The 55,486-nt window shown below is 57.4% G+C and carries 60 protein-coding genes and 1 pseudogene (2 of these 61 cut by a window edge); 33 read left to right on the forward strand and 28 right to left on the reverse strand.

Annotation, left to right across the window (positions count from 1 at the left end; all coding sequences use genetic code 11):
• From DK510_RS15690 to DK510_RS15710, 5 genes are all read left to right on the forward strand, one after another.
• A protein-coding gene (locus DK510_RS15690; RefSeq protein WP_109312881.1) for an ABC transporter ATP-binding protein crosses the window boundary here: on the forward strand, positions 1–215 show its end. The gene continues 1,315 nt to the left of window position 1, outside the view; only the last 215 of its 1,530 coding nucleotides appear in the window; its start codon lies beyond the left edge, outside the window; it ends in the stop codon at positions 213–215.
• Between the two features lies 1 nt (position 216).
• Entirely contained in the window at positions 217–1,311 is a 1,095-nt protein-coding gene (locus DK510_RS15695; protein ID WP_109312882.1) for an ABC transporter permease, read from the forward strand.
• Positions 1,311–2,279, forward strand: a complete 969-nt coding sequence (locus DK510_RS15700; RefSeq protein ID WP_058278769.1) for an ABC transporter permease — start codon at positions 1,311–1,313, stop codon at positions 2,277–2,279. Before DK510_RS15695 ends, DK510_RS15700 begins: the two co-directional genes overlap by 1 nt.
• Positions 2,280–2,625: 346 nt before the next feature.
• Positions 2,626–3,546: a sulfite exporter TauE/SafE family protein gene (locus tag DK510_RS15705; RefSeq protein ID WP_058273512.1), complete on the forward strand. Its 921-nt coding sequence runs from the start codon at positions 2,626–2,628 to the stop codon at positions 3,544–3,546.
• Positions 3,547–3,548: 2 nt separating this feature from the next.
• The gene (locus tag DK510_RS15710) at positions 3,549–4,313 is read left to right on the forward strand and encodes a TIGR02186 family protein (RefSeq protein ID WP_109312883.1); all 765 of its coding nucleotides are present in this window, start codon (positions 3,549–3,551) and stop codon (positions 4,311–4,313) included.
• A 7-nt stretch (positions 4,314–4,320) separates the two neighbouring features.
• Here the strand turns inward: DK510_RS15710 and DK510_RS15715 are convergent, their stop codons facing one another.
• The 7 genes from DK510_RS15715 to DK510_RS15740 all read right to left on the reverse strand — a co-directional run bounded on the left by DK510_RS15715 (position 4,321) and on the right by DK510_RS15740 (position 11,234).
• Entirely contained in the window at positions 4,321–5,049 is a 729-nt protein-coding gene (locus DK510_RS15715; protein WP_109312884.1) for an SDR family oxidoreductase, read from the reverse strand.
• A complete protein-coding gene (locus DK510_RS15720) occupies positions 5,046–6,578 on the reverse strand; it encodes an ATP-dependent RecD-like DNA helicase (RefSeq protein WP_109312885.1) in 1,533 nt (510 codons plus the stop codon). Before DK510_RS15720 ends, DK510_RS15715 begins: the two co-directional genes overlap by 4 nt.
• Before the next feature lie 60 nt (positions 6,579–6,638).
• Positions 6,639–7,277: an acyl-homoserine-lactone synthase gene (locus DK510_RS15725; RefSeq protein WP_109312886.1), complete on the reverse strand. Its 639-nt coding sequence runs from the start codon at positions 7,275–7,277 to the stop codon at positions 6,639–6,641.
• An 84-nt stretch (positions 7,278–7,361) separates the two neighbouring features.
• Positions 7,362–8,081, reverse strand: coding sequence for a LuxR family transcriptional regulator (locus tag DK510_RS15730; protein WP_109312887.1), 720 nt, complete (start codon positions 8,079–8,081; stop codon positions 7,362–7,364).
• Positions 8,020–8,238, reverse strand: a complete 219-nt coding sequence (locus DK510_RS22845) for a hypothetical protein (protein ID WP_058278773.1) — start codon at positions 8,236–8,238, stop codon at positions 8,020–8,022. The genes DK510_RS15730 and DK510_RS22845 overlap by 62 nt, the downstream gene beginning before the upstream one ends.
• Before the next feature lie 207 nt (positions 8,239–8,445).
• Positions 8,446–9,732 carry a crotonyl-CoA carboxylase/reductase gene (gene ccrA, locus DK510_RS15735; protein ID WP_058273680.1) on the reverse strand — a complete coding sequence of 429 codons (1,287 nt, stop codon included), beginning with the start codon at positions 9,730–9,732 and terminating at the stop codon, positions 8,446–8,448.
• Positions 9,733–9,845: 113 nt separating this feature from the next.
• Complete coding sequence (locus DK510_RS15740; protein ID WP_109312888.1) at positions 9,846–11,234, reverse strand: 1-acyl-sn-glycerol-3-phosphate acyltransferase; 1,389 nt, start codon at positions 11,232–11,234, stop codon at positions 9,846–9,848.
• Between the two features lie 141 nt (positions 11,235–11,375).
• Between DK510_RS15740 and DK510_RS15745 the strand changes: the two are divergent.
• The 3 genes and pseudogenes from DK510_RS15745 to deoD all read left to right on the forward strand — a co-directional run.
• Positions 11,376–13,346, forward strand: a pseudogene (locus tag DK510_RS15745) (protein meaA); the annotation flags it as partial.
• A 124-nt stretch (positions 13,347–13,470) separates the two neighbouring features.
• On the forward strand, positions 13,471–13,785 hold the full coding sequence (locus tag DK510_RS15750; protein ID WP_109312890.1) for an H-NS family nucleoid-associated regulatory protein: 315 nt from the start codon (positions 13,471–13,473) through the stop codon (positions 13,783–13,785).
• Positions 13,786–13,809: 24 nt separating this feature from the next.
• Complete coding sequence (deoD, locus tag DK510_RS15755; protein WP_109312891.1) at positions 13,810–14,520, forward strand: purine-nucleoside phosphorylase; 711 nt, start codon at positions 13,810–13,812, stop codon at positions 14,518–14,520.
• 567 nt (positions 14,521–15,087) lie between these two features.
• On the opposite strand, the gene DK510_RS15765 is transcribed toward deoD, so the two are convergent.
• Together DK510_RS15765 and DK510_RS15770 are read right to left on the reverse strand one after the other, a co-directional pair.
• On the reverse strand, positions 15,088–15,336 hold the full coding sequence (locus DK510_RS15765) for a hypothetical protein (protein ID WP_109312892.1): 249 nt from the start codon (positions 15,334–15,336) through the stop codon (positions 15,088–15,090).
• Between the two features lie 88 nt (positions 15,337–15,424).
• A complete protein-coding gene (locus DK510_RS15770) occupies positions 15,425–16,204 on the reverse strand; it encodes a succinate dehydrogenase iron-sulfur subunit (RefSeq protein ID WP_109312893.1) in 780 nt (259 codons plus the stop codon).
• Between the two features lie 163 nt (positions 16,205–16,367).
• Between DK510_RS15770 and DK510_RS15775 the strand changes: the two genes are divergently transcribed.
• On the forward strand, positions 16,368–17,429 hold the full coding sequence (locus tag DK510_RS15775; protein WP_109312894.1) for a glycosyltransferase family 4 protein: 1,062 nt from the start codon (positions 16,368–16,370) through the stop codon (positions 17,427–17,429).
• 29 nt (positions 17,430–17,458) lie between these two features.
• On the forward strand, positions 17,459–18,250 hold the full coding sequence (locus DK510_RS15780) for an FkbM family methyltransferase (protein ID WP_109312895.1): 792 nt from the start codon (positions 17,459–17,461) through the stop codon (positions 18,248–18,250).
• A 73-nt stretch (positions 18,251–18,323) separates the two neighbouring features.
• Here the strand turns inward: DK510_RS15780 and sdhA are convergent, their stop codons facing one another.
• The 8 genes from sdhA to DK510_RS15820 all read right to left on the reverse strand — a co-directional run bounded on the left by sdhA (position 18,324) and on the right by DK510_RS15820 (position 24,509).
• Positions 18,324–20,132 (reverse strand): succinate dehydrogenase flavoprotein subunit, encoded by a 1,809-nt coding sequence (gene sdhA, locus DK510_RS15785; protein ID WP_109312896.1) that lies wholly within the window; start codon positions 20,130–20,132, stop codon positions 18,324–18,326.
• A 24-nt stretch (positions 20,133–20,156) separates the two neighbouring features.
• Positions 20,157–20,528 carry a succinate dehydrogenase, hydrophobic membrane anchor protein gene (gene sdhD / locus DK510_RS15790; protein ID WP_109312897.1) on the reverse strand — a complete coding sequence of 124 codons (372 nt, stop codon included), beginning with the start codon at positions 20,526–20,528 and terminating at the stop codon, positions 20,157–20,159.
• A gap of 11 nt (positions 20,529–20,539) precedes the next feature.
• Positions 20,540–20,923 (reverse strand): succinate dehydrogenase, cytochrome b556 subunit, encoded by a 384-nt coding sequence (sdhC, locus tag DK510_RS15795; RefSeq protein WP_058278905.1) that lies wholly within the window; start codon positions 20,921–20,923, stop codon positions 20,540–20,542.
• A 200-nt stretch (positions 20,924–21,123) separates the two neighbouring features.
• Positions 21,124–21,786, reverse strand: coding sequence for a DUF1194 domain-containing protein (locus DK510_RS15800; protein ID WP_109312898.1), 663 nt, complete (start codon positions 21,784–21,786; stop codon positions 21,124–21,126).
• Between the two features lie 57 nt (positions 21,787–21,843).
• Positions 21,844–22,872: a MaoC family dehydratase gene (locus tag DK510_RS15805; RefSeq protein ID WP_109312899.1), complete on the reverse strand. Its 1,029-nt coding sequence runs from the start codon at positions 22,870–22,872 to the stop codon at positions 21,844–21,846.
• Positions 22,872–23,078 carry a DUF1737 domain-containing protein gene (locus DK510_RS15810; RefSeq protein WP_109312900.1) on the reverse strand — a complete coding sequence of 69 codons (207 nt, stop codon included), beginning with the start codon at positions 23,076–23,078 and terminating at the stop codon, positions 22,872–22,874. Before DK510_RS15810 ends, DK510_RS15805 begins: the two co-directional genes overlap by 1 nt.
• 12 nt (positions 23,079–23,090) lie before the next feature.
• Entirely contained in the window at positions 23,091–23,645 is a 555-nt protein-coding gene (locus tag DK510_RS15815) for an NnrU family protein (protein WP_109312901.1), read from the reverse strand.
• Positions 23,646–23,651: 6 nt separating this feature from the next.
• Complete coding sequence (locus DK510_RS15820) at positions 23,652–24,509, reverse strand: CoA ester lyase (protein ID WP_109312902.1); 858 nt, start codon at positions 24,507–24,509, stop codon at positions 23,652–23,654.
• Between the two features lie 170 nt (positions 24,510–24,679).
• On the opposite strand from DK510_RS15820, the gene DK510_RS15825 reads away from it, so the two are divergent.
• On the forward strand, positions 24,680–24,979 hold the full coding sequence (locus DK510_RS15825; protein ID WP_109313002.1) for a hypothetical protein: 300 nt from the start codon (positions 24,680–24,682) through the stop codon (positions 24,977–24,979).
• Here DK510_RS15825 and DK510_RS15830 read toward each other — a convergent pair whose 3' ends face one another.
• Complete coding sequence (locus DK510_RS15830) at positions 24,980–25,735, reverse strand: sulfite exporter TauE/SafE family protein (protein WP_109313003.1); 756 nt, start codon at positions 25,733–25,735, stop codon at positions 24,980–24,982.
• A 160-nt stretch (positions 25,736–25,895) separates the two neighbouring features.
• Here DK510_RS15830 and mdh point away from each other — a divergent pair, with 160 nt between their 5' ends.
• The 10 genes from mdh to lpdA all read left to right on the forward strand — a co-directional run bounded on the left by mdh (position 25,896) and on the right by lpdA (position 37,234).
• Entirely contained in the window at positions 25,896–26,858 is a 963-nt protein-coding gene (mdh, locus tag DK510_RS15835) for a malate dehydrogenase (RefSeq protein ID WP_058273532.1), read from the forward strand.
• 362 nt (positions 26,859–27,220) lie between these two features.
• Positions 27,221–28,414 (forward strand): ADP-forming succinate--CoA ligase subunit beta, encoded by a 1,194-nt coding sequence (gene sucC, locus DK510_RS15840; RefSeq protein ID WP_058278788.1) that lies wholly within the window; start codon positions 27,221–27,223, stop codon positions 28,412–28,414.
• Between the two features lie 83 nt (positions 28,415–28,497).
• Complete coding sequence (gene sucD, locus DK510_RS15845) at positions 28,498–29,379, forward strand: succinate--CoA ligase subunit alpha (protein WP_109312903.1); 882 nt, start codon at positions 28,498–28,500, stop codon at positions 29,377–29,379.
• A 122-nt stretch (positions 29,380–29,501) separates the two neighbouring features.
• Positions 29,502–29,999, forward strand: a complete 498-nt coding sequence (locus DK510_RS15850; RefSeq protein WP_160116549.1) for a DUF805 domain-containing protein — start codon at positions 29,502–29,504, stop codon at positions 29,997–29,999.
• Positions 29,996–30,538 (forward strand): DUF805 domain-containing protein, encoded by a 543-nt coding sequence (locus DK510_RS15855; RefSeq protein WP_109312905.1) that lies wholly within the window; start codon positions 29,996–29,998, stop codon positions 30,536–30,538. The genes DK510_RS15850 and DK510_RS15855 overlap by 4 nt, the downstream gene beginning before the upstream one ends.
• Complete coding sequence (locus tag DK510_RS15860) at positions 30,535–33,492, forward strand: 2-oxoglutarate dehydrogenase E1 component (RefSeq protein WP_109312906.1); 2,958 nt, start codon at positions 30,535–30,537, stop codon at positions 33,490–33,492. The genes DK510_RS15855 and DK510_RS15860 overlap by 4 nt, the downstream gene beginning before the upstream one ends.
• A gap of 3 nt (positions 33,493–33,495) precedes the next feature.
• Positions 33,496–35,010, forward strand: a complete 1,515-nt coding sequence (gene odhB / locus DK510_RS15865; protein WP_109312907.1) for a 2-oxoglutarate dehydrogenase complex dihydrolipoyllysine-residue succinyltransferase — start codon at positions 33,496–33,498, stop codon at positions 35,008–35,010.
• Positions 35,011–35,012: 2 nt separating this feature from the next.
• Entirely contained in the window at positions 35,013–35,282 is a 270-nt protein-coding gene (locus DK510_RS15870; RefSeq protein ID WP_058273540.1) for a hypothetical protein, read from the forward strand.
• 84 nt (positions 35,283–35,366) lie between these two features.
• A complete protein-coding gene (locus tag DK510_RS15875) occupies positions 35,367–35,756 on the forward strand; it encodes an MAPEG family protein (protein WP_109312908.1) in 390 nt (129 codons plus the stop codon).
• An 89-nt stretch (positions 35,757–35,845) separates the two neighbouring features.
• Positions 35,846–37,234, forward strand: coding sequence for a dihydrolipoyl dehydrogenase (gene lpdA / locus DK510_RS15880; RefSeq protein WP_109312909.1), 1,389 nt, complete (start codon positions 35,846–35,848; stop codon positions 37,232–37,234).
• Positions 37,235–37,254: 20 nt separating this feature from the next.
• Here the strand turns inward: lpdA and DK510_RS15885 are convergent, their stop codons facing one another.
• Complete coding sequence (locus DK510_RS15885) at positions 37,255–37,833, reverse strand: TetR/AcrR family transcriptional regulator (RefSeq protein WP_109312910.1); 579 nt, start codon at positions 37,831–37,833, stop codon at positions 37,255–37,257.
• Positions 37,834–37,934: 101 nt separating this feature from the next.
• On the opposite strand from DK510_RS15885, the gene DK510_RS15890 reads away from it, so the two are divergent.
• Positions 37,935–38,528 (forward strand): NAD(P)H-dependent oxidoreductase, encoded by a 594-nt coding sequence (locus DK510_RS15890; RefSeq protein ID WP_109312911.1) that lies wholly within the window; start codon positions 37,935–37,937, stop codon positions 38,526–38,528.
• 8 nt (positions 38,529–38,536) lie between these two features.
• Here DK510_RS15890 and DK510_RS15895 read toward each other — a convergent pair whose 3' ends face one another.
• The 4 genes from DK510_RS15895 to DK510_RS15910 are packed head-to-tail and all read right to left on the reverse strand — an operon-like array spanning position 38,537 to position 41,442.
• Complete coding sequence (locus DK510_RS15895; protein ID WP_109312912.1) at positions 38,537–39,142, reverse strand: pyridoxamine 5'-phosphate oxidase family protein; 606 nt, start codon at positions 39,140–39,142, stop codon at positions 38,537–38,539.
• Positions 39,129–39,869, reverse strand: coding sequence for a 1-acyl-sn-glycerol-3-phosphate acyltransferase (locus DK510_RS15900; protein WP_109312913.1), 741 nt, complete (start codon positions 39,867–39,869; stop codon positions 39,129–39,131). Before DK510_RS15900 ends, DK510_RS15895 begins: the two co-directional genes overlap by 14 nt.
• Positions 39,869–40,768 carry an ABC transporter permease gene (locus DK510_RS15905; protein ID WP_109312914.1) on the reverse strand — a complete coding sequence of 300 codons (900 nt, stop codon included), beginning with the start codon at positions 40,766–40,768 and terminating at the stop codon, positions 39,869–39,871. The genes DK510_RS15900 and DK510_RS15905 overlap by 1 nt, the downstream gene beginning before the upstream one ends.
• A complete protein-coding gene (locus DK510_RS15910; protein ID WP_109313004.1) occupies positions 40,765–41,442 on the reverse strand; it encodes a cell division ATP-binding protein FtsE in 678 nt (225 codons plus the stop codon). The genes DK510_RS15905 and DK510_RS15910 overlap by 4 nt, the downstream gene beginning before the upstream one ends.
• Positions 41,443–41,626: 184 nt before the next feature.
• Between DK510_RS15910 and DK510_RS15915 the strand changes: the two genes are divergently transcribed.
• Positions 41,627–42,358, forward strand: coding sequence for a zinc-ribbon domain-containing protein (locus tag DK510_RS15915; RefSeq protein ID WP_109312915.1), 732 nt, complete (start codon positions 41,627–41,629; stop codon positions 42,356–42,358).
• 6 nt (positions 42,359–42,364) lie between these two features.
• Here the strand turns inward: DK510_RS15915 and DK510_RS15920 are convergent, their stop codons facing one another.
• The 5 genes from DK510_RS15920 to argH form a co-directional block, all read right to left on the reverse strand.
• Positions 42,365–44,914 carry a TIGR02302 family protein gene (locus tag DK510_RS15920; protein ID WP_370246369.1) on the reverse strand — a complete coding sequence of 850 codons (2,550 nt, stop codon included), beginning with the start codon at positions 44,912–44,914 and terminating at the stop codon, positions 42,365–42,367.
• A 36-nt stretch (positions 44,915–44,950) separates the two neighbouring features.
• A complete protein-coding gene (gene lysA, locus DK510_RS15925) occupies positions 44,951–46,216 on the reverse strand; it encodes a diaminopimelate decarboxylase (protein ID WP_109312916.1) in 1,266 nt (421 codons plus the stop codon).
• Between the two features lie 53 nt (positions 46,217–46,269).
• Positions 46,270–46,419: a hypothetical protein gene (locus tag DK510_RS23020; RefSeq protein ID WP_200833252.1), complete on the reverse strand. Its 150-nt coding sequence runs from the start codon at positions 46,417–46,419 to the stop codon at positions 46,270–46,272.
• An 82-nt stretch (positions 46,420–46,501) separates the two neighbouring features.
• Positions 46,502–46,684: an argininosuccinate lyase gene (locus DK510_RS15930; protein WP_109312917.1), complete on the reverse strand. Its 183-nt coding sequence runs from the start codon at positions 46,682–46,684 to the stop codon at positions 46,502–46,504.
• A complete protein-coding gene (argH, locus tag DK510_RS15935; protein WP_109312918.1) occupies positions 46,684–48,072 on the reverse strand; it encodes an argininosuccinate lyase in 1,389 nt (462 codons plus the stop codon). The genes DK510_RS15930 and argH overlap by 1 nt, the downstream gene beginning before the upstream one ends.
• A gap of 21 nt (positions 48,073–48,093) precedes the next feature.
• Between argH and DK510_RS15940 the strand changes: the two genes are divergently transcribed.
• From DK510_RS15940 to DK510_RS15985, 10 genes are all read left to right on the forward strand, one after another.
• Positions 48,094–48,660, forward strand: a complete 567-nt coding sequence (locus tag DK510_RS15940; protein ID WP_109312919.1) for a TlpA disulfide reductase family protein — start codon at positions 48,094–48,096, stop codon at positions 48,658–48,660.
• A 92-nt stretch (positions 48,661–48,752) separates the two neighbouring features.
• On the forward strand, positions 48,753–49,082 hold the full coding sequence (locus DK510_RS15945) for a hypothetical protein (RefSeq protein WP_109313006.1): 330 nt from the start codon (positions 48,753–48,755) through the stop codon (positions 49,080–49,082).
• A gap of 60 nt (positions 49,083–49,142) precedes the next feature.
• On the forward strand, positions 49,143–49,529 hold the full coding sequence (locus DK510_RS15950; RefSeq protein ID WP_109312920.1) for a hypothetical protein: 387 nt from the start codon (positions 49,143–49,145) through the stop codon (positions 49,527–49,529).
• Positions 49,526–50,497 carry a sterol desaturase family protein gene (locus DK510_RS15955; protein ID WP_109312921.1) on the forward strand — a complete coding sequence of 324 codons (972 nt, stop codon included), beginning with the start codon at positions 49,526–49,528 and terminating at the stop codon, positions 50,495–50,497. Before DK510_RS15950 ends, DK510_RS15955 begins: the two co-directional genes overlap by 4 nt.
• Positions 50,498–50,587: 90 nt before the next feature.
• Complete coding sequence (locus DK510_RS15960; protein ID WP_109312922.1) at positions 50,588–50,776, forward strand: hypothetical protein; 189 nt, start codon at positions 50,588–50,590, stop codon at positions 50,774–50,776.
• A gap of 103 nt (positions 50,777–50,879) precedes the next feature.
• Positions 50,880–51,713 carry an EAL domain-containing protein gene (locus DK510_RS15965; RefSeq protein WP_109312923.1) on the forward strand — a complete coding sequence of 278 codons (834 nt, stop codon included), beginning with the start codon at positions 50,880–50,882 and terminating at the stop codon, positions 51,711–51,713.
• A gap of 183 nt (positions 51,714–51,896) precedes the next feature.
• Positions 51,897–53,072: an acetyl-CoA C-acetyltransferase gene (locus DK510_RS15970; RefSeq protein WP_109312924.1), complete on the forward strand. Its 1,176-nt coding sequence runs from the start codon at positions 51,897–51,899 to the stop codon at positions 53,070–53,072.
• 187 nt (positions 53,073–53,259) lie between these two features.
• Complete coding sequence (gene phbB, locus DK510_RS15975) at positions 53,260–53,982, forward strand: acetoacetyl-CoA reductase (RefSeq protein ID WP_109312925.1); 723 nt, start codon at positions 53,260–53,262, stop codon at positions 53,980–53,982.
• 303 nt (positions 53,983–54,285) lie between these two features.
• Positions 54,286–55,233, forward strand: coding sequence for a transcriptional regulator GcvA (locus DK510_RS15980; RefSeq protein WP_109313007.1), 948 nt, complete (start codon positions 54,286–54,288; stop codon positions 55,231–55,233).
• Positions 55,230–55,486 carry the 5' end (the start) of a DMT family transporter gene (locus tag DK510_RS15985; protein ID WP_109312926.1) on the forward strand. It continues 610 nt past the right edge of the window, so the window shows 257 of its 867 coding nt (coding positions 1–257); the start codon lies at positions 55,230–55,232; its stop codon lies off the right edge, out of view. Before DK510_RS15980 ends, DK510_RS15985 begins: the two co-directional genes overlap by 4 nt.

The raw sequence follows: 55,486 nt of genomic DNA on the forward strand, positions 1-55,486 counted from the left end.
GCGCGATCGAGTTCATTCACAAGCAGATCGTCGCGCTGCGCGATCAGGGTAAAGCAATCCTGCTCGTCTCGGTCGAGTTAGAAGAAATCTTCTCGCTATCGGATCGCATCGCTGTGATGTTTGACGGACATGTCATGGGCGAAAGACTCCCCCATGAAACAGATGAAAAAGAACTTGGCCTGTTGATGGCCGGTGTTGCGGGAGAGGCCGCGTAACATGGAAAAGATGCCCAAATGGGCCGATGTGGTGCTGATCCCGCTGATCAGTCTGATATTGGCCGCAATCTTGTCCGCCTTGGTCATTCTTGCCATCGGTGAAAACCCAATCGAAGCGGTGAAACTGATGGTGACCGGTGCGCTCGGGTCGACCTACGGTTGGGGGTATACGCTGTATTATGCCACCAACTTCATGTTCACCGGGTTGGCTGTGGCTGTCGCCTTCCACGCCCGACTGTTCAACATCGGGGGCGAAGGTCAGGCTATGCTGGGCGGGTTGGGCGTTGCCATGGTATGCCTTTACATCCCGTGGCCGCATTGGAGCATTGCGCTGTTAGCGGCTTGCGCAGGTTCGATGCTGTTTGGCGCCGCATGGGCCGCCATTCCGGCCTATCTACAAGCCAAGCGTGGCAGTCACATCGTGATCACAACGATCATGTTTAACTTTATTGCGGCGGCATTCCTGAACTACGTGTTGGTCAATCTTATGCGACCACCGGGCGCGCAAGACCCCTCATCTGCGCGTTTCCCGGAGGCCGTTCACCTGCCCACATTTCAGTCGATGTTCTCAACCGCCGAAAACGTGGTGTTCAAAGGGACCCCTGTTAATATCACATTCTTCATTGCGGTATTGGCCTGTTTTGTCGTCTGGGCAATGATCTGGCGGACACGACTGGGCTATGAAATCCGGTCCTACGGAAAGACCGAAACCGGCGCCGTCTATGCAGGCATTTCGCCGGTGCGGATCACCATCATTGCAATGCTGATTTCGGGCGCGCTGGCGGGACTGATGGCCATCAACAACGTGATGGGCGAGGCCGAACGCCTAGTTTTGAACGCAACTGAAGGCGCAGGTTTCATCGGCATCGCTGTGGCCCTGATGGGCCGGTCGCACCCGTTTGGTGTATTCCTTGCGGCGATCCTGTTCGGGTTTCTCTATCAGGGCGGTGCAGAATTGGCTTTCTGGACTTCGATCCCGCGCGAACTGATCGTTGTCATTCAGGCCCTGGTGATCCTGTTCACCGGAGCATTGGACAACATGGTCCGGATGCCGCTTGAAAAGCTGTTCCTGAGCCTGCGGAAGGGAGCGCAGTGATGGAGTTCTTCATTACCTTCATCCAGGTCCTGGACTCGACCATCCGTCTGGCCACACCGCTATTGCTGGCTTGTCTGGCTGGGCTCTATTCCGAACGTGCAGGCATTTTCGACATCGGTCTTGAAGGCAAGATGCTGATGGCCGCCTTCTTCTCGGCAGCCGTCGCGGCCGTGACCGGATCAGTCTGGTTGGGCCTGCTGGCGGGGATCGCCTCTTCTCTTGTTCTTTCCGGACTTCACGGTTTGGCCTCGATCACCTTCCGGGGCAACCAGTTGATATCCGGGGTCGCAATCAACTTTCTTGCGGCAGGTATGACGGTCCTTGTCGCGCAAAGCTGGTTCGAACAGGGCGGGCGCACGCCCTCGTTGTTTGGCGGCGGTCGTTTCACACCGATCAACTTCCCCTTTGCCGAGTCGCTGAGCGGAGTGCCGATCATCGGACCGATCTATTCCGAGCTACTCTCGGGCCATTCAATCCTGGTCTATGTCGCGTTCCTGATGGTTCCGGCAACATGGTGGATTCTGTATCGCACACGGTTCGGCCTGCGCCTCCGCGCTGTGGGTGAAAACCCCGCTGCCGTGGACACTGCCGGTGTCTCGGTCGTTGGCTTACGCTATGCCGCTGTTGCCATCTGTGGCGTGCTGTGTGGCATCGCCGGGGCTTATCTGGCCACTGCGTTGCAGGCCGGGTTCGTCAAGGATATGACCGCGGGCCGTGGGTTCATCGCACTGGCGGCCCTGATCTTTGCAAAATGGCGGCCCTGGCATGCCATGGGAGCATGCCTTTTGTTCGGATTGCTGCAAGCCATCGCACTGCGTTTCCAGAACATCGATCTGGGCGGCGTGGTCATCCCTGTGCAGGCGATGGACGCCCTGCCCTACGTCCTCACCGTGGTCATTCTGGCTGGCTTTGTCGGCAAGGCGGTTCCGCCGCGCGCCGGTGGTGAGCCTTACGTGAAAGAGCGCTGATAAGTCCAGTTTCGGACTCAGTTCAGTCCTGTTCGCTGCAGAGCGGCATGCAGAGTTGATTTTGCATGCCGCAACCGTTCTAAAGGGGTATGCAAGTGTCTCCAAACATACCCCGCGACTCGGAAGCGGTTCGGATCGTGAATTTGGGAACGCTTGCAAACCTCAGCATTGGGGAAAATCAGATCACCAGCCTTATCAGGCAGCTGGCATGACGCCCAGCGAACCGACATTCGCCATGTGGTCACGGGGCATTGCCGCCGCGCGCTGCATTAAACCTATACCACTTTGCCTTGAGGCGACCGCGGTCACCCTCTGTGACCTGCCCACCCTCATCCAGTAGCTCGATATGCAAATTTACCTTCCTATCGCCGAAGTTTCTGTAAACGCCTTCCTTCTATTGGGGCTTGGGGGGATGGTCGGCATTCTTTCGGGCATGTTCGGTGTCGGCGGCGGCTTCCTGATGACGCCCCTGCTGTTCTTTATCGGCATTCCGCCGGCCGTTGCGGTTGCAACTGAAGCCAACCAGATTGTTGCCTCTTCCTTCTCTGGGGTTCTGGCGCATTTCCGACGAAAAACCGTCGACCTGAGAATGGGGACCGTCCTATTGATGGGCGGCTTGACGGGTGCCGCGCTTGGGGTGGTGATTTTCAACTACCTCAAAAGCCTCGGGCAGGTCGATCTGCTTGTGACGTTGTGCTACGTCGTGTTCCTTGGCGTCGTAGGCGGTTTGATGTTCATCGAAAGCCTGAATGCGCTCCGTAAATCCAAGAAAGGCGTGTCCGCACCCCCCAAGCGTCGCCAACGCGGCTGGGTACATGCGATGCCGTTCAAAATGCGGTTCCGGACTTCGGGCCTCTATATCTCGGTCATTCCGCCTGCGCTCGTTGGCCTGTTCGTTGGCGTTCTGTCGGCCATTATGGGCGTTGGCGGCGGGTTCATCATGGTGCCTGCGATGATCTATCTGTTGGGAATGCCCACCAAGGTTGTTGTCGGAACATCCCTGTTCCAGATCATCTTTGTCACCGCCTTTACGACCATGCTGCATGCCACCACCAACTTTACAGTTGATGTCGTTCTCGCCGTATTGCTTCTGGTTGGTGGCGTCATCGGCGCACAGATCGGCACGGTGATCGGCGCCCGCATGCCTGCCGAGCAGTTGCGCGTGTTGCTCGCAGCCCTTGTTCTTGTGGTTTGCGGAAAACTGGCGCTGGATCTGCTGCTTGAACCATCCGAGCTCTATTCGCTTGGCACCGGCGGAGGGCACTGATCATGCTGAAACGCTTGCTTGTTGCGCTGGCTCTTTGTTCCAGCCCCGCCCTGGCTGTTGATGAGGAGGTCGTTCTGGGCCTCAGCCAGGATCGCGTGGCCATCACCGCCAATTTCGACGGCTCTGAGATCCTGGTCTTTGGCGCGGTCAAACGCGAAGCTCCCATTCCGTCAGGACCACCGCTGGAAGTGATTGTCGCAGTGTCTGGTCCATCCAGTCCTGTCACTGTTCGGCGTAAAGAGCGCAAGCTTGGAATCTGGGTCAATACTGACAGTGTCCTCGTAGACGAAGCCCCCAGTTTTTATGCGGTTGCGACCAGCGCGCCCTTGAATGAGATCCTGTCGGATACCGAAGACCTGCGATACAGCGTATCAATCGAACGTGCCATCCGGTCTGTTGGTGCTGCGATGAACATCCGCGGCGCGCAGGAATTCGCGGACGCTGTTATTCGTATTCGCGAGCACGAAAGTCTGTATTCCATTCGCGAAGACACCGTGGCCGTTGATGAACAAACCCTGTTCCGTACCTCGATCGAAATGCCTGCGGATCTGACCGAAGGCGATTATGTGGCACGCATTTTCTTAACCCGTGGCGGTTCGGTCGTTTCGCAATTTGAGACCACCATCGACGTGCGCAAAGTGGGTTTGGAGCGGTTCTTGTACAACATGTCCCGCCAGCAACCGGTCTGGTACGGCTTGATGTCTTTGGTGATCGCGATTGCGGCGGGTTGGGGTGCGTCAACCGCGTTCCGCCTATTGCGCGAGTAACTGACCGTTACCCACGTCCGATGTAGGGCATCGTCGTGGCCATCACGGTCATGAACTGAACGTTTGCTTCAAGCGGCAGGTTCGCCATGTGCAAGACGGACCGCGCTGCATCTTCGACGGCCATTGTTGGGTCGGGCTGCTGCCCCTCTGCAATGGCCGCATCGACCAGGCCCTGCACCATCTGTGTTCGCGCATTGCCGATATCGATCTGCCCACAAGCGATATTGAAGCCCCGCCCGTCCAAAGACAGACTGCGGGTCAGGCCCGTTATGGCGTGTTTTGTCGCCGAATAATGCACCGAGTTGGGGCGCGGCACATGGGCGGCAATTGAGCCGTTATTGATGATGCGCCCGCCTTGCGGCGATTGGTGACGCATGATCCGAAACGCCTCACGGGCACACAGGAACATGCCGTTCAGGTTGACGGCGACGCTTTGGTACCAATCGTCCAACGCGATCTCGTCAATCGTTCCCCCCGGCGCGAAAATTCCGGCGTTGTTGAACAGAACATCCAAATGGCCCGCCTTACCTTGAAAGTCGCCAAAGGCGGCCTCGACCGCTTGTGCATCGGTGACATCCGCGACCAATGGAATTGCGTTTGCGTGCTCTGCAGCCATTTGGTTCAGCCTGTCAGCACTGCGCGCCAATAGACCAACCGTCCATCCTTGGGCCAGAAACAATTCAGCCGTGGCGCGACCTATGCCAGAACTTGCGCCGGTCACAATAATGGAAGTCATGTCTCTTCTGCCTCCAATGTCAGCGAGGCCGCCGGGACAGCGCGCAGGTCGTCCACACGCAGCGGATAGGTCGGCTTGGCAAGCCGGTTGCGCACGACCCAGATCAGCCTTTCCTGCGCGCGTGTGATGGCCACATAGGCCAAACGTTTCCACAACGGCTGTCCAGCCTCAGTGCGGCCCATACGGGCAGCGGCATAGATATCCGGAGCGAAAACCTGAACAGTGTTCCACTGCGACCCTTGCGCCTTGTGAATGGTGACTGCTGCACCGTGCAAAAAGGTGGCGCCCATGCGGGCGGCAAAAGGAATAAACGGCTCTTCCTCGTCCGGTTTTTCAATCTTGACGATGGATGCGGCGCTGACCTGAGGGTCTTCGGCACCCATCACGTGCAACCTGGAAAAGCCCGGTTTGCGGCCGTGGCCCAGATAGATGACTTGAGCGCCCTTGATCAGGCCACGCGCCTCAAGATCCAGCCGTTTCTTGCGATGTTTAAGGGGCAGTTCAATACCGTCGCAGATAAGCGGTTCACCTTCCAACAATTCGGTATCCGGCGCGCCGTGAACATTCCGAAAAGCCTGAATTAGCCGAATGCGGGTTGCATTGCGCCAGACCAGAACGGGACTGCGGGCCATCAGATCGACCTCGACCCGCTGCCCCCAGACCACACGGTCGTCCTGACGGGCGGTCTGTTCGACCATGCGCTCAAAATCTTCGAACCCCATCTGCGGGTCAGACAGCGCATGGGCAAGGTCCAATATCGGGTTGTCCGCATCCTGTCGGTGAACTCGGTGAAGGATTTGTTTGCGCGGTTCGGGTAACGCTTCGAACACCATGCTGCCCGACTGATTGACCGGCGCCAATTGTGCCGGGTCACCAAACAGCAGAAGTGTTGGGAAAATTTCTTGTAAGTCTTCGAACTGTCGGTCATCCAGCATCGAGGCTTCGTCCACAAACCCGATGTCCAACGGTTCGTCCCGGCGTTTCCAACCGGTGATAAAATCGGAGCCCCGTAACCCTGCCGCGGCCAGAGCGCCCGGGATGGACTTGTTGTTCTGGTAAAACGCCGCCGCGCGATCCAGCGCCTCGTCGGTCAGGCCTTCGATTTCGGGACGCTCGTCATTGCCTGCCAGCCATTCGGCGATGCGCTCGTATTCCGGGTCGTAGACGGGTGTATAAAGGATGCGGTGGATCGTGGTGGCTGGCACCCCGCGCAGACGCAATACGCTGGCCGCTTTGTTCGTCGGGGCCAAGATCGCCAGACTGCGTTTTTCACGGGCTTTGCGGCTCTCGAAATCGCCTGACACGATCTGAACGCCGGTGTCCGCAATGGCTTTGTAAAGCTCGGCCAGCAGCAGGGTTTTTCCGGACCCCGCCTTGCCAATCACGGCCATCACACCGGACTTACCCGATCCCGGTAGCTTCAGCAGCGCGTCATCGTCAAGGTCAACACCTGCCGATTTCAGCATCTCAGAGATGCTGTCATACGCGGCGGCCTGGTCGTCAGAGTAGGTCACAGAGGGCAAAGACATGGCGCGACCCTACAAGCCCGCGCCAGCTATCACCAGATGTGGAATTCGGTTTTCATCCTGTCACGCTGACAATGCAAACGGGTGTTGCCTGCCAACGCCGAAAGCCGTCTTGAACCACAGCCGCGACAATTCACGCGGGATGCCTGCGCGCTTGGCCACGCGGTTGCAGTCGTCCGCCGAATACGGCCACATCCCGACCGAGATTTGATCACGTCCCTTACCTTCTGTGCCCCGCACGATCGGGGATGATCCGATCAAGCGATAGATGCGAATCATACGCGCATCAAAAACACCCGCAATGTGGGTTAGTCCAAACCCCTCCATCATCTCGCCACCGCTAAGCATGATGGCCCCGGCCGTGTGCGGGCTTGCCGTGCGCGACAGACAAAAGCGCGTCACTTCCCAGATCAAGGGGCTGTTGATTGGTTTGCCGCCCGTCAGGTGTCCGAACACCTCGTTCACCATGACCGAACCGGTCGTCGGCAAAACACGCATGGACCCACCATGGCTGCCATCCGGTTCTTCCCAAATGACATAGATCGGGTTCAGATCATCGTACTGATCCCGCTCTTCCCCCTTGTCGTTGACATGAACATCCCAGCCCAGCCGGGTTTTGAATTGATCGGCGCGGTCCCGAAACATCCCCTTGGCCAGTTTTGGATATTTGTGCAATTCGTCAGCATAGACATAACGCAACATGACTCTTTTCCCCTTGTCGTCCTGTGCAAGAACGAAGGGGGTACAAAGTCGTGGTTAATTTCCGGTTTTTAGTGCGCGCGCGCCTTAAACCACTATTAACCCTCGGCTCAAGGCCGTTGCGATAGCATGAGTTGTGTTTTGCGCACCCAACTTGGCGCGTGCGCTTTCAATATAGACCCTCAGCGTGTGTTCCGAGATCGACAAGGAATGAGCGACCTGTGCCCTGCTATAGCCCAGGGCGAGCAAAGTCATGGCATCCACTTCACGCGGCGACAATCCGCGTGAAGATTCGGGCTGACGGTCACTTTCAAACTCCAGCGCCTTTCGGTTGAAGTAATGCGCGATCAGGATCAACTCACGCCCATGCGTTTCGATGAATTTCTGCCAGGTTTCATCATCACAGGTGTGGTTGACAGTAAACAACGCGAATTGACCATTCGGCCCGCGGATCGGAATGGAATAACCTTGATTGCCAACGCCGTGCTCTAATGCATCCGTCAAAAATGTCTTGGCAACCTTGCCCGACCAATCCAGCGTCTTCCAGTCCACCGGATGAAACCGTTGGAAACAGCCCAGTATGACCGGATCGATTCTATGATAGTTACGCTCGCGGTACCGTTCGGCCCAGGCTTCGGGATAGGTGGTATAGCCGTATTGATCGCCGGCCCCGTCGACCCAATGGTAAATCAGGTTTTCAATCTGCAACCTGTCCCGCAGGCGAATGGCGACTTCGCTTAGTTCGTCAAGCGAGCTGGTGTTTTCCAAGTCCTCCAGAACCTGGCTCATATCGAGTTTTGTTGCCATCCGCTGGTGCCCGAACCTCATTCTTTCTGGACGAGATTTCGGCTGCGGCGATCAGCTTGGTGTCATCCAACTGCTCGGCAAGCGCGGTCAAACCGTTTTCAACAGCAAAGGCGCTGAGGTCCGACAGTACGTCCAGTATCCACTCATTTTGCGCCATCAGCGTCTCTCCGAAACGGTTAACGAAGGGTTAACACAACCATAGCATGAGGAAGTTTTTTTAGCCTATTCACTGATTTCTACTCCCCAAAAACAGCGGGGTATTTTCTTTTAAGTCTTTGAAAAGGCTAATACCATCGCCCAAAAAGAAACACCCGCAAGCCGGAAAACCGATTCGCGGGTGTTTTGGATTTTGTCTGAGACGAACTTAGTCGCGCGCGGCCAGAACCTCTTCCAAGGTGCGCATTCCGGTCTGTGGAGCCTGAACCAGCACCGACATGTTGCCCGGCTTATGCTCGTTGCGCAGCATCTTCATGTGCGCCTCGGGCAGATCATTCCAGGTGAACACTTCGGACATGCAGGGATCCAATCGACGCTCGACCATCAGCTGGTTTGCTGCGGCCGCCTGTTTCAGGTGAGCAAAGTGCGAACCCTGCAGACGCTTCTGGTGCATCCACATGTAGCGCACGTCAAAGGTCAGGTTGTAGCCGGTAGTACCGGCACAGATTACAACCATACCGCCTTTTTTCACGACGAATGTTGAAACCGGGAAAGTGCTTTCGCCAGGGTGTTCGAACACCATGTCGACATTGTTGCCTTTACCGGTGATGTCCCAAATGGCCTTGCCGAATTTGCGGGCCTCTTTGAACCACTCGGCATATTCTGGTGTGTTCACTGTAGGCAGCTGACCCCAGCAGTTGAAGTCTTTGCGGTTCAGAACGCCCTTGGCACCCAGACCCATCACAAAGTCGCGCTTGCTTTCGTCCGAGATCACACCGATGGCATTTGCACCTGCGGTGTTGATCAACTGGATCGCGTAAGAACCCAGACCACCCGATGCGCCCCAAACCAGAACGTTCTGACCCGGCTTCAAATCGTGCGGTTCATGGCCGAACAGCATCCGATAAGCGGTCGCCAGTGTCAGCGTGTAGCAGGCGCTTTCTTCCCAAGTCAGGTGCTTGGGACGCGGCATCAACTGTTGAGCCTGAACATTGGTGAACTGCGCGAACGAGCCGTCCGGAGTTTCATAGCCCCAAATTCGCTGGCTATCCGAATACATCGGGTCGCCACCATTACAGTGTTCGTCGTCGCCGTCATCCTGATTGCAGTGGATGACAACTTCATCACCAACTTTCCAACGGGTGACTTTTGAACCAACTGCCCAAACGATGCCAGACGCATCCGAACCGGCAATGTGGTAAGGTGCCTTATGGCCGTCAAAAGGCGAGATCGGCTTGCCCAGCGAGGCCCAGACGCCGTTGTAGTTGACGCCTGCAGCCATGACCAGAACCAGCACTTCGTGACTGTCCAGCACGGGGACGTCTACGACTTCCTGAATCATCGCGGTGTCCGGGTCGCCGTGGCGCTCCTTGCGGATCGCCCATGCATACATTTTCTTGGGCACAAAACCCATCGGAGGGATTTCACCCATCTCATAGAGGTCTTTTTCCGGTGCCTCGTACGACGCGATGCCGCTGTCGGTGTCCAGAGCCATGTTGGCCTCCTTCAGTTCTAAACCTTTGCCGCGATGCAGAATCGCGTGCATTAACCGATGGAATATTGGCCTTTAGGAAATAATGCAACCGAAATCGGTGCCGTTTTGTAACTTTATGACCCAGCGGATGCAGAAATTTCCTTCGCATCTGCAGCATTTCCCTCGTCTGGTCCCATCGGAACCGAGGCTGCATAATACTCCAGAAGATCAACCCTTTGACCGGACAGGCATATTTTCCCGTCACTGCGCCTGAGAATTCGCCGTTCGACCAACTGATCAATCGCGGCTTCAACCGATGTCTGGTTCTCTTGGTCCGTCATTCCATTGCGACGCATGAGCTCGACAATCACCTGAACGGCATCGGCCTCCGACATCTCTTTATGCTTTTGCATTAGCCAACACGCGGCGGGTACCGGGACCAGCGGGATGGCAGCGCGGAGTCGCGTCATCAGGTCACGCGCCAAATCGGTCATCAGATCGCGCTGATGATCTGCCCGAAACGCCCGCAAGGAAACGGGCTGACCATATCGGACCGAGGCTAGGCCAAATCGTTTGTAGCGCCTGATCACGCGCCGCCAGAGTTGTTTGAGGATCCATCTGGTGATTACACCGATCCGCGCGCGAAACCGTCGTTCATTGCCTAATGCGGCACGCGTCAGAACAGTATCTTCGAGCACACGATCATAGTTCAGCGCCACGGGGACGAATACAACATCGCGGCCCTCTTCCGAGGTCCCGTCAATAATATATTTGAGCAAACCCAGCTTTGGACGACCCAGGGCACCAGTCAGACTTAACCCACCTTCGGGGAACATGGCCTGCGTCACTCCTGCCGCGGTCGCGTGGCGCACATAACAGGACAGCACCTGACGATAGAGATCATTGCCGGACTTTCGCCGGATAAAATAAGCCCCCATCGCACGGATCAGACGGCTAAGGGGCCAGACACGGGCCCATTCACCCACCGCATAAGAAAGGGCCGAATGTTGCGCTGCGAGGTAGGTAACGAGCACATAGTCCATATTGCTGCGATGATTCATGACGAAAACCACCGTGGCGTCGGGGTCGATGTTTTCGACAGCGTCTTCGTCCTGATAGCTAAGCTGCACATGATAAAACGCATTGCTCAGCAAACGAGCCAGACGGATCGCAATGCTGAAATAGGCAACGGCTGAAAACGAGGGAACGATCTCACGCGCGTATCGCTGCGCTTGCTCGAACGCCACAGCATCGGGGACACCCGTTTCGCGTGCGTGATCCTGAACGGCCTGACCAACCTGCGGGTCATAGATCAGGCGCTGAATCATATCGTGACGGTGTGCCAACTTGAACGGCTGGATTGGCCGCTTCAAGCGCGTGTTCAATCGTTTCACCGCTCGTTCAAGGCGACGCCTGAAAAACCACCGCACCGACGGGAACAGAAAATGTGATGCCAAAGTGACCACGGCAAACACCAGGATCAGCAAAAAAAGCCAAAGCGGAAGTTCCACGGTCTGAGTCATGCGTGCACCCTGCCACCAAACGCTGCGTCCTACAATCTGAAGAACCTAGTATGCCGCGACGCAGCGAATTGACATGTCCCGAAAATTGCGCTTTAGAGGCCAGGAACGTAATTTTCTTGCCCAACCGAGACGCGAGGTCCAGCTATGACGCAGACGCAGAAAGATCGCCCCTGGCTCATCCGAACCTATGCCGGTCATTCCACCGCCAAAGCGTCGAATGCGTTGTATCGCGGGAACTTGGCAAAAGGCCAGACGGGCCTGTCGGTGGCCTTCGATCTGCCCACGCAGACCGGATATGACAGCGATCATACGCTCGCGCGCGGCGAAGTGGGCAAGGTTGGCGTACCTGTCGGCCACCTGGGCGATATGCGAGTTCTGTTCGACCAGATTCCGTTGGAACAGATGAACACTTCGATGACGATCAACGCGACAGCGCCTTGGCTGCTTGCGCTTTACATCGCTGTGGCCGAGGAACAAGGCGCAGATATCTCCAAACTGCAGGGCACGGTACAAAACGACCTGATCAAGGAATACCTGAGCCGCGGCACCTATGTCTGCCCGCCCAAACCCTCGCTTAAGATGATCGCAGACGTGGCCGAGTACTGTTATACCAACGTGCCGAAATGGAACCCGATGAACGTGTGTTCCTATCACCTGCAAGAAGCCGGCGCGACACCGGAGCAAGAGCTGTCTTATGCGCTGGCCACCGCCATCGCCGTTCTGGACGAACTGCGCCCTCGTGTTCCCGCCGAGGATTTCCCGGCACTTTGCGGACGGATTTCGTTCTTTGTTAACGCAGGTATCCGCTTTGTCACTGAAATGTGCAAAATGCGCGCTTTCGTCGATCTTTGGGACGAAATCCTGCGCGACCGCTACGGCGTAGAGAACCCGAAATTCCGCCGATTCCGGTATGGCGTTCAGGTCAACTCGCTCGGTTTGACCGAGCAGCAGCCTGAAAACAACGTCTACCGCATCCTGATCGAGATGCTGGCCGTGACTCTTTCGAAAAAAGCCCGCGCCCGCGCAGTTCAGCTGCCTGCATGGAACGAGGCACTGGGCCTGCCCCGCCCGTGGGATCAGCAGTGGTCCATGCGGATGCAACAGATTCTGGCCTATGAGACCGACCTTCTGGAATATGGTGACCTGTTCGATGGCAACCCCGCCGTGGACGCGAAGGTTGAAGAATTGAAACAGGGCGCACGCGCCGAACTGGTCAATCTGGATTCGATGGGCGGTGCGGTTGCGTCGATCGAATACATGAAGTCACGGCTTGTTGATTCAAACGCTGAACGCCTGAACCGCATTGAACGGAACGAAACTGTCGTTGTCGGTGTGAACAAGTGGATCGAAGGCGAACCCTCGCCCCTGCAGACCGAAGATGGCGGTATCATGGTCGTTGACCCTGCTGTCGAACAAGAACAAATCGCGCGCCTGAATGAATGGCGGCGAGATCGCGATGACGCAGCTGTCGCTGCGGCTCTGGCCGCGCTACGCGAAGCGGCACAAAACGGCACCAACGTCATGGAGCCCTCAATCGCAGCTGCCAAGGCTGGCGTAACCACCGGTGAGTGGGCCGAAGAAATGCGCAAAGTCTACGGTACGTATCGCGGGCCTACGGGCGTATCGGGCTCGGTCTCGAACAAGACAGAAGGCTTAGAAGATCTGCGGGCCGCAGTGGATGCGGTCAGCGACAAGCTTGGCCGCCGTCTAAAATTCCTGGTCGGCAAACCGGGCCTGGACGGTCATTCGAACGGGGCGGAGCAGATCGCATTCCGCGCACGCGATTGCGGTATGGAAATCAGTTACGAAGGTATCCGCCTGACGCCCGAGGAAATCGTAACCGCCGCAGCGGATGACGACGCGCATGTTATCGGTCTGTCAATTCTGTCGGGCAGCCACATTCCGCTAGTGCAGGACGTCATGAACCGACTGTGCGAGGCCGGGCTGGATCATATTCCGGTGATTGTTGGTGGCATCATCCCTGATGACGATGCCGCAAAGCTCACTGCGATGGGTGTCGCACAGATCTATACGCCCAAGAATTTTGAGCTGAACGCAATCATGGGCGATATCGTCACCCTGGCAGATCTGCAAACCCTCGCTGCTGAGTAGTACCTGCCAATTTCGCCAATTCCTCTTCTATCCCCTGAACAAAAGGGGATAGATAATTCTTTTCTTTGGAATTACGGTGTGCCATCGGGGACACCGGTAATGACTAATTCCTGGGAGAGGGTGAATGTCAGGGACAAATCTGGAAAAAATGTCGCGTAAAGAACTACTTGAATTGCGCGAAAAGGTCGAAAAAGCACTAATCGACGCGGAAAAGCGTGAACGGAAAGAGGCGTTAAAGGCCGCGGAAAAGGCCGCGGCCGAATTTGGATTTTCATTGTCAGAATTGGCAAAAGGCAATCCGACTTCCGGGAAAACTACAAAAGCAAAATATAAAAACCCTGCAGATCCAAATCAAACATGGTCGGGTCGCGGCCGAAAACCGCAATGGATTCATGAAGCATTGAAATCCGGAGCAAATATCTCGGATCTGGAAATCTAATATCTGATTGGAACTGATCCCAAAATGACAATTCATATTGGAGCCAATAAAGGCGACATCGCAGAAACGGTTCTTTTGCCTGGCGACCCTTATCGCGCAAAATGGGCGGCCGAAACGTTTTTGGACGATGTGAAGCAAGTAAATGACGTTCGCGGTATGCTGGGCTTTACCGGAAGCTGGAAAGGCAAACCTGTCACCATTCAGGGCAGCGGTATGGGCATGCCGTCCTTGTCGATTTACGTCAACGAATTGATCCGGGACTACGGGGCCAAAACGCTGATCCGCATCGGCTCCTGCGGGGGAATGCAGGACAGCGTGAATGTCCGTGATGTGATCCTTGCGATGACCTCGACCACGCTTAGCTCACCGTCACGCGGCATCATGAAAGAGCTGAACTTTGCACCCTGCGCCGATTGGGGGCTGCTTCAGGCGGCGGCTCAGGCGGCAGCGGCCAAAGGCACGCCAACCCATGTTGGTGGCATCTACTCGTCGGACGTTTTCTATGACGAACGCCCAGATCTGAACGAACAGATGGTGCGGCACGGTATTCTCGGGGTCGAGATGGAAGCTGCTGAGCTGTACATTCTGGCCGCGCGCCACAAATGCCGGGCATTGGCTGTTCTAACCGTTTCCGACCACTTGCTGACCGGCGAAGCTTTGCCCTCAGCTGATCGCGAAAGCAGTTTTGGCGATATGGTTGAAATCGCACTACAGGCGGCATTTCCGGCGGCGTAAATGCAAACATGCAGGGTGGGAAACCGCCCTGCTTATGCCGCTATTGCCCCTTCAGGCATTGAGTTGGAGCGTCGCCTCCCTGCTGCTGAGCGCCACAAAATGCACACACCCAAACGCCTTCTTTGCGGTGCTGCCGCCAGCGGCAGTCCCGGCTCAAGGATGAGGTGCGCGAGCGCCACAGGAAATAGGCAAATACTCCGCCTGCCAGAATAAGAAGCAAAATGGGCATGCCAATGCATGGCCCATTTTTCCCACTGGTGGCAAGCCCACAGTTGTCAGTTCAGGCTGCGTTAGCGTATTCGAACAAATCTGGGATGCGGTCATTTACGGGTTTCACAGGTTCTGGAGTGTAATATGACCACGCTTGTTCCAGCGTTTTTAGAGCCTCTGATTTTGTGTTCTGTTTTTCTTCCATCGGAGAGATCCTGTTCTAATTCAGTCACTCCTCCCTGATTGAAAAATAGACAGACGCGCCGACAGATTCACCGCATCCTTTTGCAGTTTCGGTATGCCCTGAACGCAACTAAGGCTGGCATTTGCATCTGCCAGCCCTAGGCTTGATGCCGGTTACGCCGCCATGCAGGCATTCGCTTTGGCGGCCTGAGCCTCGCTTACGCCATCACCTGGAACAAATACTTCAGCCTGCTTGCCACCCTGCAGTTCGTATTGCGTCGTAAACGAACCACTAATCCCCGCCTGCCCGGCGCATTCCACTTGCTTGAATACAATATCCGCCCGATTGCTGCTCAATCCGCCACAGGCCGAAAGAGCCGTGATCGCAGCGACGGAAAAAACCTTAGTAAGTGTTTGAGTCATTGATGTTCTCCGAATTTTCAATGCTCGCAGAACACGAAAAAACCCGGGAAGTTACCATCCCGGGTTTCATAATCTCTTTCGGCTGCGTTCAAACTGCGCGGTCAACCATCATCTTTTTGATTTCGGAAATCGCCTTGGCCGGGTTCAGACCCTTCGGACAGGTCTTGGCGCAATTCATGATCGTGTGGCAGCGATACAGCTTGAATGGGTCTTCCAATTCATCCAAACGTTCACCAGTGGCTTCGTCACGACTGTCGATGATCCAGCGATACGCATGCAAAAGCGCAGCGGGCCCAAGGTAGCGATCCCCGTTCCACCAATAGCTGGGGCACGAGGTCGAGCAGCTGGCGCACATCACGCATTCATACAACCCATCAAGTTTCTTGCGGTCTTCGATGGATTGCTTCCACTCTTTCGCAGGACGGTTGGTCTTGGTTTCCAGCCACGGCATGATGCTTGCATGCTGCGCGTAGAAATGCGTTAGGTCAGGGATCAGGTCCTTGACGACCGGCATATGCGGCAGCGGATAAATCTTAACGTCACCCTTGATTTCATCCATGCCGTAGATACAGGCCAGCGTGTTGATCCCGTCGATATTCATCGCGCAGGAACCGCAGATCCCTTCGCGGCAGGACCGGCGGAAGGTCAGCGTCGGGTCGATTTCATTCTTGATCTTGATCAGCGCGTCCAGAACCATCGGGCCGCAGCTGTCCATATCAACAAAATAGGTGTCTACACGTGGATTTTGACCGTCATCCGGGTTCCAGCGATAGATCTGAAACTTACGAACATTAGCCGCGCCTTCAGGCTTCGGCCAAGTTTTACCTGTGGTAATCCGAGAGTTCTTTGGCAGGGTGAGTTGTACCATTTCCGACCTCGCTAAAATCCTGCGTATAGATATACTCGGCAGGCCGGAAAGCCAACCTTTTAACCTTGAAAACACCCAAGAAAATTGGGCAAGCTCACCACAATATTCCCGCGGCGCTCAAGGTTCGCGCCGCTGAAGAAACGAGTCGAGTGCAGAACAGCGAATGCCGATAAACGTCGTCAACATCCCCTACGGCAACAAAAACCCTTATCAGAGCATGATGTACTCAGCCTGTATGCCGGAATTCAGCCTAACCCCCTCTCGTGGCGCTCCGCTTACAAATTTTGCACGGGCAGATTTTCAACCTGATCAGGGCATCATTCACATCCATTGGGATGATCGCCTGTTTCCCGAGCCAGAAACGGAAGACCAGGCACCAATTTTTAATTCGGCACGTGAAGGCTTGAGGCGGTATCGGGCAAACGGCGGGCGAGTCATTTGGACCATTCACAATCAATTCGCGCACTCCAAAGGAAGTGAAACTGAGTATTTTCGTCAAACTCGTCGAGAATTGGCGCAGATTGCCGATGTGATTCACGTGCACACACGCCACGCCCGTCAGCATATGATTGATGAATACGACGCCAACCCTAAAAAGCTGCGGTTGATTCCACACCCCAGTTATCTTGGGGTCTACGAACCTACGGATCAGACGCTGAATCGCCCTCTTGCCCCGCGCGTTCAAACGCGCTTTCTGGTTTTTGGTGCCATGCGCGGGAACCGCGAACTTGATCGATTGCAACTAGCAGCCAAGAAACTCGCTAGTCGTGGGTATGATTTTCAACTTTCAGTTGTCGGGCGGGTTTTCAGGTCAGGGCAAAAGCTTGCGCGTCAAATGGATGCCAACCCCAATGTATCGGTCGTGGCCGGGAGGGTGCCTAATGATGAAGTGCCGGTTTTTTTCTCTCAAGCGCATGCCTATTTGCTGCCCTCGACAACAACGTTCACGTCCGGTACCGCGATGTTGGCACAATCGTTTGGCCTGCCAATAATTGGTCCGGACATTGACCCTCACAAGCAAACCACTCCAGAAGAATGCCATAACCTTCTTTACCCGGCCCAACACCCACGGGGTTTGATCCGCATGATGAGGAACTTAATCCAAATGTCGGATGAAGAACTAGAAGAAAAACGCAGAGCATGTTTCAAATTTGCCTCAGAGCGCAATCCAAAGCGGATATCGAACGAATTGAAACATGCCTTGCAGGAATTGAATTCAAATTGACAACCAACACGACCAATTAAGGAGTTGCTATGGCATCCGCCAATCCGTTTGACTTTGTCAAAACGCTGAAAAAGTTCGGTCTGACGATTTCCCCTCTCAACTCTGACGGTGCAAAAATTTCCGATAGGCCTGCAAGAATGTTAAAACGCCTCAGACGTGCCGGATACACGATAGAGCGCACCGAGATGGATAATCGACTTTTGGTAGGCTATGGTTTCTCTCCCAATACTGTCATCGATGTCGGCGTAGATGCTGGCACACCGCCACTTTATGAAGCTTTCAAAACATCCAAGTTTTTGCTGATTGATCCGGTTGCAGAAAGCGAAGAGAAAGTAGAACGTTGGCGCGACGTAATAGATTTCGATTTCTTCTGTTTCGCCGCTGGCAGCATGGAAGGAAGCGTTACACTCAACGTTCCTTCTACCGAGGCGCGCGCGCGGCATAGCCGAGCTTCAGTTATGGATTATGCTGACAACTACGCCTCTTTGTTTGCCGAAATCGAACAACGCGAAGTACCTGCTCGTACGCTGGATGCGGTTGCTGCAGGTTACCCCGGACCTTTCGGCATCAAGATCGACACGGAAGGTTATGAACTCGAGGTTGTTCTAGGCGCCACGGAGACATTGAAAAAGACCGAGTTTGTGATCGCCGAGGCCTCGGTTAAACCACGCTACGAAAATGGCTATCGCTTTTCTGATTTTGTGGCATGCATGGCGGAGCAGGGTTTCGAAATCCTGGACTTCATCCGACCCATTCGCCCTGACGCTGCAGATTGCGACGTATTGTTCGCGCGGCTTGATAGCGGCCGGTTTGATGTCTAACGCAAACAGATAAGCTCCATAATGGCAGTGCATCACCCATTTTCTTGGGTGATGCACACCTGGAAAGGCTTGATCAGAACGTCCGCGCTTTGGGGGCGATTTTCTTCAGGCTGATGCCGCCTTCGTCTTCGGTTGTCAGCGGATCGGCAATAACCGGACGATAACTGAGATCAACCTTGTTGCCATCAACACGCGACACCGTATGAACGCGCCAGTTCTCATCATCACGCTCGGTGAAATCTTCATGCGCGTGCGCGCCGCGGGATTCCTTACGCGCCTCGGCGCCGACAATCGTGGCCAACGCACTTGGCATCAGGTTGGTCAGCTCCAGCGTTTCCATCAGGTCGCTGTTCCAGACCAGCGAGCGGTCGCTGACTTTCAGGTCGTCCATCTTGGCGGCGATCGCCGTCATCTTGTCGACGCCCTCGGCCATGGTTTTTGCTGTCCGGAAGACCGCTGCGTCTTCCTGCATGGTCTTCTGCATCTCAAGACGCAGATCGGCGGTAGCGATTGCACCGCTGGCATTGCGTACCGCGTCAAAGCGGTCGAACGCCTTATCGACGGACGCCTGATTCAGCACCGGGTTCGGTGCCTCGGCATCCACAACCTTGCCCGCCTTGATTGCAGCCGCACGGCCAAAGACCACAAGGTCGATCAGTGAGTTCGAGCCCAAACGGTTCGCCCCGTGGACCGAGGCGCAGCCCGCTTCTCCCACAGCCATCAATCCGGGGACAACGGCCGTCGGGTTGTCAGCGGTCGGATTCAGAACCTCACCCCAATAGTTGGTCGGAATGCCGCCCATGTTGTAGTGCACGGTCGGCAGAACCGGGATCGGTTCCTTGGTGACGTCTACGCCCGCAAAAACGCGCGCCGATTCCGAAATCCCTGGCAGACGTTCGGCCAGCGCCTCGGCCGGCAAGTGGCTGAGGTTCAGGTGAATGTGGTCGCCACCGTCACCATGGCCACGGCCTTCGCGGATCTCCATTGTCATCGAACGCGAGACGTAATCGCGAGGCGCGAGGTCTTTGTACTGGGGCGCATAACGCTCCATAAACCGTTCGCCTTCCGAGTTGGTTAGGTAACCGCCCTCACCACGCGCGCCTTCGGTGATCAGACAGCCAGAACCGTAAATGCCGGTCGGGTGGAACTGAACGAACTCCATGTCCTGCAGGGCCAGCCCTGCGCGGGCCACCATGCCACCACCGTCACCGGTGCAGGTATGGGCCGAGGTCGCACTGAAATAGGCGCGGCCATAGCCGCCGGTCGCCAGCACCACCATCTTGGCGTTGAAGACGTGCATCGTGCCGTCGTCCAACTTCCAGCAAACGACACCCTGACACTGCCCGTCTTCGGACATGATCAGGTCGATGGCGAAGTATTCGATATAGAACTCGGCGTTGTTCTTGAGGCTTTGGCCATAGAGCGTGTGCAGGATCGCGTGACCGGTCCGGTCCGCAGCGGCACAGGTCCGCTGCACGGCAGGACCTTCGCCGAATTCGGTAGTGTGACCACCGAACGGGCGTTGGTAGATCTTGCCCTCTTCAGTACGGCTGAACGGAACACCGTAGTGTTCCAGCTCATACACGGCCTTGGGTGCCTCACGGGCGAGATATTCCATCGCGTCGGTGTCTCCCAGCCAGTCCGAGCCTTTGACGGTGTCGTACATGTGCCACTGCCAGTGGTCCGGTCCCATATTGGACAGAGATGCGGCGATTCCGCCCTGCGCGGCAACCGTGTGCGAGCGTGTCGGAAACACCTTCGTGACACATGCCGTGCGCAGACCTTGTTCTGCCATGCCCAGCGTGGCGCGCAGACCAGCGCCGCCAGCGCCGACAACAACGACGTCATATTCGTGTGTTTCGTATTCGTATGCAGCTGTCATTTGATTATTTCCTTACCGCGCGTTTCACAGAGCCAGCTTGATCAGGGCAAACAGCCCGGCAGCTATCAATGTGTAGCCAAACGCCGCGACGGCCATGAGGCTCAGCTTTTCTGCGACACCATGGACATAGTCTTCAATTGCGATCTGAGTTTCGTGGACCAGATGGATGATGACGACAACCATTGTCAGCCCGGTCACAATCGCCGGGAAGGGACGGCCATAATAGGCCAGGACTTCTTCGTATGACCTGCCCAAACCGTTTGCGAAGACGAAAACAAACAGCGGTACAAGAAAGACAAGTGCCGCCGAGCTTACCATCATCTGCCAGTGATGATGCGTACCTTCGCCTCCGGCACCGGTACCCTGCGCGCGTTTGCGGTCAGTGAGGTAATTCATGGCCAATCTCCTTAAACCGCAATTGCCGTGATGAAGGCGAGGATGGTGGCCAACACCAGCATGCCGATCCCCATCTTTTCGGAGATACCGACATCTACGCAATACCCCAGATCCCAGATCACGTGACGCAGACGACCCAGCATGTGATAGAAGATCGCCCAGGTCGCGGCGAACATCACGAGATCACCCAGCCAGCTTCTCATCAGCCCATCGATGAAGTTGAATGCCGTTTCGGATGTTGCCGCCGCCAGGAACCACCAGACGACAAAGAATGCGATCGCTAGCGACGCAATACCCGTGATGCGCACAAGGATCGATGTCATCGAAGTCAGTTGGGGGCGGTAGATCGTGAGGTGAGGTGAAAGAGGGCGGTTGCCCCGATTTACATCGGCCATGTTGGCTCCTTTACGGTTGGCTTCCGAAGGTTTTACTGTTTTTTGCGGTTCTGTCACGTGCTGCAGATGCAAAAAAGTTCACAATTGGCGCAAAATGACGGATATTTGCATTATGTGATCACACAAAATAAGCTCGTGATCACAAATTGTTTTCCATCCATCACGATGTTAGCGCCTGCAGATTCGATTCTGTTGTGCGGCTATTTCAAATCAGCGGTTTGCTGGGTCACCTCGCGCAGCAGTTTCTTACGAATCCGCTCGGGATAGTCTGCAAACCCTGAGGCTGAGACGACAAACGCCCCCTCGCCCACGATCACATTTTCAAAGAAATACGCGGTCAGATCCGGTTCGCTTTCTTCGATTGCAATCGCGTTCACCGTCACACCGCGTGTCCGCAGAATTCTGTGTACGTCCGATGGTTCAACCCCCTCGTTCGACACCCCATCGCCAGAGATATCGATCAGGTGACGTTTGCAATCCGACACCGTATCGAAATAGGACATGGTCGATTCCAGCGCCTCGCCAATTGCGGTGGAAAAGTTGCGCCAGACCCTGGGATCGTTGGCCACTTTTACAGCAAACTGATCAATTGCCTCGAAACTGTCGATATGTGTCCACGGAACAGTGACCATCTGACGAGAGGACCCTGTCCACTGCACCAGCATCACGCGGGCTTTCCCGCGCACCAATGCCTCGGACACGATCGGGTCACGCAAACCGGCTGCTAGGCCATCCATTTGTATTCGATACTCAGTCGAATCGACCGACCCCGAGACGTCTACAGCGAGTGCCAATGCCAAATCGCAAGCATATGCAGGTGGCGTCAGACAGACGCAGGCAGCTATTGTGCGAAGCAAGGTCATGACCGCAGCCTAACACGATTGGCGCTGGCTGCGATCAAATGAATGTCACCACGAGTATCAGATCGGCATCAGAGCCCAGTAATCCAGATCAAGCAGGACATTGGGCAGATAACGACCGTCTTCGTTTTTCAACTCAAACGGCGCGCCGCCCTTGGTTGCGACCAACCGTAGGCGCACGGCGCCGACGCCCGGAATGGCAGTTTCCGCTTTGTCCAGAACTTCGGACCAGGCCTTGATCGTGTCGCCCGCAAAACAGGGGTTAGCGTGCGCGCCACCGTTCAGGCCAACGATCATCTGTGCATTAGCCAGCCCGTTGAACGACAGGGTCCGCGCCATGGAAATCACGTGACCGCCATAGATCAGCCGCCCTTCGGGCCGGAAGGTCAGATCGAAATGCACCTTGGCGGTGTTCTGCCACAAGCGGGTCGCCAGCATATGTTCGGCCTCTTCGACCGTGACGCCATCGACGTGATCGATTTTCTCGCCAATCTCATAGTCGCCCCAGCGATGCGCCTCACCAGCCTGAGCGAAATCGTACTGAGAGAAATCAAGGCCCTCGGGCGCGATCAGATCCTTCGCATCCAGCGACTTTTTCAGTTCTGGAATCACAGTCTCGGGCGCGGGCGCATCCATATCCGATTTCCGAACCATGACCCAACGCACGTATTCGATGACAACCTCATCGCGCTGGTTCAGACCGCGCGTGCGCACCCAGACAACACCGGTCTTGCCGTTCGAGTTCTGTTTGAGGCCGATCACCTCGGATTCCGAACGCAAGGTATCGTCGGGATAGACCGGCTTAAGCCAGCGCCCTTCAGCATACCCCAGATTGGCGACCGCATTCAGCGACACATCTGGGACAGTCTTGCCAAACACGACGTGGAATGCAGCAAGATCATCAATCGGGCTTTGCGGCAGACCACAATTCCGGGCGAACTCGTCCGAGGAATACAGCGCCTGCCGCGCCGGATAGAGCGCGTGGTACAGCGCCCGCTCGCCATTGGTCACCGTGCGCGGCACGGCATGGTGCAATACCTGACCAATGGAATAGTCCTCGAAAAAGCGGCCCGAATTGGTTTTTGCCATTATTGCTGTCCCAGTTTCATGTCAGGTGAATAGTCGGCCTCGACCTCTTTGGTCACGGCTTGCGCGCAACGCATTATGCGGCTGTTTTCGTCATACGCATAGGACGGGTCGCCATAGAGCTCCCACCCTTTTGCCAATGCGTCTGTTACTTTGTGGCAGAAGGCCGAGGTGTCTTCTTCGGTCAACAAACGGTATAGTTTTGCCATGATGTCAAATCCTTACGAGGGGAACGGCGACGGGCCGACCAGCCCGTGAACGTAGCCGATGACACCCAGCAGCACGATCGAGGCCACAAAGAACATCGCATCTTTGCCATAGGTTCCGGGTTCACCGGGGGTCCAACCCGGCTCGGACTTGTTGATCACGATCACTTCGACCACAGCCCAGGCCAACAACCCGCCAAACAGAATGATCGAGGCCAGATCGCCATTAACCAGCAAATGTGCAAAAGCCCACAGTTTAAACCCGCCCAGCATCGGATGGCGCAGCTTGTTCAGTACGCGGCCCTTGGTTCCGGCGGGGCTCATCATGTAGATCGCAATCAACACCAGCAGGTTATTGATATGGATCATAAAACTCGGCGGGGCCCAGACATGGATGAAGTCGGTCATGCGATAGCCGAAGATCATCAGCAGGATCGATGCCACCAAGGCCAGCGCGACCGCGCCCTTGCCGGCGTCGCCCATCGCAGCGCGACGCTCTGGCATCACACGTTTGAACAGATGCGCGGCCCACCAAAGTGCCACACCGAGAATGAGAAGAACAAAGCCCATGCTGGCTTACCCCGCTTGCAAAGCTGTAATTGCCTCCGCTTTTGCCAGAATTTCGCGGGCAGTTACAACGTGCAGATTTTCAACGATCTTGCCGTCGACCACGGCAACGCCCTGTCCTTGCGCCTCAACCTCTTCGAAAGCGGCAATCTGGCGACGGGCCAGATCGATCTCGGTCTCAGACGGGGCATAGGCAGCATTGGTGACATCGACCTGTGCGGGGTGGATCAGGGTTTTTCCGTCAAAGCCCATGTCGCGGCCCTGCGCACATTCGGCGGCCAGACCCTCGGCGTCCTTGAATGCGTTGTAGACACCATCGACAACGATCAGCCCCTCGGCCTTGGCGGCCAACAGACACAGGCCCAGAGAAGTCATCAAGGGCAGACGATCCGGGCGGAAGCGGGTTTGCAACTCCTTCGCCAGATCATTTGTACCCATGACAAACCCCGCCATAAGCGGATGGGCGGCAATCTCGGTCGCGTTGAGCATCCCGCGCGGGGTTTCCATCATCGCCCAGATTGGCAGGTCACCGGTAATCGCGGCCAGCGCGTCCACGTCCGCGGCTGAATTCACCTTGGGCAGCAGGACCACATCGGCATCCATCTCGCGCACGGCCTCAGCGTCAGCACGGCCCCATTCGGTATCCAGACCGTTGATGCGCACGATCTTGACCCGTTCCCCATAGCCGCCCGCGGCCAGAGCCGCCTTAAGCGTTTCGCGTGCATTGCACTTCTCATCGGCAGAAACCGCGTCTTCAAGATCAAAAATGATCGCGTCCACAGGCAAAGTGCGTGCCTTGTCCAGCGCCCGGTCTTTCGAACCGGGGATATAAAGAACAGAGCGATAGGGGCGCTGGCGCGGGTCCATTGGCTTCTCCCGAGGAAATAAAGTTGCGCGGAATGGGGCATTTTTTGTCGGAAAGTTCAAGCGCAAAATCGCCGCATCGCAGCATTCGCGACGCAACGTGCGTTCCTTTAACCGGATTTCGGTCCAATGGCGGCACCCTGACCGGCAAAGGAAATCGAAAAGGGTCAAAGATGCACAAGACACTGCTGAAGATGACGATGGGCCTCGGAATCATGGTTCTGGCTGCGCAACAGGCCCACGCCCGCAACTGCGCACCACGTGACGAGGTGATAAAACGGCTGACCGAAACTTACGGCGAAACGCGCCAGGGGATTGGCATCGCGCGTCAGGGCGCGGTGATGGAGCTTTATGCGTCGGACCAAAGCGGTAGCTGGACGATCACTGTGACGTTGCCGGATGGCATGACCTGCCTTGTTGCCTCGGGTCAGGCTTATGAAATGACCGCCGAAGCCCTGCCGCCTAACGTCTGATCAGGTCAAAGCGTCCCAGATCAACTTACTGCCTGTGAGCGTCAGCAGAACGTAAGCAATGCCAAAAAACAGCCGCTCTGACAGCATAAAATGCGCCCGGACGCCCAGCCAGGCACCAAGAATCGCAAATGGTGTCAATAGCAGACCGGCCCACGCGGTGTGCCAAGTGAAAAGGCCAAGATAGGCGTAAGGCACAAATTTCGTGATGTTGATGACCCAGAAGGCCAATACAGTGCTGGCCTGAAACTCGGTCTTCGACAGGCGTTGCGACAGCAGGTAAACGGCGGCTGGCGGGCCGCCCGCATGGCTGACAAAGCTGGTGAAGCCAGCAACCAGTCCAGCGAACAGTCCGGCGGGGGCAGGCAGTCTGTTTGTGAAGCCGCGCACCCAGCCTTTGGATTGACTGACGTGCCAAACGACAAAACCAATGGAAATCCCCCCGATCAGTAGGCGCAGCAGATCATCATCGGTGGCGCGATAAAGCCATGCGCCCAACGCCACGCCAGGCACGGCCCCAAGGATCAACCGGCGCGAATCCGGCCAGCTCCAGCGTTTCCAATAGGGCCCAAGAGTTGCAACATCGATCACCATCAAAATCGGCAGCATCAGGGCCAGTGCCTGCCCCGGCTCCAATATCAACGCCAGAATCGATGAGGACGCAAAGGCCACGCCCGAGCCAAAGCCACCCTTCGAAATACCCGCAAAGATCACAGCCGGGATCGCTACAACAAAAAACATCAGGTTCAATTCGAACATGCAGCGCCCCGGTTTCGGCCTGTATCCTTGGCCGTTTAGCGCAATCAGCACAGGCAGTGCAAACGGTATGCGGTTGCATGCCGCGCCGCTGAACACTTGCGCGAAAGCCATTTAGCGACTAGCACAACCGCGATTTCAATTCCGACCGGAGATTTTCCAAATGGCCAGACCCAAGATTGCGCTTATCGGCGCTGGGAACATCGGCGGCACGCTTGCGCACCTCGCAGCTGTCAAAGAACTGGGTGACGTAGTCCTGTTCGACATCGCAGACGGGCTGCCGCAGGGCAAAGCGCTCGACATCGCTGAATCCGGCCCTTCGGAAGGGTTCGACGCAGCCATGTCCGGCACCAGCGATTATGCCGATATCGCAGGCGCAGACGTCTGCATCGTCACCGCTGGCGTCGCCCGCAAACCCGGCATGAGCCGCGATGACTTGTTGGGCATTAACCTGAAAGTCATGAAGTCGGTTGGCGAAGGCATTGCAGCCCACGCGCCCGACGCGTTCGTGATCTGCATCACCAACCCGCTGGACGCGATGGTCTGGGCTCTGCGCGAATTCTCGGGTCTGCCGCACAACAAAGTCTGCGGCATGGCTGGCGTTCTGGACTCGGCCCGTTTCGCGCACTTCCTGTCGGAAGAGTTCAACGTCTCGATGCGCGACGTCACCGCGTTTGTTCTGGGCGGCCACGGCGACACAATGGTGCCGTCGGTGCGTTATTCGACCGTTGCCGGTATCCCCCTGCCCGATCTGGTCGAGATGGGCTGGACCACGCAGGATAAGTTGGACGCCATCGTTCAGCGTACCCGTGATGGCGGTGCCGAAATCGTTGGCCTGCTGAAAACTGGCTCGGCTTACTACGCGCCTGCCACTTCGGCGATCGAAATGGCCGAAGCCTATCTGAAAGACCAAAAGCGCGTACTGCCTTGCGCCGCATACTGCAGCGGCGAGCTGGGAGTTGACGGTCTCTATGTCGGCGTTCCGACCGTGATCGGCGCCGGTGGCGTCGAACGGATCGTCGACATCAAGCTGAACGAAGACGAACAAGCCGGGTTCGACAATTCGGTCAATGCCGTCAAAGGCCTGATCGAAGCTTGCAAGGGCATCGACAGCTCGCTGGCGTGATCCATACGTAAAGAAAATCAGAACCCGGTTCACCTTTGGTGAGCCGGGTTTTGTTTTGGGCGACTTCTGCGCTCTTCGATCGATCCGCTATCGAAGCTAGCGGCTTACAGTCATGCGAATTTGCCGTCTCGACGGGTCGACTTGGTTTAGCGCTAGCTGAATTCTCTCTTTATTCTAAAGGCCGTCAACGACGACGAATCAAACGGGCAACCTTCATTGCATTTTGTGATCACACCCAAAAAAACCGTGATCACAAATGATGAAAATCTTCGTGAAAAACTGCTTCCCTGTCAAAAAACCCTTTAAACTTGCCCCCTAGACACCCCTATAACGGTGTAACGCAGTCAGACAGGACAGTTTCGATGAACATTCACGAATATCAGGCCAAAGCGCTTCTTCGCAGCTATGGCGCTCCGGTCTCCGAAGGTCGCGCGGTACTGCGCGCTGAGGAAGCCAAAACCGCAGCCGGTGAACTGGATGGCCCACTCTGGGTTGTCAAAGCACAGATCCACGCGGGTGGCCGCGGCAAGGGCTCCTTCAAAGAGGCTGACGCCGGTGAAAAAGGCGGTGTTCGTCTGACCAAGTCGGTGGAAGAAGCATCCGAGGAAGCCAAGAAGATGCTGGGCCGTACGCTGGTCACTCATCAAACCGGCCCCGCGGGCAAGCAAGTCAACCGCATATACATCGAAGCCGGTTCCGGCATCGAGCGTGAACTGTACCTTGCCCTGCTGGTGGATCGCCAGACCAGCCGCATCTCGTTCGTCTGCTCCACAGAAGGTGGCATGGACATCGAAGAGGTTGCCGCTGCAACGCCCGAGAAAATCCTGTCCTTCTCGGTCGATCCGGCAACAGGCTATCAGCCCTATCATGGCCGCCGCATCGCCTTTTCGCTGGGGCTGGAGGGCGCGCAGGTCAAACAGTGCGTCAAACTGATGAGCCAGCTATACGCCGCCTTCGTCGAGAAGGACATGGAGATGCTGGAAATCAACCCGCTGATCGTGTCCGACAAGGGCGACCTCAAAGTGCTGGACGCCAAGGTCGGCTTTGACGGTAACGCGGTCTACCGCCACCCCGACATTGCCGAGCTGCGCGACACGACCGAGGAAGACCCCAAGGAATTGGAAGCCTCTAAGTACGACCTGAACTACATCGCACTGGATGGTGAGATCGGCTGCATGGTCAACGGTGCCGGCCTGGCGATGGCGACCATGGACATCATCAAGCTGTATGGGGCTGAGCCTGCCAACTTCCTCGACGTGGGCGGTGGCGCCACCAAAGAGAAAGTGACCGAGGCGTTCAAGATCATCACCTCTGACCCGCAGGTCAAAGGCATCCTGGTCAACATCTTCGGCGGCATCATGCGCTGTGACGTCATCGCCGAGGGCGTTGTCGCCGCGGTGAAAGAGGTCGGCCTGAAGGTTCCGCTGGTCGTGCGTCTGGAAGGCACGAATGTCGAGAAAGGCAAAGAGATCATCAACACCTCTGGCCTGGACGTGATCGCGGCAGACAACCTGAAAGACGGTGCTGAGAAGATCGTGAAGGCCGTCAAAGGCTAATCCCAATTCCGTGGGGTGGGATTTGCCCACCTTTCCGACGAATTCAGGCAGGCTCAGGCCCGCTTAAAACAGGAGAATGCCAAATGGCAGTCCTCATCGACGAAAATACCAAAGTGATCTGTCAGGGCTTTACTGGCTCGCAGGGCACATTCCACAGCGAACAGGCCATCGCGTATGGCACCAAGATGGTCGGCGGCGTGACCCCCGGCAAAGGCGGGATGACCCATCTTGACCTGCCCGTATTCAACTCGGTCCACGAGGCCAAGCATGTGACCGAAGCCAACGCCAGCGTGATCTATGTGCCCCCGCCCTTTGCGGCAGACTCGATCCTCGAAGCGATTGATGCCGAGATGGAAGTGATCGTCTGCATCACCGAAGGCATCCCGGTTCTGGACATGATGAAGGTGAAACGCGCGCTGGAAGGCTCAAGCTCGCGCCTGATCGGCCCGAACTGTCCCGGTGTCATCACACCCGACGCCTGCAAGATCGGCATCATGCCCGGCCACATTCACAAACGCGGGAGCGTGGGTGTCGTTTCCCGCTCGGGTACGCTTACTTATGAAGCTGTGAAACAGACAACAGACGTAGGCCTGGGTCAGTCCACCTGTGTGGGCATCGGCGGTGACCCGATCAAAGGGACTGAGCATATCGACGTGCTGGAATGGTTCCTGGCCGATGACGAAACCCACTCGATCATCATGATCGGTGAGATCGGTGGCTCAGCCGAGGAAGAAGCCGCTCAGTTCCTGGCGGATGAGGCCAAGAAGGGCCGTTCTAAACCGACTGCTGGTTTCATCGCTGGCCGCACCGCTCCTCCGGGCCGCCGCATGGGCCACGCGGGCGCCATCGTCGCCGGCGGCAAGGGCGGTGCTGAGGACAAGATCGAAGCCATGCGCTCGGCCGGCATCGTCGTGGCCGAAAGCCCAGCGCAGCTGGGTGAGGCTGTGCTGGAAGCAATTGGGTAAGCAGTGATTGCCTGTGGCGCATATGTGCTTAGGTCAACGCCCGAACGCGTGTGGGTGCGAAGCGCCCGCCCATGGGAGCGGTCGGGCGCTGCCTGGCAGTGTCGCTGGGCAGGATGGCCTTGATGGGACCTAAACAAGCCATATCGTTTGGTTTTCGAAAAGCGCTCGTCTTCTCGGGCAGGGCTCCCCGCGCCGAGTTTTGGTGGTTCGCGCCAGTGGCCGCTATGCTGCCTGTAGTTGTAGCAATGAACCTTGAATGGAGCATTTCCTTGAGCTGGGGAATTGGGCAGTTGCTTTTGGTAATGGCGGCGTCTATCCCTTTGCTCTCTGCTATGAGCCGACGGCTACAGGATACTGGCGAAGAGGGTCACCAGGCCGTGTATCCTTTCTTATTGATTATCCTCGTCTGGCTCGGATATCAGGTCTTCTTGGGGTTTAGTTTGCTGATAGGCGGGCCGATTTTGTGGCTGATCTTAGCATTCCTGACCCTAGGGCCAGTTTTTCTGGCGGCACTCGTAGCGAGTGTGATGGTAACAGCAAACATCGTAGGAATGATGCTTGTTGCGTCTGAGCCCAAGAGTAATCGATTTGGTGCGCTATGTGGAGATGTGCCCGCATGACCTTCTCTGACGCCATCCGCACCTGTTTCGCCAAGTTCTTCACCTTCTCGGGTCGCGCCTCGCGGCCCGAATACTGGTTCTTTTTCCTGTTCATCGTGATCTGGAGCTTTATCGCCGGGGTCATCGATTGGCAGTTCTTCACTCAGGTCGCCACGACGCAGACCGATGAAATCAAACAAGTCACTGCAACGTCCAACCAGCCGGTGCAGAGTATCGTCAGCCTGATCGTGTTTATCCCGCATCTGGCCGTCGCGTGGCGACGGATGCATGACACCGGGCGCAGCGGGCTTTTTGCCTTGCTTCCGATCCTGCTGATTGCCGGCGCCTTTGCTGTGCTGATCTTTGGCATCGGCCTCGCATCCCATTTCCAGCATGGCGGGAATCTGGACATCCTGTTCACCCGCGCCACTCTGCTAATCGTCATTCCGACACTGCTTGTTTTGTTTGTGTCGCCCGTCCTGGTTCTGTGGTGGCTGACCCGCCCCAGCCAGCCAGGCACCAACCAATACGGTCCCAACCCAACAGAGGTAGCCCAATGACCGAACATACGCCCAACTCTGCCTTTCATGCCTCAAGCTTTATGCAGGGGCATAATGCTGAATATCTGGAGCAGCTTTATGCCCAGTACGCCAAGGACCCGAACGCTGTAGATGCGGCCTGGGTCGATTTTTTCCGGGCGATGGGCGACGCCACGCCGGACGTCCAGCGCGAGGCCGAAGGGCCATCCTGGGCTCGGACCGACTGGCCTCCGATGCCGACGGATGACCTGACTGGCGCGTTGACGGGCGAATGGGCCGAAATCGACGCCAAGGCGGCGGGCGACAAGATTAAGGACAAGGCCGAGGCCAAGGGTGTTAAGGTCAGCGAAGACCAAATCAAACGCGCCGTTCTGGACAGTCTGCGGGCACTGATGCTGATCCGGGCTTATCGTATCCGGGGCCATCTTGCTGCTAATCTGGACCCGTTGGGCATGCGCGCCGCCAGCACCCACCCGGAATTGGACCCCAGGACGTATGGCTTCACCGAAGCCGACATGGACCGCCCGATCTTTATCGACAACGTGCTGGGTTTGCAGATGGCCAGCATGCGCCAGATTGTCGAGATCGTGAAACGGACCTATTGCGGCACATTCGCGCTGCAGTACATGCATATCTCAAATCCGGAAGAAGCCGCGTGGCTGAAGGAACGGATCGAGGGGTACGGCAAGGAAATTCAGTTCACCAAGGAAGGCCGCAAGGCGATCCTGAACAAGATGGTCGAGGCCGAAGGCTTCGAGAAGTTCCTGCACGTTAAATACATGGGCACCAAACGTTTCGGCCTGGACGGCGGCGAAGCCTTGATCCCCGCGATGGAGCAGATCATCAAGCGCGGCGGTGCGCTGGGTGTCAGCGACATCGTCATCGGCATGCCGCACCGGGGTCGCCTGAACATTCTGGCTAACGTGATGCGCAAGCCTTATCGCGCGATCTTCAACGAGTTTCAGGGCGGCAGCTTCAAACCCGAAGATGTGGATGGTTCAGGCGATGTGAAATACCACCTCGGCGCGTCCAGCGACCGTGAATTCAATGGCAACAGTGTCCATCTGTCGCTGACTGCAAACCCCTCCCACCTTGAGGCTGTGAACCCGGTTGTTCTGGGCAAGGTTCGCGCAAAACAGGATCAGTTGGGTGACGAAGACCGGACCAAGGTTATGGGCATCCTGCTGCACGGCGATGCCGCCTTTGCGGGTCAAGGTGTTGTCGCCGAAGGCTTTGGCCTGTCCGGCCTTAAGGGTCATAAGACCGGCGGCACGATGCATATCGTGGTGAACAACCAGATTGGCTTTACCACCGCGCCGCATTTCAGCCGCTCCAGCCCCTACCCCACCGATATCGCCCTGATGGTTGAGGCACCGATCTTCCACGTGAATGGCGACGATCCCGAGGCTGTAACACATGCCGCCAAGGTTGCGACCGAATTCCGGCAGAAGTTCCACAAGGACGTGGTTATCGACATCTTCTGCTATCGCCGGTTCGGGCATAACGAGGGCGATGAGCCCATGTTCACCAACCCGATCATGTACAAGAAGATCAAGACGCATAAGACCACGCTGTCGCTGTACACCGAGCGTCTCGTGAAAGACGGCCTTATCCCCGAAGGCGAAATCGAGGATATGAAGGCCGCCTTCCAGGCGCATCTGAATGATGAGTTCGAGGCGGGCAAAGACTATAAGCCCAACAAGGCTGACTGGCTGGATGGACGCTGGTCGCATCTGGACAAGAACAAAGATGAATATGTCCGCGGCGACACGGCAATTAAACCGGAAACGCTGGCGCAGATTGGCAACGCGCTGAGCCACACACCAGCCGATATCGCAGTGCACCGTACCGTCTCGCGTCTTTTGGATCAAAAGAAACAGATGTTCGAAAGCGGCAAAGGGTTTGACTGGGCGACTGGTGAGGCCCTCGCCTTTGGCTCTCTGCTGACCGAAGGCTATCCGGTGCGCCTTTCAGGGCAGGATGCGACGCGCGGGACGTTCAGTCAGCGTCACTCGGGTTTCATACATCAGGAAACTGAAGAACGGTACTACCCGCTGAACAACATACGTGAGGGCCAGTCGAAATACGATGTGATCGACTCGATGCTCAGCGAATATGCGGTGCTGGGCTTTGAATATGGATTCTCACTGGCGGAACCAAATGCACTGACCCTGTGGGAAGCGCAATTCGGTGATTTTGCCAACGGCGCGCAAATCATGTTCGACCAGTTCATCAGCTCGGGCGAAAGCAAATGGCTGCGCATGTCCGGTCTGGTGTGCCTGTTGCCACACGGCTTCGAAGGTCAGGGGCCTGAACACTCGTCAGCGCGTCTGGAACGGTTCCTGCAGATGTGTGGTCAGGACAATTGGATCGTGGCCAACTGCACGACCCCTGCGAATTACTTTCACATCCTGCGCCGTCAGCTGCACCGGACCTTCCGGAAGCCGCTGATCTTGGTGACGCCCAAATCGTTACTGCGCCACAAGCTGGCGGTCAGCACAGCAGAAGAGTTCACCACTGGTTCAAGCTTCCATCGCGTGTTGTGGGACGATGCACAGCACGGAAACTCGGAAACCAAATTGGTCAAGGACGACAAGGTCAAACGCGTGGTGATGTGTTCCGGCAAGGTCTACTACGATCTGCTCGAAGAACGCGATGCGCGCGGCATCGATGATGTCTACCTGATGCGGATTGAGCAGTTCTATCCCTTCCCAGCTCATTCGCTGATTAATGAGCTTGAGCGCTTTAAGGGTGCCGAAATGATCTGGTGTCAGGAAGAACCCAAGAACCAGGGTGCATGGACCTTTATCGAACCGAATATCGAATGGGTTCTGACCCGCATCGGCGCCAAGCACACGCGGCCGCGTTACGTCGGCCGCTCCACATCGGCTTCTCCCGCGACGGGTCTGGCCAGCCAACACAAAGCCCAACAAGAAGCGCTGGTCGACGAAGCGCTGAGCATTGAAGGAAAATAATCGATGTCCATTGAAGTTCGAGTTCCCACGCTTGGCGAGTCGGTTACCGAAGCCACGGTTGCGACATGGTTCAAGAAACCCGGCGACGCCGTCGCGGTTGATGAAATGTTGTGTGAGTTGGAGACTGACAAGGTCACCGTCGAAGTCCCTTCTCCTGCCGCTGGCGTGATGGGCGAAATCGTCGCCGCAGAAGGTGAAACCGTTGGCGTTGACGCTCTGCTGGCCACCATCGCTGCAGGTGAAGGCGCAGCTCCTGCCCCGGTAGCCGCACCGGCCCCGGCGGCTGCGGCTGCTCCGGCGGCGTCTGGCGGCAGTGTTGACGTCATGGTGCCGACCTTGGGTGAATCCGTGACTGAAGCGACCGTTTCGACATGGTTCAAACAGGTCGGCGACAGCGTCGCACAGGACGAGATGCTGTGTGAGCTGGAAACCGACAAGGTCTCGGTCGAGGTTCCGGCCCCGGCTGCGGGTGTTCTGGCAGAAATCGTTGCCCCCGAAGGCGCAACAGTTGAGGCGTCGGCCAAACTGGCGGTGATTTCCGGCGCAGCGGCAGGGTCCGTCGCTGCTCCGGCAGCTGCGGCGGCAACCCCGGCTGCAGCAGCAAGCACCGGCAAGGACATCGCCAACGCGCCATCCGCCGAAAAAGCTATGGCAGAGGCCGGTTTGTCCGCGGATCAGGTCACAGGCACCGGTCGTGATGGGCGGATCATGAAAGAGGATGTTGCCCGCGCAGCGGCTACGGCTGCGGCCCCGGCACCTACGGCGGCAGCACCGGCACCAGCGCAAGCGCCTCGGGCACCGGTCGCAGCACAGGATGCCGCCCGCGAAGAGCGTGTGCGCATGACCCGCCTGCGCCAAACCATCGCCAAGCGTTTGAAGGATGCGCAGAACACTGCGGCAATCCTGACCACCTTCAACGAGGTGGACATGACCGAGGTGATGGGCCTGCGCAATGAATACAAAGACCTGTTCCTGAAAAAGCACGGCGTGAAACTGGGCTTTATGTCCTTCTTCACCAAGGCATGCTGTCACGCGCTGAAAGAGGTTCCGGAAGTCAACGCCGAGATCGATGGCACGGACATCGTCTACAAGAATTTCGTGCACATGGGCGTTGCCGCCGGTACGCCGCAAGGTCTGGTTGTTCCTGTCATCCGCGACGCCGACAGCATGTCCTTCGCGGATATCGAGAAGGCCATCGCCGAAAAGGGCAAGCGCGCTCGTGATGGCAAGTTGTCCATGGCAGAGATGCAGGGCGGCACCTTCACCATCTCGAACGGTGGCGTCTATGGCTCGCTTATGTCGTCACCGATCCTGAACCCGCCGCAGTCGGGTATCCTTGGCATGCACAAGATCCAGGACCGTCCAATGGTCATCAATGGTGAGATCAAGATCCGCCCGATGATGTATCTGGCACTGTCCTATGACCACCGGATTGTTGACGGCAAGGGCGCGGTGACGTTCCTTGTACGTGTGAAAGAGGCGCTGGAAGACCCGCGCCGTCTGCTGATGGATCTGTAATCATGGCGACACATGTACTCTGGCAAGCCGACGTGGCCGACTTTGATGTCTGGCTGAAGGTGTTTGAAGAAGACAAACCGATGAGAGAGGCCGCGGGCATCCGCGACCTCCATATCTGGAAAGACCCTGATCGCAAGGACCACGCGGTCGCGTTGTTCGAGATCACCGATCTCGACCGGGCCCAGAGCTTCATCGAATCCGAAGAGCTGGCCATGCACCACGAACGTGGCGGCGTGGCACATATCCAGACCAAAGTTCTGGACCCTGTCTGAAAGCATGAAGCTGCGCCTGCCCATTGGGGGCGCAGCACGAACGGGTAACGCGATGACTTTCGACTGCTCAAAGGGAACCACTGGATGACCACGGAACTGACCGTCCTGACCCTTGCCGCATTACTTTGGGTCGCGCAATTCGTGGTCTATCTGGCTGCAGGACACGGAAAGATTGACCTTGGCCTTGCGATTGGCCCGCGGGATATCCCCTTTGACAAACCGGGGGTTTCGGGGCGTCTGCACCGTGCCCTCAGCAACCACACCGAAGGGTTGGTTCTGTTCGCAATTGCGGCGCTTGTCGTGACGGTTTCGGGCCAGTCGAACGGGCTCACTGCGGCCTGTAGCTGGATCTATTTGATCGCCCGCATCCTATATGTTCCAGCCTACGCAATGGGCTGGACGCCTTGGCGAACCGTGATTTGGATCGTTGGCTTGTTGGCCAACACCGTAATATTGTTGGCGGCTGTCTTTTGATTCAGTCGCTGGCATGGATAATGTAATGGGGAAACGCCCCGGCGTGCAGGAAATTGCCGCCATCCCCGTAAACGATAAGGACCTGACACATGGCAAATTATGACGTTATCGTAATCGGATCAGGCCCCGGCGGCTATGTTTGCGCCATCCGCTGCGCTCAGCTGGGTCTGAAGACTGCCTGCGTCGAAGGGCGTGAAACTCTGGGCGGCACGTGCCTGAACGTGGGCTGTATCCCCTCGAAGGCGCTGCTGCATGCCAGCCATCAACTGCATGAGGCCGAGCATAACTTTGCCAAGATGGGCCTGAAGGGCAAAAGCCCCTCGGTCGATTGGAAACAGATGCAGGGCTACAAGCAGGAAACGATCGACGGCAATACCAAGGGTATCGAGTTCCTGTTCAAGAAAAACAAGATCGACTGGTTGAAAGGCTGGGGCTCGATCCCTGCCGCAGGTCAGGTCAAAGTGGGCGACGAGGTTCACACCGCCAAGAACATCATTATCGCATCCGGGTCCGAACCGTCCTCGCTGCCCGGTGTCGACGTTGACGAAAAGGTTGTGGTGACTTCGACCGGCGCTCTGTCGCTGAACAAGGTGCCAAAGAAGTTGGTGGTGATCGGCGCAGGCGTGATCGGGCTTGAGTTGGGCTCGGTCTATCAGCGTCTGGGCGCTGAGGTGACTGTGGTTGAATTCTTAGATGCGATCACCCCCGGCATGGACCCCGAAGTTCAGAAAACCTTCCAGCGCATCCTCAAGAAACAAGGCCTAAAATTTGTAATGGGCGCTGCGGTCCAAAAGACCGAAGCCACCAAGACCAAGGCCAAAGTGACCTACAAACTGCGCAAGGATGACAGCGAACATGTGATCGAGGCTGATACAGTACTTGTCGCCACCGGACGCAAACCGTACTCGGATGGTTTGGGTCTGGAAGCGTTGGGTGTTGAAATGACACCGCGTGGTCAGATCAAGGTGGGGGCAGATTGGCAGACAAACGTGGCGGGCATTTACGCCATCGGTGACGTGACCGAAGGCCCCATGCTGGCGCATAAGGCCGAAGACGAAGGTATGGCCGCAGCCGAGCAGGTTGCGGGCAAACATGGGCACGTAAACTACGGCGTCATCCCGGGCGTGATCTACACCTGGCCCGAGGTTGCCAATGTGGGCGAAACCGAAGAGACGCTGAAAGAGCAAGGCCGCGCCTATAAGGTCGGCAAGTTCATGTTCATGGGCAACGGCCGCGCCAAGGCGAATTTGATGACCGATGGGTTTGTCAAAATCCTGGCCGACAAGGAGACCGACCGCATTCTGGGTTGCCACATCATCGGCCCCGGTGCCGGCGATCTGATTCATGAAGTCTGTGTGGCGATGGAATTTGGCGCCTCGGCCGAGGATCTGGCCCTGACCTGCCACGCCCACCCAACTTATTCGGAAGCCGTGCGTGAAGCTGCGTTGGCCTGTGGCGACGGACCAATCCACAGCTGATAAAACAACCCCGGCGCCCGTCAGGTTGCCGGGGTTAACCACGCGTCCAGATAGATTTCTAACCTATCTGAAAAGCTCTCTGCCTCATGCAGCGCGCAAAACTTCAGCGACATGGACTGAATAGCAAAGGCCTGAACCCCCTCGGCCAACAAATCGGGGGAAATGTCTTTGCGCACCTTCGCAGTTTCCAACCAATCAGCAACCAGTCGGACATAGCGTTCGAAGCAGCGCGCAATGGGCCCGATCTCGGTGATCGCCGTAGCGCCTGAATACCGGATGATCAGATCGAACACATAACGCTCGGACGTCATGAAGGCGTGGATCGGTTGCAGGGCATCGGCGATTTCGGGAGCCGTGCGTGGGGCGGGGCCCTGTTCGACCTGATTGAAACAGGCAACCAGCCTCTCACCAATCAGCATTTCCATTAGCGCGTCTTTGTCCCGGAAATGCGCAAAAAAGGTTCCCTTTGCGACCCCGGCTGCCTGAACCACGTCTTCCACCCGCAAAGCCTGATAGCCGTTTCTTTCGATAACGTCCTCTGCGGCTTCGATTAATCGGGCGCGCGTTTTAAGGGTTCTCTTTTGAACTGTCTTTTGCATATGCCCTGTTCGCATGTTTTTTGACCGTGGTCAAAATTTTTAATTGACCACGGTCATTTTTTCCACTTATAAACTGACCACGGTCATTTTGGAGATTCGCGATGCAACCTAAGAAAATCCTGATCCTCGACGGACACCCAGGCGAAACCAGCCTGTCCCGAACATTTGCAGAAACCTATGCCGACGCGGCCAAACAAAAGGGGCACGACGTTCGCATGATTCACCTAAGCGACCTGCAATTTGACCATGACTTCGGTCAGGGAAACTATGAGGACTTCAAACCGTTAGAACCCGCATTGGAACAAGTGCTGCAGGATTTTGAATGGAGCGAACACCTTGTCCTGACGGCACCGATGTGGTGGGGCGGCTTGCCGGCCAAGCTGAAAGGGTTGATTGACCGGGCATTCATCCCCGGACGCACCTTCGACACGCGGAATACTACAAGGATCGGCTTTCCAGCACCTATGCTGACAGGGCGCACAGCGCGGGTCATCCTTACCTCTGACACGCCGGGTTGGTTCATGCGTTTCATCTACAGGCAAGCACTGATCCGCCAGATCCGCGATCAGATTCTGGGATTTGTCGGTTTCAAACCGACGCGGTTCACTTACTTTTCGGGCGCCAGCTATCCCAACCCCGGCAGCGTGGACCGCTGGATATCAAAGGTAGCCCGGATCGGTGCCGCGGCAGCCTGATCCCGCGCCTACCACATCGTCTTCGCGGCGCGCGCACCCCATTCCTGATCATATTGCGTGCCGCCTTCCTCGCCGTCCGACGCCTCGGCGAGGATTTCACCGACGGTCGGCACATGCGCGGTCTCGTCGCCACTGACCCAGGTACGGGCCCGCATCAAGGCGCGGGCGCATTGGGTGTAAATCTCAGTGATTTCGAAAACGATCACTGTTGCTGGTCTTTTGCCCTGCTTTTCGAACCGCGCGCGCAAATCTTCATCAGCCGTCACATGCGCCGTTCCATTCAACCGCACGACACTGTTGGACCCCGGCACCATGAACATCAACGACACTCGCGGGTCGCGCACGATATTGCGCAGACTGTCCAGCCGGTTATTTCCGCGCCAGTCGGGCATCGCCAATGTGTGCGGATCAAGTTCCAGTACAACGGGGCCGTCGTCACCTCGCGGGCTGCCATCGACACCCTCGGGCCCAACGGTGCTGAGGATGCACAGGCGCGACGCCATGATCCATTTGCGGTAAAGCGGCGTGAGCTGTCTGGCCACTTTGCGCAATGCAGGCGCGCCCGGCGTCCCGTAGAGCGCCTCGAGCGTTGCGATGTCCTTAATGAGCTCCATCCGGTTCAAACCCCACTTCTCGCATCAATGCACTGGATCGTGTTTCGATCACATCTTCCAGACGCCCAAGAAATTGATCCCGCCCCACACCCGGTTCGATCGGGTCAAGAAAGTCGACAATTGCTAGACCAGGTTTACGCAAAACCCCGGTACGCGGCCAGAAAACACCGGCATTCGTCGCAACAGGAACACAAGGAAAGCCCAGCCCTTCATACAGAACCGCCGTCCCGACCTTGTAAGGTTTCTTCGCCCCCGGTGCGACGCGTGTGCCCTGCGGGTAAATCACAAGCTGCCCGGGCTCAGAGAACTCTTTAGCCACGTCTTTGACCATCTTGGCGACGGCAGCACCCTTTCTGCCGCGATCAACCGGTATACACCCAAGGCGACGGGCATAGAGACCTATAACCGGGGTATACAGCAGTTCCCTTTTCATAATGAACTTGCCGTGCGGAATGGCGCTGAAGATCATGATGATGTCCAGAAAGGACTGGTGTTTGGCTCCGATCACGACCTCGTCCACGGGAACGTTTCCACGAACCTCACACCGGATGCCTACCATCCAGCGGGCCAACCAGATCGTCGATCGCGCGTAGGTTTTACATGCCTGCAAAGCCCCGCGTTTGGTAAACAGCGCGTAGGGCGCGAAAACGATACCAAGGATCAGCATCCACGCATAAATCACGATCATGAAGATCAAAGAGCGCACCCATTGGACCGCTGTAGCCATTACGAAAGCTCCTTCAATTTGCGCACGGCCGCTGTCCAGGTGGCCAAGAACGCCACCGCAGCCCCCAGCAGAGGTATCAGCGCAGGCAACAGCCAGCCAACCCCCTGAAAACCCAATCCGGTCAGAAACCCGCCCTCAACTGAGGCTTCGGGCAACAGCAGGACACCGGTCATGCCGAACAGCACTCCAACAAGGGCGCCGAAGAAAGCGCGATATGTGAACCGCCGTACAAATGCGCTGGCGATAAAACGATCACGGGCACCGACAAGGCGTAGGACTTCGATGATCTGCGCATTGGCCGCCAATGAGGCATTGGCCGCAAGCGTGATCATCGCCGCCGTTGCGCCGCCGATCAGCAGGATAGACACCCAGCCCAATCGCCGTAGCGAGTTTGCCGCCTCGACCAGTGGCTCGCGCCAGCGTGAATGGTCGTCCAGCACGGCGCCGGGCACTTCGGCACCAAGTCGCAAGCGCAAGCCAGCGGTATCTAGATCCGGTTCGCCCTCGATGATTTCTATCAGTTGCGGAATAGGCAGCGTATCAAGCGGCAAATCAGGACCGAACCAAGGGGACAAAAGCGCGACCTGTTCCTCTGCGGTCAGGGCGCGTGCCGACGCAACGCCTGGGGTTTGGGCCAGCACGGTCAGTGCGGCCTCGGTCTGGGCGGAAAGCTGTTCGGCGGGCGCGTTTATACGCAAAGTGGCAGCCCCCGCCAGTTCTGATGCCCAACGGTCGGCCAGCCGGCCCGATGCCAGCGACAAGGCAAGCGCGAAAACGGCCAGAAAGGCCATCGCGCCGGAAACGAACAGGGTCAGTTGCGCTGTGTAGCCCGACGGAGGAACAACCCGATCCGCGCGTTTGTCGCGCACCAGCATGCTGCGGATGGTGCCCTTGTTCATAGATCCGCCCCCGCCAGTTGAATCTGGCGCTGCGAGATTCGCAGAACCCGGGCCTGAACCTGGCTTTTGGCAGCGCGGATCAGGCTCAGGTCATGGGTCGCGATCAGCACGGTCTTACCCATCTTGTTCAACTCGACCAGCAGGCGCAGCAATCGCTGGGACATTTCCCAATCCACGTTGCCGGTCGGCTCATCGGCCAGCACAACGTCCGGCGACAGGATAACCGCCCGCGCCAACGCCGCGCGCTGACGTTCGCCCCCGGAAAGTTCCGGAGGAAGCGCATCAAGCCGTGTGCCCAGCCCGACCCAGTTCAGCAATTCCAGCAGGTCTTCTTTCTGCGCATTCTCGCCTTTGCCGGACACCATCAACGGTAATGCGACGTTTTCAGCCAAGGTCATATGGTCCAGAAATCGGCAATCCTGATGCACAACCCCGATCCGGCGACGCAGCAGCGCCATCTGATCTCGGTCCAGGTGTGCAATGTCCTGCTCAAATGCGGTCATCCGTCCTGATGTGGCCAGCAACGCGCCATAACACAGCTTGAGCAAGGTCGTCTTGCCCGCACCCGACGGACCGGTCAGAAAATGGAACGACCCCGGCTGCAATTGAAGCGACACGTCGCTCAGCAACTCACCATCACCATAGGTGTAGCTGACGTTTTCCAGCTCGATCACAAGGGCCCCCATTTATTGTTGCCGCCCTTCTTGCCCGAGCGCGGTTGTGGTTTCAATGCCTGCACCGGGTCGAATTGGTGACACTTGCCGTGTGAAACCGAAAACACCCTTTGCGGTCAGGTCTTAACGGAATAACATCCCTGAAAAAACTATTATCAGGTCGGGCCCCCGACCGGGAGGCAGCATGCGTCTTACTTGTCCGAATTGTGGTGCTCAGTACGAAGTGCCAGACGAGGTCATTCCCGAGGAAGGCCGCGATGTGCAGTGTTCCAACTGCGAAAAGACTTGGTTTCAGGCCAAATACCCCGAAACTGCCGCTGAACCGGTAAAGCCGGAACCGCCTGTGGTCGAGCCCGTGGCAACGGCTGCAGCTCCAGAGCCTGAAGAAAAACCTGCCGAAGAGCCAAAGCCAACGCCCGAGCCTGCCGAGGCATCCTCGACCGGGAATGTCGACCCGGCGGTTGCCAACATCCTCAAGGAAGAAGCAGCCCGCGAAGCAGACCTGCGCGCCCATGAAGGCGGCAGCCTTGAGACGCAGACCGATTTGGCACTCGACGCGCCGCCCGAAGTGGAAAAAGCCGCCAAGGACCTGATCGCTACAGAAACAGCAAAGGATTTCGGTCAGAAAGACGCGCTGCCGGATGTCGAGGCAATCAATTCCAGCCTGCGCAGCGACGACCCCCTGCCAAAGCTGGACGAGGACATGCCCCCGCCCGCCAAGTCTGGCGGGTTCCGGCGCGGGTTCCTGCTGATTCTGATTGTCGGCGTGATCCTGTTGCTGATCTACAGCAATTCTCAGAAGATTTCCGAAGCGGTGCCGCAGGCTGATCCGGTTCTCAACAGCTATGTCTCTCTGGTGGATCAGGCGCGTTTGTGGCTTGAGGCACAGACCGGGTCTGGCACCTCTCAGAACTGACTTAGATCAGAACCTCTCTAACAGGCGTTTGAGGTATTCAAGTTCGATCTGGGGGCGATCCGATTCCCCAGTCCGGCGGCGGATTTCGTCCAGCAATTCGCGGGCGCGGCGATAGACATCTTCACCCTGCAGCAGGTTTTCATCGGTTGAGATTGTTCCATTGGCCCCCGGGGCGCGGCCCAGCGGATCACGGTTGTCGGCTTGCATGTCGCCTTCCTGCGAACCTTGGCCCGGCTGGTTCTGCTGGTTTTGTGCCAGCGCTTCGCCTAGGGATCGCATGCCCTCGCGCAGGGCCTCCATCGCTTCGGACTGTTGGTCGATTGCTTCGGCCAGATCATCGCCGCGCAGGGCTTCTTCGGCACCCTCCATCGCGCGCCCGGCCCGGTCCAGCGCATCGCGCGCGGCGTCACCTTCGGGGGTTCCGGTGCCGGGCAATCCTTGCTGCTGGCGGTTCAGCTCGTCGCGTAAGGCCTGTTGGCGATCTGCAAGTGACCCCTCCTGGCCTTGCTGGCTGCCGCTGCCCTGTTCGTCAGTCCCCTGACCCTGACCGCCTTGTCCTTCGTGGCTCTGGCCCCGGCCCTGCCCACCCGAGCGGCCTTCGTTGCCCTGGCTTTCGCCGGCTTGCGCGCCGGGGTTGAACTGTTCCTGTAGGTCACGGAAGGCCTGATCGCTCAGACCCTGCTGTTCGCGCAGAGTTTCGGCCAATCCTTCCATCGCCTGCTGGCCTTCGGACTGTTGTCCCTGACCCTGGCCCTGGGTAACGCGCATATTCTCCATCATCTGCTGGAACTCTTCCAGCGCTTGCTGCGCCTCGGCCATGCGGCCCTGTTCCATCAGCTCTTGAATACGGTCCATCATGCGTTGCAGGTCGTCCTGCGTCATTTGCATGGACTCGCCGTCCTGACCTTGCTGGTTCTCGTCGAACTCGCCGTTTTCCTGCGCCAGACGTTGCAATTGGCGCATGTAGTCCTGCGTTGCCTCGCGCAGTTCCTGCATCAACTCGGCGATCTCTTCATCAGTGGCACCGTTTTTCATCGCTTCAGTCAGACGTTCCTGTGCGCGGCGCATACGCTCCAGCGCGTCGGCAAGAGTGCCGTCTTCGATCAGAACGCCTAGCTCCCAAAGCGCCTCGGCGATTTCTGCCTGCTGTTCCTGTTTCAGGCCGTACTCGTTGAACATTTCCAACCGGCGTAAGATCACGCGCAAGCGCAGATAGGCGGTGTCGGACCGGAAAAGCTCTTCGGGCAGGTGCGATACCGCCCGCAGCATCTGCGAAACCCGGGTCGCGTTTTCGCGCGTCCACAGTAGATCGCGGCGCTGTTCGATTATGGCAGCCGCCAGCGGATCAAAGAACCGACGGGCGGGCAGCGCAGTCGCATAAGGCTCGGATTGCCCCTCTTGGTCCGCCGCGTCTCGGGCCATCAAAGTGATTTTTACCGGCAAATGCGCCCATGGATGCTGTGAAAAATCCTCGATAAGATCTTCGGTGAAATCCGCCCGGTCGCCGGTGATCGGCATGGGTAGTTCAACCGTTATGACCTCGCGCGGCTCAGGCGCAGCCGTCAGACCATACTGCCGGTCGACTGAGGCCAGATCCAATTCGATCACAGCTGAGCCGGATACCACGCCATAATCATCGCTGGCAGCGAATGGCAGTTTCATCTGACCGCCGGCCTCGGACTCGGCGGAACCCGCCACGGCCACCTGTGGGCGGATATCCGCAATGACGTTCAGCGCCCAGTCGCGGCCCGATGGGCCATTGATTTTGAACTGGCCCGAGCGTTCGACGACAAAATCCTGCTCCGGCTCGGTGGCCGCCTCAGTACCCAAAGGCGTAGTGGTTTCCGTCAAACTGTGCGCGCCGATTTCCCCGTAGAAGCGCAGAGTGATACGGCTGCCCTGCGGGACAGACAGTGTTGGATCGGATTGATCAGCCAGATACAGCGTCGGTAGCCCGGTGTAACGCGGAGGCTCAACCCAGCCTTCCCAGCTGGGCCCTTGCCCTGCCACGGCAGCGCCGGGCGCCATCTCGGCCACCGAGCCGATGCGCCAGAACGATCCGAACATCGCTGCGATCACCAGCGCAAGCAGTGCCGAATAACGCAGCGCATAGGGGTCGCGATCCGCCAGCCGCAAATCGGGTTTGACAGGCTCCGCCTCTGCAACGCGTCGCGCCATCCGATTCTGGTGTGCGTGCCACAGTGCAACGGAATCCGCGTCCTTCGCGCCGATGGCTTGATCGTCTATCAAAGCTTGAATCGGCCGACCGGGCAGTGCCGCATCCAGCCGCATCAGCGCTTCGGCCCGTGTGGGGAAATGGAATCGCCTTGCGCCAACAAACAGCGTCGCGGCCAATCCCAGCAGTGCTACCGTGCCCACGCCCCAGACGATTTCAACGCGGACCTCGTCCTGCAAGCCGAGCATCAAAGCCGCAAAAATCGCCATTAAAACCGAGAAAAACGGCCAAAACGCGCGCAAAAACTGCTCGGCCAGCATCCCTGCGTGCGTCAGCCACAGGGACAGTCTTGGGATCGGCAGGTTGTGTTTTGCGCGCAAGGCGGGCCTCCTGACCGGGCCCGCGCGTCTATCGCGTCAAAGCCACTCAGGTATGGTATCGCGGTTTATGATTTCGTCAAAGCTTGGCCGTTCACGAATAACTGCAAATTGATCCCCGTGCACCAGAACCTCGGGGATCAGGGGGCGGGTATTGTATTCGCTGGACATAACCGCGCCATAGGCCCCGGCGCTGCGGAACGCGACCAGATCGCCCGGTGAAAGGGGTGGCATGTTGCGTTCCTTGGCAAAGGTATCACCGCTTTCGCAAACCGGGCCGACAATGTCATAGGGTTGCTGTTCAACGCCCGGAGCGGGTTCCTGCACGGCCACAATATCGTGATGCGCCTCGTACATCGCCGGGCGGATCAGGTCGTTCATCGCGCCGTCGAGGATCAGAAAATCACGGCCCTCGCCAGATTTCACGTAAATTACCTTGCTCACCATCAAACCCGCATTACCGGCGATAAGACGCCCGGGTTCGATTTCAATCTCGCAGCCCAGATGGCCCAGCGTTTTCTTGATCAACGCGCCATACTCCACCGGCAAGGGCGGTGCATCATTGGCGCGGGTGTATGGAATGCCCAATCCCCCGCCCAGATCAAGGCGTCGGATATTGTGCCCCTCGGATCGCAACTTTTCGGTAAGTTCGGCGACTTTGGTGTAGGCCAGCTCGAACGGCTCTAACTCGGTCAATTGCGAGCCGATGTGGACGTCGATACCGATCACCTCCAGCCCCGGAAGGCTGGCTGCGTGGGCATAAACCTCAGATGCGCGGGCGATCGGGATGCCGAACTTGTTCTCAGACTTGCCTGTCGCGATCTTGGCGTGGGTTTTTGCGTCAACATCCGGGTTCACCCGAACGGTGATTGGCGCGACCAAACCCAGTTCCAACGCGATAGCGTTGATCACTTCCATCTCGGGTTCGGATTCGACGTTGAACTGGCGGATACCGCCGCTCAGCGCTGCGCGGATCTCATCCGCGGTCTTACCAACGCCCGAGAACACGATCTTGTCGCCCGGCACGCCCGCCGCCTTGGCACGCAGGTATTCCCCGCCCGAGACCACGTCCATCCCCGCACCGGCCTGTGCCAGCGTCTTCAGGATCGCCTGATTGCTAGCCGCCTTCATCGCATAACAGACCAGATGATCCATGCCGTCCAGCGCATCGTCGAACAGTTGGAAATGCCGCAATAGCGTCGCAGTGGAGTAAACATAGAATGGTGTTCCGACCGCAGCTGCGATTTCGGAAATCGGGACATCCTCGGCGTATAGCGCGCCGTCGCGGTAGAGAAAGTGATCCATGACTGCGCGCTTAGACCAAAATGGCCACGCGGATCAATGGATTCCGCGCAAGATCAGTTCGATGTGGAAACACCGACCCGGCCATAGCCCGAGATTTTGATGCCGTTTCCGGTTGATGTCTCTGCGGGCTCGGGGCGGGGTTTATACGTTGGGTCGCAGGCTACCAGTACGACAAGCGAGAGGATCAGGCCGATGGTTTTCATTGTCTTGACTTCTTTTTTGAATTTGGCGCTCGGCCACTATGCCGTGCAAATAGGCATGGTAATGCGAGATTGCTATCGACGATTACAGCCCCAGGAAAACGCCGAGCCCGCCGCGTCGCAGGCCGACCCCGACACCGCCATAGGTGCCGCTGCTGCCGACACCGATATTTGCGCTCATCGTGGGTTGGATGGGTTCGCCGTCCGCTCCACAGCCGACCAGAAGAGCCCCGGCCGAAATAAGAAGCACCACACGTAGTATCTGCATCACACCAGCGCCTTCCACCGCTTGACCTGGGCACGCACCTGATCCGGTGCAGTGCCACCAAAAGACTGGCGTGAGTTTACCGAATTTTCGACGGTAAGGACAGAATAGACATTGTCGGTGATGTCCGCGTGGACCGATTGCATGTCTTCCAGTGTCAAATCGGGCAGGTCACAACCCTTGCTTTCCGCCATGGCGACCAGCGATCCGGTGACATGGTGCGCGTCGCGGAACGGCAGGCCCGGCACACGGACCAGCCAATCGGCCAGATCGGTCGCGGTCGAAAAACCAGCCCCTGCGGCGGCAGCAAGGCTTTCACGGTTGGCGGTCATGTCCTTGACCATGCCTTCCATCGCGGCCAGAGCCAGCATCCAGTTGTCGGCGGCGTCAAAGACCTGTTCCTTGTCTTCCTGCATGTCCTTGGAATACGCCAGAGGCAGGCCCTTCATCACCATCATCAGTGCAGTATTGGCACCGTAAATCCGCCCCACTTTGGCACGGATCAATTCCGCCGCATCAGGGTTCTTTTTCTGGGGCATGATCGACGACCCGGTCGAGAACCGATCGGACAGCGTAACAAACCGGAACTGAGCCGAGGACCAGATGACCAGCTCTTCGGCAAAGCGAGACAGGTGTACAGCGCAGATTGAGGCGGTCGACAGAAATTCCAGCGCGAAATCACGGTCGCTGACGGCGTCCAGCGAGTTGGCGGCAGGGCGGTCAAAGCCCAGCGCCTCAGCCGTCATCTGACGATCGATGGGGAAGGACGTTCCAGCCAGCGCGGCAGCACCCAAGGGGGATTCGTTCATCCGGGCGCGGGCATCGCGGACGCGGGACAGGTCGCGGCCAAACATCTCGACATAAGCCATCATGTGATGGCCCCATGTGACGGGCTGCGCAACCTGCAAATGGGTAAAGCCGGGCATGACCCAATCAGCACCAGCATCAGCCTGCGCCAAAAGCGCGCGGATCAGTGCCAGCAGGCCGGATTCAGCCGCATCAAACTGATCGCGGACCCAGAGCTTAAAATCGGTCGCGACCTGATCATTACGCGAACGGCCTGTGTGCAAACGGCCTGCGGGTTCGCCAATCACCTCTTTCAGGCGCGCTTCGACATTCATGTGGATGTCTTCCAACGCGGTCGAGAACTGAAATTCCCCGTTCTGGATTTCTGACAAAACGGTGAGCAGCCCTTCCCGAATAGCCTGCGCATCACTATCAGTTATAACACCTGTGGCAGCCAGCATGGCGGCATGGGCACGCGAGCCTGCAATGTCCTGGGCTGCCATCCGCTGATCGAACCCGATCGAGGCGTTGATTGCCTCCATGATCGCGTCTGGACCGGCGGCAAAGCGGCCGCCCCACATCTGGTTCGAAGATTGATCGGTCATGTAAGAAAACCCGGAGTTGATATGCGCCTATTTCGTCTGATCCCCCTTTATATGGCCCTTGCGTTGGGTGCAAACGCGGCTTTGGCCACGGATGCCGAAACTCTGGCACCGCTCCGGGAGGACTCCCTGAAACGGCTGATCCTGCACAAAGAGCCGAAGCCAGTCGAAGCAGTTGAATTTCAGCTTGAGGATGACGGCGGCACCGCGACGCTTGCGGATTACAAGGGCAAGTATGTTCTACTAAACTTCTGGGCCACCTGGTGTGCGCCGTGCCGCAAGGAAATGCCCCAGATCGCAGAGCTGCAAGAAGAATTCGGCGGCGACAAGTTCGAGGTCGTAACACTGGCCACCGGGCGCAACTCGCCAGCCGGGATCAAGAAGTTTTTCGAGGAAAACGGCATCGACAACCTGCCACGTCATCAGGATCCCCAATCGGCAGTTGCACGCAAAATGGGTGTGATCGCCCTGCCAATCACCGTCATTCTGGATCCCAACGGCAATGAAATTGCTCGATTGATTGGCGATGCCGAGTGGAATTCGGACAGCGCCAAGGCCATCGTTTCAACCCTTGTCGAGGGCAACAGCTGAAGCATCAGGCCTTCCTGAACGTTTTGTGTTATGCTGAAACCGGCCCAGATGGGCCGGTTTTCGTTTGCAACCTGAAGGAAGGGGAGACGACGATGAAACCGGTAGTTCTGTTGATTGGAAAATTGCCCAACGTGATCGGTGATGTTGCGCGTCAATTGGATCACCTTCCGATCCAATGGCTTGGCGCGCACGATCAGGAAGAAGTCAAACGGCAGCTGGACGAAGAGCCGCGCATCGCTTGCGCGATAATGGGTGCCGGTCTTAATGACAGGATACGCGGCGAGATGGTGGGCATCATCGCGGCGCGCAGGCCCGATATCTGTATCCACGTAAAGGATCGCGCCTCGGGGCCGGACGGGTTGGTGCCGTTTGTCCAGCGAGTTGTCCAGTATGAGGTTCTGGACAGTCTGGAACATAGCTGACGCGACGCCACCTTTGACAGCCTGCCTGCCGCTTTGCACTCTGCCGCGCAGGAGGACGGAATGCCGCTTGAAATTCTATTGGTTCTGGTGGTCGGAGGCATCGCCGGGATAACCCTGTTGCTGCACCTGACAGGTAGATCCCGATTGCGCGTGCTATCGCCCGAATTGGCGTGGTCAGAATGGATGCGCCATGCGCCGGATGATTCGATCATCGATGTCACTGTTGCACATGACGGGCACGCCGCCCTGATCCGAACCGAAACAGGAAATGGTCTGCTGTGGTCTTTCGGTGCAGACACCGTGGCCCGACATCTGCTGGATTTTGATCTGCTGGATCACCCGCAAGGGTTCGAGGTTCAATTCCACGACTTCGGAACGCCCAAGGCCGTTATCCACCTTGACGAACGCGAACGCCGCCACTGGCAGCACCTGATGGAGCCCGCATGACCGATCACGTGACTTTCCCGGACGCCGTGCAATGGGCTGTCCCCTTTTTCATAGCTGCCATTCTGGCCGAGTTTCTGTGGATCGCCGTCAAAGGACGCGGTGGCCGCTATGAGACGCGGGACACTGTCACATCGCTGATCATGGGGGCTGGCAACATCGCATCCGGCTTTCTGTTGGGGTTCATCGCCTATGCATTCTTCATGTGGCTGTGGCAGATTACGCCGCTAAACCTGGGCACCTCTGTCCCCGTTATCCTTCTGTGCTTTGTGCTGGATGATTTCCGCTATTACTGGGTGCACCGCTTTGGTCACCGCATTCGCTGGGTCTGGGCCAGCCACGTGAACCACCACAGCTCGCAACACTACAACCTGACCACCGCCCTGCGTCAGACATGGACTTATACCTTTACCTTCATGATGGTGGTTCGCGCGCCATTGATCCTATTGGGTTTCCATCCGGCGATGGTACTGTTCGTCGGTGGTCTGAACCTAATTTACCAATTCTGGATTCATACCGAAGCCATCGGCAAGATGCCCCGCTGGTTCGAGGCGGTGATGAACACGCCCAGCCACCACCGCGCCCATCACGGTCGCAACGCGCGTTATCTGGATTGTAACTATGCTGGCGTTTTCATCATCTGGGACAAGATGTTCGGAACATTTGTCCCCGAACAGGAAGATGACCGCGTCGACTATGGGCTGGTGCACAATATCGGCACCTTCAACCCGCTGCGCGTGGCCTTTCACGAGTGGGTTGGAATATGGCGCGACGCGACACAACCTGGCCTGACAATTCGTCAGCGACTGGCATATTGCTTTGCTCCCCCGGGCTACAGCCATGATGGCAGCCGGGGCAATTCCGAACAGATCAAGGCCAAGCATCTGGACCGCCACCCGGAAGATCGTGGAACGCCCGGATTCGAACAATTCGACACCAAACAGCCCAATACGCAAGCAAAACAGGCCTGATACCGCCGACCTATCCGACCTGATTCTTGAAATCCGGCCCTCGCGTCCCATATCCAAACGATGTGTGCAGTGCGAGTAACCGGAGGCGACATGACCAGACTGACAACCCTTTCCACCGTTATGGGTCTTACCGGAGTGGTGCTCGCTATGTTGACGGCGCTGGCTGGAGGTGCGACCGGAATCGTCGCGTTGGGCTTTGGCATGATGCTTTTGGGGTTCATGGGTGCGGTGATCGGTGGCTTTGCAGCGCTGGGACGCATCTGGGAAACGACACGTTGACCCAAGCCTGACTTCAATCAATTGCGTTTGTCTTAACCGCAGATTCATACCTTTCCCCTGAAATCGTCACCGGACCGGCGGCGTTAAGGGAAACGGGTTGCACATGCGTAAGAAGGTACTGGCAGATTTGCCCGAAGGTGGGGACAGCCCCTTGAACGCGGCTGTCAAATCCCGCGATGCCTCGACGATTGAAATAGCGACCGAGGCGGTGAAGCACAACCAGTGCAAACTGGCCTTTCAACCGGTGATGCAGGCGAACAGGTCGCATGGCGTCGCCTTCTACGAAGGCTTCATCAGAGTGCTGGATGAAACCGGTCGGGTCATCCCCGCGCGCGAGTTCATGCCACAACTGGAAAACACTCCAATCGGGCGCGAACTGGACTGTGTCGCGCTTGAAATGGGATTGCGGACGCTGACCAAAAACCCCGACATTCGCCTGTCCATCAACATGTCTGCCCGTTCGATCGGTTACGCGCGATGGTCACGTGTGCTGGAGCGGTTTCTGAAGAAAGACGCCAATATCGGCGAAAGGCTGATTTTGGAAATCTCAGAAAGCTCGGCTATGACGGTGCCTGAGCTGGTGATCGATTTCATGGACCGGCTGCAGCCGCGCGGCATCGCCTTTGCGCTTGACGACTTTGGGGCCAGCAATTTCAGCTTTCGAAATTTTCGCGAGTTTTTCTTTGATGCTGCCAAGATCGACGGCCAGTTCATCCACGGAATCGGCGAAAATCGGGACAATCAGGCGTTGGTACGGGCCCTGATCGCCGTGGCGCGAGAATTCGAGATTCTGGTGACCGCCGAATCAGTCGAAACACAGAAGGATGCCGAATTCCTAATTGCCAACGGCGTCGACTGCCTGCAGGGGTTCCTGTTTGGCCCCCCGACCATTTCCGCCCCATGGAAGGCAGAAAAACCCAAGCGTACAGCCAGTTAGCGTGATTTGGCCGGTCCACACCCGACCTGAGGCAAGCTGACCGTTGCTGCAACTGCAGCGTTGCGCTATGCCATGTGGAGTTGGAGCGGGGAACATGAGGCGCTCTCACTGCCACAGAGTTGTCTCTGTGCGATCCGCGCCGTCGAATATCCCGCAGGACCTTGACGGTAAAGGATTGTCTAAATGACCAACGTAGTAATCGCATCCGCCGCGCGCACCGGAGTGGGCAGCTTTGGCGGCTCGTTTGCAAACACACCCGCGCATGATCTTGGGGCCGCCGTACTGGAGGCTGTAGTAGAACGCGCAGGCGTGGAAAAGGGCGAAGTCAGCGAAACCATACTGGGACAGGTGCTGACGGCAGCTCAGGGTCAGAACCCCGCCCGTCAGGCACATATCAACGCTGGTCTGCCGCAGGAAAGCGCAGCCTGGGGTATCAATCAGGTTTGCGGCTCGGGCCTGCGCGCCGTGGCCCTGGGTGCTCAGCACATCCAACTGGGCGACGCCGAAATCGTTGCTGCCGGTGGTCAGGAAAACATGACTCTTTCGCCCCACGCCGCCGCTCTGCGTGCCGGTCAAAAGATGGGCGACATGAAATACATCGACACAATGATCCGCGATGGTCTTTGGGATGCGTTCAATGGCTATCACATGGGCCAGACCGCTGAAAACGTCGCCGAGAAATGGCAGATCAGCCGTGACATGCAGGACGAATTCGCCGTCGCGTCGCAGAACAAGGCTGAAGCCGCGCAAAAGGCTGGCAAGTTCGCCGACGAAATCACGCCCTTCACCATCAAGACACGCAAGGGCGACATCGTGATGGACGCCGACGAATACATCCGCCATGGCGCCACCATGGAAGCGATGGCAAAGCTGCGTCCGGCCTTCGCAAAGGACGGTTCGGTCACGGCCGCAAACGCATCCGGCCTGAATGACGGCGCGGCGGCGACCCTGCTAATGTCCGCCGAAAATGCTGAAAAGCGCGGAATCGAGCCACTGGGCCGTATCGCATCCTATGCAACCGCCGGTCTGGACCCGTCGATCATGGGCGTAGGCCCGATCTACGCTTCGCGCAAAGCGCTGGAAAAAGCGGGCTGGTCCGTTGACGATCTGGATCTGGTCGAGGCGAACGAAGCGTTTGCCGCACAGGCCTGCGCCGTGAATAAGGACATGGGTTGGGATCCGTCGATCGTGAACGTGAACGGCGGCGCCATTGCCATCGGTCACCCGATCGGCGCTTCGGGCTGCCGCGTTCTGAACACGCTGCTCTTCGAAATGAAACGCCGCGACGCGAAGAAAGGTCTCGCCACTCTCTGCATCGGCGGCGGCATGGGCGTCGCCCTGTGCGTGGAGCGCGACTAAGTGCTTTGACAAGCGAATAGAAAAGGGCGTCCCTTGGGCGCCCTTTTTTGTTACATTGGGGCCTTAACCCAAAGATGCGACGATATTGCCACGCGGAATTTAGAAAATCATGACGAAACAATATTGCGCACGATCAACTCTCAAAGTAACAGCATTACCAAGACGACTTTAATTGGAGGATTCCTAAATGGCACGTACAGCACTCGTTACCGGCGGCTCCCGCGGCATCGGCGCAGCAATTTCCAAGGCGCTCAAGGCCGAAGGGTACAATGTTGCAGCCACCTATGCGGGGAACGACGAAGCCGCCGCGAAGTTCACCGAAGAGACCGGCATCGCCACCTACAAGTGGAACGTCGCTGATTATGACGAATCCAAAGCCGGAATTGAAAAAGTCGAAGCCGAGGTTGGCGCGATCGACATCGTGGTTGCAAACGCGGGCATCACTCGCGACGCACCCTTCCACAAGATGACCCCCGAACAGTGGCACCAGGTAATCGACACCAACCTGACCGGCGTGTTTAACACAGTGCACCCTGTCTGGAACGGCATGCGCGAGCGTAAGTTCGGCCGCGTCATCGTCATCAGCTCGATCAATGGTCAGAAGGGCCAGTTCGCTCAGGTGAACTATGCCGCGACCAAAGCAGGCGATCTGGGCATCGTGAAATCTCTGGCGCAGGAAGGCGCGCGTGCAGGCATTACCGCCAACGCGATCTGCCCCGGCTATATCGCAACCGAGATGGTGATGGCTGTTCCTGAAAAAGTCCGCGAATCCATTATCGGCCAGATCCCAGCAGGTCGCCTGGGTGAGCCCGAAGAAATCGCGCGCTGCGTGGCGTTCCTGGCATCCGACGATTCTCAGTTCATCAATGGCTCGACCATTTCGGCCAACGGTGCGCAATTCTTCGTCTGATCTGAGGCGCAGAAAAGACAACGGGCCGGTCCATTGCGGACCGGCCCTTTTTTATCCCGTAAGAACGCGCGCGCAGCGCTCAGCGGGAACCGAATAGCCACATAAGGGCGTGTTTGATCATCTTGCCACGTTCAGCATGGGCCCGCTGAAAGGCGCGGGCAGCTGCGGGGTTGGTCGTCATTTCGATCATAGCAGTCTTCCTTTCAGTTCAGCTGTGTTTGACTTTAACCCAATATGCGCCTTATCAAGAAAGGCGACAAACGAGCTTTCTTTGAGTTTCAGTTAAGATATTCTTGTGTATTGATGAGCGACTATCTTCCCCCGTTAACCGCCCTGCGTGCCTTCGACGCCGCAGCACGCCACATGTCCTTTGCCAAGGCCGCAGAGGAGCTGCGCGTGACCCCGGCAGCCCTGTCTTTCCAGATCAAGTCACTGGAGGAACATCTGGGCCGGCCCTTGTTTCACCGCTTGAACCGCGCGGTTGAGTTGACCGAGGCCGGACGCGCCCTTGCCCCCGGCGCGGCCGAAGGATTCGCCGCACTGCAGACGGCATGGCAAGCTGCGCGCCGACAGGGCAACGATACCTCGCTGACCGTGACAGCAGGCCCGGCGCTGACAGCCAAATGGCTGGCACCGCGCCTTTATGAATTTGCACGGGCGCATCCCGAGATTGACCTGAAATTCTCGGCAACGTTGCGGATTATGGATCTTGAACGTGATGACGTGGATGTGGCCATTCGATTTGGTTACGGGGGGGATGAAGGATTGTATTCCCTGCAAGTTCGCAAGGAATGGCTGACACCGGTGATGACACCAGATCTGGCCGAGCAGTTCCCCACCCCCGACAGCCTGCGGGACGCACCATTGATCTTTGACGATTCGATTGCGTTCCTACAACCGCCCAGCGATTGGCCGACCTGGTTTCGCGCGGTCGGAGTGGATTATGCCCCAACGCATGGGGCGCATTTTTCGAACGCAGACCACGCAATTGATGCTGCGGTTGCGGGCGTTGGCGTGGTACTGGGTCGCCGGGCTATGATCTTGAAGGACCTTACCGAGGGACGTCTTGTTGCTCCGTTCAAAACGGCTATCGAAACACAAGGCCGGTTTCGGTTTCTGTGTTTGCCAGGTGCAGAAAACAGGCCCCAAATCGCCGCTTTCCGCGACTGGTTCATGGCCGAAATTGAAAAGACCGCGCATATTTCGGACGAATTCAACATCATCCCGGTCCAAGAGGTTCAAAGCCTATGACCAAATCGCGCGCTACAGCCATCGGGTTTGCCGCCGTCTTGCTGTGGTCGCTGCTGGCCTTGTTCACCGTCGGGTCATCCCCCACGCCGCCACTGTTGCTGAATGCAATCTGCTTTTCGATTGGTGGAACACTTGGCCTGATCTGGACCTGGCGCAGCGGTGGGTTGCGGCAATTGCGGGACGTTCCGTGGACCACCTATCTGTTCGGCACAGTCGGGTTGTTCGGCTATCACGCGCTATATTTCTCGGCCCT

The organism is Ruegeria sp. AU67 (genome assembly GCF_900312795.1).
Lineage (GTDB): Bacteria > Pseudomonadota > Alphaproteobacteria > Rhodobacterales > Rhodobacteraceae > Ruegeria > Ruegeria atlantica.

Coding starts and splice junctions, on each gene's coding strand:
- lpdA (WP_109312909.1), top strand. CDS start 35,846: ATGGCAAATTATGACGTTATCGTAATCGGATCAGGCCCCGGCGGCTAT.
- DK510_RS15695 (WP_109312882.1), top strand. CDS start 217: ATGGAAAAGATGCCCAAATGGGCCGATGTGGTGCTGATCCCGCTGATC.
- DK510_RS15710 (WP_109312883.1), top strand. CDS start 3,549: ATGCTGAAACGCTTGCTTGTTGCGCTGGCTCTTTGTTCCAGCCCCGCC.
- DK510_RS15765 (WP_109312892.1), bottom strand. CDS start 15,336: ATGACTCAAACACTTACTAAGGTTTTTTCCGTCGCTGCGATCACGGCT.
- deoD (WP_109312891.1), top strand. CDS start 13,810: ATGACAATTCATATTGGAGCCAATAAAGGCGACATCGCAGAAACGGTT.
- DK510_RS23020 (WP_200833252.1), bottom strand. CDS start 46,419: ATGAAAACCATCGGCCTGATCCTCTCGCTTGTCGTACTGGTAGCCTGC.
- DK510_RS15850 (WP_160116549.1), top strand. CDS start 29,502: ATGGGACCTAAACAAGCCATATCGTTTGGTTTTCGAAAAGCGCTCGTC.
- DK510_RS15770 (WP_109312893.1), bottom strand. CDS start 16,204: ATGGTACAACTCACCCTGCCAAAGAACTCTCGGATTACCACAGGTAAA.
- DK510_RS15700 (WP_058278769.1), top strand. CDS start 1,311: ATGGAGTTCTTCATTACCTTCATCCAGGTCCTGGACTCGACCATCCGT.
- lysA (WP_109312916.1), bottom strand. CDS start 46,216: ATGGATCACTTTCTCTACCGCGACGGCGCGCTATACGCCGAGGATGTC.
- DK510_RS15960 (WP_109312922.1), top strand. CDS start 50,588: ATGACCAGACTGACAACCCTTTCCACCGTTATGGGTCTTACCGGAGTG.
- DK510_RS15945 (WP_109313006.1), top strand. CDS start 48,753: ATGAAACCGGTAGTTCTGTTGATTGGAAAATTGCCCAACGTGATCGGT.
- DK510_RS15860 (WP_109312906.1), top strand. CDS start 30,535: ATGACCGAACATACGCCCAACTCTGCCTTTCATGCCTCAAGCTTTATG.
- DK510_RS15930 (WP_109312917.1), bottom strand. CDS start 46,684: ATGCAGATACTACGTGTGGTGCTTCTTATTTCGGCCGGGGCTCTTCTG.
- argH (WP_109312918.1), bottom strand. CDS start 48,072: ATGACCGATCAATCTTCGAACCAGATGTGGGGCGGCCGCTTTGCCGCC.
- DK510_RS15780 (WP_109312895.1), top strand. CDS start 17,459: ATGGCATCCGCCAATCCGTTTGACTTTGTCAAAACGCTGAAAAAGTTC.
- DK510_RS15855 (WP_109312905.1), top strand. CDS start 29,996: ATGACCTTCTCTGACGCCATCCGCACCTGTTTCGCCAAGTTCTTCACC.
- mdh (WP_058273532.1), top strand. CDS start 25,896: ATGGCCAGACCCAAGATTGCGCTTATCGGCGCTGGGAACATCGGCGGC.
- DK510_RS22845 (WP_058278773.1), bottom strand. CDS start 8,238: ATGGCGCAAAATGAGTGGATACTGGACGTACTGTCGGACCTCAGCGCC.
- DK510_RS15970 (WP_109312924.1), top strand. CDS start 51,897: ATGACCAACGTAGTAATCGCATCCGCCGCGCGCACCGGAGTGGGCAGC.
- DK510_RS15805 (WP_109312899.1), bottom strand. CDS start 22,872: ATGGCAAAAACCAATTCGGGCCGCTTTTTCGAGGACTATTCCATTGGT.
- phbB (WP_109312925.1), top strand. CDS start 53,260: ATGGCACGTACAGCACTCGTTACCGGCGGCTCCCGCGGCATCGGCGCA.
- DK510_RS15980 (WP_109313007.1), top strand. CDS start 54,286: ATGAGCGACTATCTTCCCCCGTTAACCGCCCTGCGTGCCTTCGACGCC.
- DK510_RS15885 (WP_109312910.1), bottom strand. CDS start 37,833: ATGCAAAAGACAGTTCAAAAGAGAACCCTTAAAACGCGCGCCCGATTA.
- odhB (WP_109312907.1), top strand. CDS start 33,496: ATGTCCATTGAAGTTCGAGTTCCCACGCTTGGCGAGTCGGTTACCGAA.
- DK510_RS15965 (WP_109312923.1), top strand. CDS start 50,880: ATGCGTAAGAAGGTACTGGCAGATTTGCCCGAAGGTGGGGACAGCCCC.
- ccrA (WP_058273680.1), bottom strand. CDS start 9,732: ATGGCTCTGGACACCGACAGCGGCATCGCGTCGTACGAGGCACCGGAA.
- DK510_RS15895 (WP_109312912.1), bottom strand. CDS start 39,142: ATGGAGCTCATTAAGGACATCGCAACGCTCGAGGCGCTCTACGGGACG.
- DK510_RS15955 (WP_109312921.1), top strand. CDS start 49,526: ATGACCGATCACGTGACTTTCCCGGACGCCGTGCAATGGGCTGTCCCC.
- DK510_RS15820 (WP_109312902.1), bottom strand. CDS start 24,509: ATGGACCCGCGCCAGCGCCCCTATCGCTCTGTTCTTTATATCCCCGGT.
- DK510_RS15750 (WP_109312890.1), top strand. CDS start 13,471: ATGTCAGGGACAAATCTGGAAAAAATGTCGCGTAAAGAACTACTTGAA.
- sdhA (WP_109312896.1), bottom strand. CDS start 20,132: ATGACAGCTGCATACGAATACGAAACACACGAATATGACGTCGTTGTT.
- sdhC (WP_058278905.1), bottom strand. CDS start 20,923: ATGGCCGATGTAAATCGGGGCAACCGCCCTCTTTCACCTCACCTCACG.
- DK510_RS15730 (WP_109312887.1), bottom strand. CDS start 8,081: ATGGCAACAAAACTCGATATGAGCCAGGTTCTGGAGGACTTGGAAAAC.
- DK510_RS15815 (WP_109312901.1), bottom strand. CDS start 23,645: ATGGGCTTTGTTCTTCTCATTCTCGGTGTGGCACTTTGGTGGGCCGCG.
- sucD (WP_109312903.1), top strand. CDS start 28,498: ATGGCAGTCCTCATCGACGAAAATACCAAAGTGATCTGTCAGGGCTTT.
- DK510_RS15870 (WP_058273540.1), top strand. CDS start 35,013: ATGGCGACACATGTACTCTGGCAAGCCGACGTGGCCGACTTTGATGTC.
- DK510_RS15715 (WP_109312884.1), bottom strand. CDS start 5,049: ATGACTTCCATTATTGTGACCGGCGCAAGTTCTGGCATAGGTCGCGCC.
- DK510_RS15890 (WP_109312911.1), top strand. CDS start 37,935: ATGCAACCTAAGAAAATCCTGATCCTCGACGGACACCCAGGCGAAACC.
- DK510_RS15740 (WP_109312888.1), bottom strand. CDS start 11,234: ATGACTCAGACCGTGGAACTTCCGCTTTGGCTTTTTTTGCTGATCCTG.
- DK510_RS15775 (WP_109312894.1), top strand. CDS start 16,368: ATGCCGATAAACGTCGTCAACATCCCCTACGGCAACAAAAACCCTTAT.
- DK510_RS15950 (WP_109312920.1), top strand. CDS start 49,143: ATGCCGCTTGAAATTCTATTGGTTCTGGTGGTCGGAGGCATCGCCGGG.
- DK510_RS15900 (WP_109312913.1), bottom strand. CDS start 39,869: ATGGCTACAGCGGTCCAATGGGTGCGCTCTTTGATCTTCATGATCGTG.
- DK510_RS15810 (WP_109312900.1), bottom strand. CDS start 23,078: ATGGCAAAACTATACCGTTTGTTGACCGAAGAAGACACCTCGGCCTTC.
- DK510_RS15705 (WP_058273512.1), top strand. CDS start 2,626: ATGCAAATTTACCTTCCTATCGCCGAAGTTTCTGTAAACGCCTTCCTT.
- DK510_RS15905 (WP_109312914.1), bottom strand. CDS start 40,768: ATGAACAAGGGCACCATCCGCAGCATGCTGGTGCGCGACAAACGCGCG.
- DK510_RS15915 (WP_109312915.1), top strand. CDS start 41,627: ATGCGTCTTACTTGTCCGAATTGTGGTGCTCAGTACGAAGTGCCAGAC.
- DK510_RS15720 (WP_109312885.1), bottom strand. CDS start 6,578: ATGTCTTTGCCCTCTGTGACCTACTCTGACGACCAGGCCGCCGCGTAT.
- DK510_RS15725 (WP_109312886.1), bottom strand. CDS start 7,277: ATGTTGCGTTATGTCTATGCTGACGAATTGCACAAATATCCAAAACTG.
- DK510_RS15800 (WP_109312898.1), bottom strand. CDS start 21,786: ATGACCTTGCTTCGCACAATAGCTGCCTGCGTCTGTCTGACGCCACCT.
- DK510_RS15875 (WP_109312908.1), top strand. CDS start 35,367: ATGACCACGGAACTGACCGTCCTGACCCTTGCCGCATTACTTTGGGTC.
- DK510_RS15830 (WP_109313003.1), bottom strand. CDS start 25,735: ATGTTCGAATTGAACCTGATGTTTTTTGTTGTAGCGATCCCGGCTGTG.
- sdhD (WP_109312897.1), bottom strand. CDS start 20,528: ATGAATTACCTCACTGACCGCAAACGCGCGCAGGGTACCGGTGCCGGA.
- DK510_RS15940 (WP_109312919.1), top strand. CDS start 48,094: ATGCGCCTATTTCGTCTGATCCCCCTTTATATGGCCCTTGCGTTGGGT.
- sucC (WP_058278788.1), top strand. CDS start 27,221: ATGAACATTCACGAATATCAGGCCAAAGCGCTTCTTCGCAGCTATGGC.
- DK510_RS15825 (WP_109313002.1), top strand. CDS start 24,680: ATGCACAAGACACTGCTGAAGATGACGATGGGCCTCGGAATCATGGTT.